Origin of the sequence: Streptomyces atriruber, assembly GCF_001418325.1 — a bacterium.
GTDB lineage: Bacteria > Actinomycetota > Actinomycetes > Streptomycetales > Streptomycetaceae > Streptomyces > Streptomyces atriruber.
In genome coordinates this window covers 1-45,989 of record NZ_LIPN01000365.1, presented here as the reverse complement: position 1 = coordinate 45,989, position 45,989 = coordinate 1, and the positions used below count along the sequence as shown (strand labels likewise).

Annotated in this window: 37 protein-coding genes; 28 read left to right on the top strand and 9 right to left on the bottom strand. The window is 71.4% G+C overall.

The annotated features are described in order from the left end of the window. Nucleotides 1-612: N-acetylmuramoyl-L-alanine amidase (locus tag AOK03_RS32175; RefSeq protein ID WP_055568905.1), on the bottom strand; the 612-nt coding region annotated here is incomplete at its 3' end. A 67-nt stretch (nt 613-679) separates the two neighbouring features. Between AOK03_RS32175 and mnmA the strand changes: the two genes are divergently transcribed. Beyond that, nucleotides 680-1,810 (top strand): tRNA 2-thiouridine(34) synthase MnmA, encoded by a 1,131-nt coding sequence (gene mnmA, locus AOK03_RS32170; protein ID WP_055568904.1) that lies wholly within the window; start codon nt 680-682, stop codon nt 1,808-1,810. Between the two features lie 23 nt (nt 1,811-1,833). On the opposite strand, the gene AOK03_RS32165 is transcribed toward mnmA, so the two are convergent. After that, a complete protein-coding gene (locus AOK03_RS32165; protein WP_055568908.1) occupies nt 1,834-2,769 on the bottom strand; it encodes an NADP-dependent oxidoreductase in 936 nt (311 codons plus the stop codon). Nucleotides 2,770-2,878: 109 nt separating this feature from the next. On the opposite strand from AOK03_RS32165, the gene AOK03_RS32160 reads away from it, so the two are divergent. Beyond that, a complete protein-coding gene (locus AOK03_RS32160; RefSeq protein WP_055568903.1) occupies nt 2,879-3,874 on the top strand; it encodes a GlxA family transcriptional regulator in 996 nt (331 codons plus the stop codon). On the opposite strand, the gene AOK03_RS32155 is transcribed toward AOK03_RS32160, so the two are convergent. Beyond that, nucleotides 3,858-4,205 carry a DUF427 domain-containing protein gene (locus AOK03_RS32155; protein ID WP_055568902.1) on the bottom strand — a complete coding sequence of 116 codons (348 nt, stop codon included), beginning with the start codon at nt 4,203-4,205 and terminating at the stop codon, nt 3,858-3,860. The genes AOK03_RS32160 and AOK03_RS32155 overlap by 17 nt on opposite strands. Nucleotides 4,206-4,266: 61 nt before the next feature. On the opposite strand from AOK03_RS32155, the gene AOK03_RS32150 reads away from it, so the two are divergent. From AOK03_RS32150 to gatB, 10 genes are all read left to right on the top strand, one after another. Continuing rightward, complete coding sequence (locus AOK03_RS32150; RefSeq protein WP_055568901.1) at nt 4,267-4,812, top strand: LOG family protein; 546 nt, start codon at nt 4,267-4,269, stop codon at nt 4,810-4,812. Nucleotides 4,813-4,819: 7 nt separating this feature from the next. Further along, nucleotides 4,820-5,518 (top strand): SDR family oxidoreductase, encoded by a 699-nt coding sequence (locus AOK03_RS32145; protein ID WP_055568900.1) that lies wholly within the window; start codon nt 4,820-4,822, stop codon nt 5,516-5,518. Continuing rightward, nucleotides 5,515-6,528 (top strand): methionine synthase, encoded by a 1,014-nt coding sequence (locus AOK03_RS32140; RefSeq protein WP_055568899.1) that lies wholly within the window; start codon nt 5,515-5,517, stop codon nt 6,526-6,528. Before AOK03_RS32145 ends, AOK03_RS32140 begins: the two co-directional genes overlap by 4 nt. 30 nt (nt 6,529-6,558) lie before the next feature. Next, entirely contained in the window at nt 6,559-8,742 is a 2,184-nt protein-coding gene (ligA, locus tag AOK03_RS32135; protein ID WP_055568898.1) for an NAD-dependent DNA ligase LigA, read from the top strand. A 314-nt stretch (nt 8,743-9,056) separates the two neighbouring features. After that, nucleotides 9,057-11,417: a putative bifunctional diguanylate cyclase/phosphodiesterase gene (locus AOK03_RS32130; RefSeq protein ID WP_055568897.1), complete on the top strand. Its 2,361-nt coding sequence runs from the start codon at nt 9,057-9,059 to the stop codon at nt 11,415-11,417. A 76-nt stretch (nt 11,418-11,493) separates the two neighbouring features. Beyond that, entirely contained in the window at nt 11,494-11,790 is a 297-nt protein-coding gene (locus AOK03_RS32125; protein ID WP_055568896.1) for an LPXTG cell wall anchor domain-containing protein, read from the top strand. Nucleotides 11,791-11,923: 133 nt separating this feature from the next. Continuing rightward, nucleotides 11,924-12,220, top strand: coding sequence for an Asp-tRNA(Asn)/Glu-tRNA(Gln) amidotransferase subunit GatC (gene gatC / locus AOK03_RS32120; protein ID WP_010984178.1), 297 nt, complete (start codon nt 11,924-11,926; stop codon nt 12,218-12,220). Nucleotides 12,221-12,225: 5 nt separating this feature from the next. Then, nucleotides 12,226-13,719 (top strand): Asp-tRNA(Asn)/Glu-tRNA(Gln) amidotransferase subunit GatA, encoded by a 1,494-nt coding sequence (gatA, locus tag AOK03_RS32115; RefSeq protein WP_055568895.1) that lies wholly within the window; start codon nt 12,226-12,228, stop codon nt 13,717-13,719. Beyond that, the gene (locus AOK03_RS32110; protein WP_055568894.1) at nt 13,716-13,955 is read left to right on the top strand and encodes a hypothetical protein; all 240 of its coding nucleotides are present in this window, start codon (nt 13,716-13,718) and stop codon (nt 13,953-13,955) included. The genes gatA and AOK03_RS32110 overlap by 4 nt, the downstream gene beginning before the upstream one ends. Before the next feature lie 16 nt (nt 13,956-13,971). Then, nucleotides 13,972-15,486, top strand: coding sequence for an Asp-tRNA(Asn)/Glu-tRNA(Gln) amidotransferase subunit GatB (gatB, locus tag AOK03_RS32105; RefSeq protein ID WP_055568893.1), 1,515 nt, complete (start codon nt 13,972-13,974; stop codon nt 15,484-15,486). Between the two features lie 78 nt (nt 15,487-15,564). Here the strand turns inward: gatB and AOK03_RS32100 are convergent, their stop codons facing one another. Continuing rightward, nucleotides 15,565-16,782: an SMI1/KNR4 family protein gene (locus AOK03_RS32100; RefSeq protein WP_244177830.1), complete on the bottom strand. Its 1,218-nt coding sequence runs from the start codon at nt 16,780-16,782 to the stop codon at nt 15,565-15,567. A gap of 192 nt (nt 16,783-16,974) precedes the next feature. Here AOK03_RS32100 and AOK03_RS32095 point away from each other — a divergent pair, with 192 nt between their 5' ends. The 7 genes from AOK03_RS32095 (at nt 16,975) to AOK03_RS32065 (ending at nt 26,784) form a co-directional block, all read left to right on the top strand. Then, nucleotides 16,975-19,095, top strand: coding sequence for a phosphocholine-specific phospholipase C (locus AOK03_RS32095; RefSeq protein ID WP_055568892.1), 2,121 nt, complete (start codon nt 16,975-16,977; stop codon nt 19,093-19,095). A gap of 213 nt (nt 19,096-19,308) precedes the next feature. Continuing rightward, on the top strand, nt 19,309-21,570 hold the full coding sequence (locus AOK03_RS32090) for an MMPL family transporter (protein WP_055568891.1): 2,262 nt from the start codon (nt 19,309-19,311) through the stop codon (nt 21,568-21,570). Further along, complete coding sequence (locus AOK03_RS32085; RefSeq protein ID WP_055568890.1) at nt 21,539-22,096, top strand: GNAT family N-acetyltransferase; 558 nt, start codon at nt 21,539-21,541, stop codon at nt 22,094-22,096. Before AOK03_RS32090 ends, AOK03_RS32085 begins: the two co-directional genes overlap by 32 nt. A gap of 35 nt (nt 22,097-22,131) precedes the next feature. Continuing rightward, on the top strand, nt 22,132-22,800 hold the full coding sequence (locus tag AOK03_RS32080; protein WP_055568889.1) for a hypothetical protein: 669 nt from the start codon (nt 22,132-22,134) through the stop codon (nt 22,798-22,800). A gap of 323 nt (nt 22,801-23,123) precedes the next feature. After that, complete coding sequence (locus AOK03_RS32075; RefSeq protein ID WP_055568888.1) at nt 23,124-23,303, top strand: hypothetical protein; 180 nt, start codon at nt 23,124-23,126, stop codon at nt 23,301-23,303. Between the two features lie 67 nt (nt 23,304-23,370). Next, the gene (locus AOK03_RS32070; RefSeq protein ID WP_055568887.1) at nt 23,371-26,469 is read left to right on the top strand and encodes a helix-turn-helix transcriptional regulator; all 3,099 of its coding nucleotides are present in this window, start codon (nt 23,371-23,373) and stop codon (nt 26,467-26,469) included. Nucleotides 26,470-26,550: 81 nt separating this feature from the next. Beyond that, entirely contained in the window at nt 26,551-26,784 is a 234-nt protein-coding gene (locus AOK03_RS32065; RefSeq protein ID WP_055568886.1) for a DUF6191 domain-containing protein, read from the top strand. Nucleotide 26,785: 1 nt separating this feature from the next. Here AOK03_RS32065 and AOK03_RS32060 read toward each other — a convergent pair whose 3' ends face one another. After that, the gene (locus tag AOK03_RS32060; protein WP_079075083.1) at nt 26,786-27,916 is read right to left on the bottom strand and encodes a PQQ-dependent sugar dehydrogenase; all 1,131 of its coding nucleotides are present in this window, start codon (nt 27,914-27,916) and stop codon (nt 26,786-26,788) included. Nucleotides 27,917-28,102: 186 nt separating this feature from the next. Next, nucleotides 28,103-29,143 carry an aldo/keto reductase gene (locus AOK03_RS32055; RefSeq protein WP_055568884.1) on the bottom strand — a complete coding sequence of 347 codons (1,041 nt, stop codon included), beginning with the start codon at nt 29,141-29,143 and terminating at the stop codon, nt 28,103-28,105. A 118-nt stretch (nt 29,144-29,261) separates the two neighbouring features. Between AOK03_RS32055 and AOK03_RS32050 the strand changes: the two genes are divergently transcribed. The 6 genes from AOK03_RS32050 to serA all read left to right on the top strand — a co-directional run bounded on the left by AOK03_RS32050 (nt 29,262) and on the right by serA (nt 39,200). Further along, nucleotides 29,262-30,215: a 2-hydroxyacid dehydrogenase gene (locus AOK03_RS32050; RefSeq protein ID WP_055568883.1), complete on the top strand. Its 954-nt coding sequence runs from the start codon at nt 29,262-29,264 to the stop codon at nt 30,213-30,215. Between the two features lie 385 nt (nt 30,216-30,600). Further along, on the top strand, nt 30,601-33,636 hold the full coding sequence (locus AOK03_RS32045) for an EAL domain-containing protein (protein ID WP_063792617.1): 3,036 nt from the start codon (nt 30,601-30,603) through the stop codon (nt 33,634-33,636). Between the two features lie 235 nt (nt 33,637-33,871). Then, nucleotides 33,872-35,719 (top strand): acetolactate synthase large subunit, encoded by a 1,848-nt coding sequence (locus AOK03_RS32040; RefSeq protein WP_055568882.1) that lies wholly within the window; start codon nt 33,872-33,874, stop codon nt 35,717-35,719. Between the two features lie 29 nt (nt 35,720-35,748). Further along, on the top strand, nt 35,749-36,276 hold the full coding sequence (gene ilvN / locus AOK03_RS32035; RefSeq protein ID WP_055568881.1) for an acetolactate synthase small subunit: 528 nt from the start codon (nt 35,749-35,751) through the stop codon (nt 36,274-36,276). A 93-nt stretch (nt 36,277-36,369) separates the two neighbouring features. Next, nucleotides 36,370-37,371 carry a ketol-acid reductoisomerase gene (gene ilvC, locus AOK03_RS32030; RefSeq protein WP_055568880.1) on the top strand — a complete coding sequence of 334 codons (1,002 nt, stop codon included), beginning with the start codon at nt 36,370-36,372 and terminating at the stop codon, nt 37,369-37,371. Between the two features lie 224 nt (nt 37,372-37,595). Continuing rightward, nucleotides 37,596-39,200, top strand: a complete 1,605-nt coding sequence (serA, locus tag AOK03_RS32025) for a phosphoglycerate dehydrogenase (protein WP_055568879.1) — start codon at nt 37,596-37,598, stop codon at nt 39,198-39,200. A gap of 59 nt (nt 39,201-39,259) precedes the next feature. Here the strand turns inward: serA and AOK03_RS32020 are convergent, their stop codons facing one another. After that, entirely contained in the window at nt 39,260-40,801 is a 1,542-nt protein-coding gene (locus tag AOK03_RS32020; protein WP_055568878.1) for an MFS transporter, read from the bottom strand. A 110-nt stretch (nt 40,802-40,911) separates the two neighbouring features. On the opposite strand from AOK03_RS32020, the gene AOK03_RS32015 reads away from it, so the two are divergent. After that, nucleotides 40,912-41,496, top strand: coding sequence for a TetR/AcrR family transcriptional regulator (locus tag AOK03_RS32015; protein ID WP_055568877.1), 585 nt, complete (start codon nt 40,912-40,914; stop codon nt 41,494-41,496). Between the two features lie 48 nt (nt 41,497-41,544). Here AOK03_RS32015 and AOK03_RS32010 read toward each other — a convergent pair whose 3' ends face one another. Beyond that, on the bottom strand, nt 41,545-41,895 hold the full coding sequence (locus tag AOK03_RS32010) for a hypothetical protein (protein ID WP_055568876.1): 351 nt from the start codon (nt 41,893-41,895) through the stop codon (nt 41,545-41,547). 97 nt (nt 41,896-41,992) lie between these two features. Beyond that, entirely contained in the window at nt 41,993-43,153 is a 1,161-nt protein-coding gene (locus AOK03_RS32005) for a PucR family transcriptional regulator (protein ID WP_244177829.1), read from the bottom strand. 201 nt (nt 43,154-43,354) lie between these two features. Between AOK03_RS32005 and AOK03_RS32000 the strand changes: the two genes are divergently transcribed. Together AOK03_RS32000 and pruA are read left to right on the top strand one after the other, a co-directional pair. Continuing rightward, nucleotides 43,355-44,281 carry a proline dehydrogenase family protein gene (locus AOK03_RS32000; protein ID WP_055568874.1) on the top strand — a complete coding sequence of 309 codons (927 nt, stop codon included), beginning with the start codon at nt 43,355-43,357 and terminating at the stop codon, nt 44,279-44,281. 41 nt (nt 44,282-44,322) lie between these two features. Continuing rightward, complete coding sequence (gene pruA, locus AOK03_RS31995; RefSeq protein WP_055568873.1) at nt 44,323-45,954, top strand: L-glutamate gamma-semialdehyde dehydrogenase; 1,632 nt, start codon at nt 44,323-44,325, stop codon at nt 45,952-45,954. Nucleotides 45,955-45,989: the final 35 nt, after the last annotated feature.

Genomic DNA, 45,989 nt, shown 5'->3' with positions numbered 1-45,989 from the left:
CCAGTACGGACCCGGGTCCGTGTGGTCCGTGCCCGGCACTTCCACGTGGCCCACGATGTGCTCGCGGTCCACCGGGATGTCGTACCGCCTGCAGATTCCGGCGGTGAGCCGTGCCGACGCCGCGTACATCGCGTCGGTGAAGGACGACTTCTTGTCGACGAAGCCCTCGTGCTCGATGCCGATGCTGCGTTCGTTGTAGCTCTTGTTGCCCGCGTGGAACGCCACGTCCAGCTCGCGGATCATCTGCGCTATGTGGCCGTCCTTGCGCACCACGTAGTGCGCGGCGGCGCCGTGGGACGGGTCCTTGAAGACGCGCAGCGCCGTGTCGTACCCGCCCTGGACGACGTGGATGACGACGCGGTCGATCTCGTAGTCGTCGGGGCGGTCCGCCCTGCGCCAGTTGTAGTCCGACGCGGCGATCCACTGCACGCCCGGGGCGTCGACCTCGCCCTCCTTGCGCTTCTTGACCACGCCGGGCAGCCGCCACCACAGCCGGCCGAGCTCGTCCCTGGCGAGCACGACGGTGCCGAAGGCCGCCGCCGCGCCACCGATCAGCAAGGTGCGCCGGTCGATGCCCCGGCGCCCCGGCTTCTCCTGCTCAGCTTCCCCCATGTGATCGTCAACGCTTACTCACGGGCGTCCGGTTCCCGTCGCCCCGTACTCTGTTAGAGCTATGACTTTGACCGAGACCCCGCAGCGCACCCAGCGTCCCCTCCGTGTCCTCGCCGCGATGTCCGGCGGCGTGGACTCCGCCGTCGCCGCCGCCCGCGCGGCCGAAGCCGGGCACGACGTGACGGGAGTGCACCTCGCGCTCTCGGCCAACCCCCAGTCGTTCCGCACGGGCGCGCGGGGCTGTTGCACCATCGAGGACTCGCGCGACGCCCGCCGCGCCGCGGACGTCATCGGCATCCCGTTCTACGTGTGGGACCTCGCCGAGCGGTTCCGCGAGGACGTGGTCGAGGACTTCGTCGCCGAGTACGAGGCGGGCCGCACGCCCAACCCGTGCCTGCGCTGCAACGAGAAGATCAAGTTCGCCGCGCTCCTCGACAAGGCCCTCGCCCTCGGCTTCGACGCGGTCGTCACCGGGCACTACGCGCAGGTGATCGTCCACGAGGACGGCACCCGCGAGCTGCACCGGGCCTCCGACATGGCGAAGGACCAGAGCTACGTCCTCGGGGTGCTCGACGACAAGCAGCTCGCCCACGCCATGTTCCCCCTGGGCGACACGGTCACCACCAAGGAGGAGATCCGCGCCGAGGCCGAGCGCCGCGGACTCGCCGTCGCCAAGAAGCCCGACAGCCACGACATCTGCTTCATCGCCGACGGCGACACCCAGGGCTTCCTCGCCTCCCGCCTGGGCAAGGCGGAGGGCGACATCGTGGACGAGTCGGGCGCGGTCCTCGGCAGCCACGAAGGGGCGTACGGCTACACGATCGGCCAGCGCAAGGGCCTGCGCATCGGGACCCCGGCCCCCGACGGCAAGCCGCGGTACGTCCTGGACATCTCCCCGGTGAACAACACCGTCACGGTCGGCCCCGCCGCCGCCCTGGATGTGACCGGACTGTCCGCCATCAAGCCCCGCTGGTGCGGAGCCGCCCCCGCCGGGCCCGGCACGTACACGGCGCAGCTGCGGGCCCACGGCGGCGAGACGGAGGTGACCGCCGAGCTCGTCGACGGCACCCTGAACGTCTCGTTCACCGAGCCCGTGCGCGGCGTCGCCCCCGGCCAGGCGATCGTGCTGTACGACGGCACGCGCGTGGTCGGCTCGGCGACGATCGCGACGACGGAGCGGGCCGCGGCGGCGGTCTAGCCCGCGGTCCGGCCCCGAGGGCGCTAGGCGACCCGGAGCACGATCTTGCCCTGGGTGCGGCCCTGTTCCCCGTACGCGTGCGCCTTGGCGGCGTCCTCCAGGGGCAGCACCGTGTCCACCTCGACGCGGAGCCTGCCCTCGTCTACCAGGCGCGCGATCTCAAGAAGGCCCAGACGGTCGGGCTCGACGACCGTCCACCCGGCGTGTACGCCGAGCTCCGCTGCCCGCCGCGGGTCCGGCAGGCCGCCCGGGTCGGGCAGCGTGACCAGGTGGCCGCCGCGCCGCAGCACCGGCAGGGAGCGGTCTCCGTAGGCGCCGCCGACGCCGTCCAGGACGACGTCCACGTCCCGCACGGCTTCGGAGAAGTCCGTCACCGTGTAGTCGATCAGCTCGTCCGCGCCGAGCGAGCGCAGGAAGTCGTGCTTGTCCGCGCGGGCGGTGCCGATCACGTACGCGCCGTGCGCCTTGGCGATCTGCACGGCGAGGTGGCCCACGCCGCCCGCCGCCGCGTGGATCAGCACGCGCTGCCCGGCGCGGAGCCCCGCCGTCTCGATCAGGCCCTGCCAGGCGGTGAGCGCGGCGAGGGGGAGCGCGGCGGCCCGGACGTGGTCGATGCCCTGCGGCTTGGGCGCGAAGCGGCGGGCCGGGGCCGCGACGAACTCGGCGTAGCCGCCGGTCTGTTCGGGGAAGCGGGGCATGCCGAACACCGCGTCGCCGGGCTGGTACAGGGTCACTCCGGGGCCGACCTCCTCGACGACGCCCGACACGTCGTACCCGAGGATCGGGGTCTCTCCCCAGCTGCCGAAGGCGCCCTCCGCGCGGGTCTTCCAGTCGACGGGATTGACGCCCGCCGCGTGCACCCGGACCAGGATCTCGGTCAGTCCGGGCTCGGGGCGGTCGACCTCGACCGGGACGAGGTTCTCGGGGGCGCCCCAGGCGCGGGGGCTGACGGCACGCATCTTCATGGTCTCGGTCTTTCTCTCGCAAAAGGGCTGGTGAGACCAAGAGTGCGGCGGTGCGGGCACCTGCGGTGCTGGCAGTTTGGCCATCATGTGACAGGATTCGGCCATGAACCTCAGTGGCCTCGGTGACCGCGACGGCACCCACCGGGTGGCCGTCATCGCACTGGACGGCGCGTACGCCTTCGAGCTGGGCATCCCGTCCCGGGTCTTCGGCAACGCGCTGAACGACCGCGGAGAGCCGCTCTACGACGTCGTCGTCTGCACGGTGGACGGACGCCCGGTGCGCACGGACTCCGGGTTCACGGTGGTCGCCGAGCACGGGCCCGAGGCCCTCGACACGGCGGACACCGTCGTGATCACACCGACCCGCAGCTTCGACCGGGGGATGGCGGGCGAGGAACTGCCGGAGCCGGTGGCCTCGGCCCTGGGCAGGATCAGGCCCGGCACCCGCATCGTGTCCTTCTGCAACGCCTCATTCGTCCTCGCGGCCGTCGGCCTGCTCGACGGGCGCCCCGCGACGACGCACTGGCACGTCGCCCGCGACTTCCAGCGGTCCTTCCCCAGGATCAAGGTCGACGCGGACGTGCTCTTCGTGGACGACGGCGACGTGCTGACGGCGGCGGGCGTCGCCGCCGGCATCGACCTCTGCCTCCACGTCGTCCGACGCGACCACGGCGCCGCCGTCGCCAACCACGTCGCGCGCGTGTGCGTCGTGCCGCCCTGGCGCGACGGCGGCCAGGCCCAGTACATCGAGCGGCCCGTCCCCGAGCCCACGCTCGCCACGACGGCCGCCACGCGCGCGTGGGCACTCGAACGCCTCCAGGAGCCGCTGCCCCTCGGCGAACTGGCCGCCCACGCGCGCATGAGCCTGCGGACCTTCACCCGCCGCTTCCAGGAGGAGGTCGGCATGCCGCCCGGCCGCTGGCTGACCGCCCAGCGCATCGAACTCGCCCGGCAGCTCCTGGAGTCGAGCGACCTGCCCGTGGACGTGGTCGCCCACCGGTCCGGGTTCGGCACCGGCAACTCCCTGCGCCAGCACATGCGTGCCGTGCTGGGCGTCTCGCCGGTCGCCTACCGGCGGACCTTCACGGCCGCGTCGTGACCTGCGCTTCCGTGACCTCCGCCTCGTAGAAGCAGAAGTGGTCCTTGATCCCGGCCACGGCGTCCTTCGGCTCCGGGTACGCCCACACCGTGTCCGCCGCCCCCGGCAGCGACCAGTAGGAGGCCGTGCCCTTGAAGGGGCAGTACGTGGTGGTCTCCGACGGCGTCAGCAGATCCGTGCGGACGTCCTCCGGAGGAAGGTAGTGCCGTACGGGGTACCCCGTCTCGCGCAGCAGTACGGGACGGCTGCTCTCCGCCACCACCTGCCCGTCGTGCACCACACGCACGTGGTCGGTGCCCTGCTCGACGGTGATCCGGTGTCCGTTGGTCATGTCGTGCCCTCCTCGACGATGCTCTGCGAGTGCCCTGAGTCACGGAACGTACCGTGGGCGCATGAACATCTGCGTCTTTCTCTCCGCCGCCGACCTCGACGACCGCTACACCCGCCCGGCCCGCGCCTTCGCAGAACTGCTGGGCAAGGGCGGCCACACGCTGGTCTGGGGCGGCTCCGAGAGCGGCCTGATGAAGGTCGTGGCGGACGGCGTGCACGAGGCCGGAGGGCGGCTCGTGGGCGTCTCCGTCGACTTCCTCGCGGCGAAGGCCAGGCAGGTCTCCGAGCCCCACGAGATGGTGATCGCGCGCGACCTCGCCGAGCGCAAGGCGCTGCTCCTGGAGAAGGCCGACGCGGTCGTGATCATGGTGGGCGGCACCGGCACGCTCGACGAGGCCACCGAGATCCTGGAGCTGAAGAAGCACGGCAAGCACACCAAGCCGGTGGTCCTGCTGAACTCCGAGGGGTTCTACGACGGCCTCAAGGAGCAGTTCCGTCGCATGGAGGACGAGGGTTTCCTGCCCGTCCCGCTCACCGACCTCGTCTTCTTCGCGGAGGAGCCCGTGGGCGCCCTCGCCTACCTGGAGGAATCATTCGGCACGCAGTGATGCGAGCATGGCGGGTATGGCAACACATGTGATCACCGGGGCGGGCTCCGGCATCGGCGCGGCGGTCGCCCGCCGCCTCCACGCACGCGGCGACGACCTCGTCCTGCACGCGCGCGACGCGGGCCGCGCCAAGGAGCTCGCCGCCGAGTTCCCCGGCGCGAGCACCCTCGTCGGAGACCTCTCCGACCCCGACAAGCTGTCCTGGGCGTTCGGCCACCAGTCGCTGCCCGCTCAGGTCGACTCCCTGCTGCACATCGCGGGCGTCGTCGACCTCGGCCCGGTCGGCGAGCTGACCCCCAAGACCTGGCGTCACCAGCTCAACGTCAACCTCATCGCACCCGCCGAGCTGACCCGCCACTTCCTGCCCCAACTCCGGCTCGCCCAGGGGCACGTGCTGTTCGTCAACTCGGGCGCCGGCCTCAACGCCGGTGCCGAGTGGTCCGCGTACGCCGCCTCCAAGCACGGCCTGAAGGCGCTCGCCGACTCGCTGCGTCACGAGGAGCACGCCAACGGCGTCCGGGTCACCACCGTGTACCCCGGCCGCACGGCGAGCGCCATGCAGGTCAAGGTCCACCAGCAGGAGGGCAAGGAGTACGACCCGTCGCGTTTCATCGACCCCGAGTCGGTGGCCACGACGATCGTGATGGCCCTCGACCTGCCGCGCGACGCGGAGGTCAACGACCTGACGGTGCGGCCGGGACGATGAGCGACGCGTTCACCTGGGGCCCGGCCACCGGCATCGGGTCCATGCCCGGCGGTGACGCCCGCGAGGCCGCGAAGACCGTCACCGGCAGCTTCGAGGGGCCCGAGCAGGGCATGCCCTACCTCGCCGAGCTGCCCGCGCGCGGCCCCGGCGCCGACATGATCGGCCGCACGGCCGGTCTCCTCGTCGACCTGTACGCGCGCGTGGAGCCCAGCGGCTGGCGCGTCGGCGACCGCCCGGGGCGCGACACCCGGCGGGCGAAGGCCTGGCTCGGCGAAGACCTCGACGCCCTGGAGGAGTTCACCCAGGGGTACCGCGGCCCGCTGAAGGTCCAGGCCGTCGGCCCCTGGACGCTCGCCGCCGCCCTGGAGCTCAGGAACGGCGAGGCCGCGCTCTCCGACCCCGGCGCCTGCCGCGACCTCGCGGGATCCCTCGCCGAAGGCCTGCGCGAGCACCTCGCGGACGTGCGCCGCAGGGTGCCCGGAGCCCAGGTCGTCCTGCAGCTCGACGAGCCCTCGCTCATCGCCGTGCTGCGCGGGCAGATCAAGACCGCCAGCGAGTACCGCACCCACCGCGCCGTGGACCGGCAGGTCGTCGAGGGCACGCTGCGGGACGTCCTCGGCGTCCACGGCGACGGAGCGTCGGTCGTGCACTCGTGCGCGCCCGACGTGCCGTTCGCACTCCTGCGCCGCGCCGGGGCCGACGCGATCTCCTTCGACTTCTCGCTGCTCACCGAGCGTGACGACGAGGCGATCGGTGAGGCGGTCGAGGGCGGCACGAAGCTCTTCGTCGGTGTCGTGCCGGGCGTGGACGGCGGATTGTCAGACCCTGCCGGTAGCGTCATGGGTGTCAGGACGTTGTGGCGCAGGCTGGGGCTGAATCCGGGATCACTCGCGGAGTCGGTCGTGGTCACTCCGTCGTGCGGGCTCGCGGGCGCATCACCCGCGTATGCGCGCGCGGCGCTCGCCCACTGCGTCAGGGCGGCGAGATCGCTCGCAGACAACCCTGAGTAATTGGGTATGACGTAACGGGAGGACGAAACGGTGGCTGTCGAACAGCAAGGCTCTGTGCCCGCCGAGGCACGGGATCAGCATGCCCAGCTGGCCGAGCAGATCGAGGAGCACCGCTTCCGGTATTACGTGAAGGACCAACCGGTCGTCAGCGATGCCGAGTTCGACAAGCTCCTGCGTTCCCTCGAAGTCCTGGAGGAGGAGCACCCCGAGCTCCGGACGCCCGACTCGCCCACCCAGAAGGTCTCCGGTTCGTACGAGACGGAGTTCACCGCGGTCGAGCACCGCGAGCGCATGCTCTCTTTGGACAACGCCTTCGACGACGAGGAGCTGGCCGCCTGGGCCGACCGCGTCGCCAAGGAGGCAGGCACCCCGGACTTCCACCTCCTGTGCGAGCTGAAGGTCGACGGCCTCGCGGTCAACCTCACGTACGAGGACGGGAAGCTGACCCGCGCCGCCACCAGGGGCGACGGCCGCACCGGCGAGGACATCACGCCGAACGTCCGCACGATCGCCGACATCCCCCAGCGCCTGGCGGGCGACCGCGTCCCCGCCCTCGTGGAGATCCGCGGCGAGGTCTTCTTCCCCATGGAGAAGTTCGAGGAGCTGAACGCCCGCCTGGTGGAGGCGGGCGACAAGCCCTTCGCCAACCCGAGGAACGCGGCGGCGGGTTCACTGCGCCAGAAGGACCCGCGCGTCACCGCGACCCGGCCGCTGCACATGGTGGTGCACGGCATCGGTGCCCGCGAGGGCCTCGACATCGACTGCCTCAGCCACGCCTATGAGCTGCTGCACGAGTGGGGCCTGCCCACCGCCAAGCACAACAAGGTCGTCGAAGGCCTGGAGGGCGTGCGCGACTTCATCGCGTACTTCGGGGAGAACCGCCACTCCGTGGAGCACGAGATCGACGGCGTCGTCGTCAAGCTCGACGAGATCCCGCTGCAGGGCCGCCTCGGCTCCACCTCGCGCGCCCCGCGCTGGGCCATCGCCTGGAAGTACGCGCCCGAGGAGGTCAACACCAAGCTCATCAACATCCGCGTCGGCGTCGGCCGCACCGGCCGCGTCACGCCGTACGCCCAGGTGGAGCCCGTCACCGTCGCGGGTTCCGAGGTCGAGTTCGCGACCCTGCACAACCAGGACGTGGTGAAGAAGAAGGGCGTCTTCATCGGGGACACGGTCGTGATCCGCAAGGCCGGGGACGTCATCCCGGAGATCCTCGGCCCCGTCGTGGACCTGCGGGACGGCACCGAGCGGGAGTTCGTGATGCCCGCCGAGTGCCCCGAGTGCGGCACGGCGCTGCGGCCCATGAAGGAGGGCGACATCGACCTCCGCTGCCCCAACGCCCAGTCGTGCCCGGCCCAGCTGCGTGAACGTCTCTTCTACCTGGCGGGTCGCAAGTCCCTGGACATCGAGAACTTCGGATACGTCGCCGCGGCCGCCCTGACCAGACCGCTGGAGCCCGCCGAGCCGCCGATCCTCGACGAGGGCGACATCTTCGACCTGAAGGTCGACGAGCTCCTCCCCATCAAGTCCTACGTCCTGGACCAGGACTCCGGCCTGCCCAAGCGCGACCCCAAGACCGGCGAGGAGAAGGTCGTCACCTTCTTCGCCAACCAGAAGGGCGAGGCGAAGAAGAACACCCTGGCCATGCTGGAGAACATCGCGGCGGCCAAGGAGCGCCCGCTCGCCCGCGTCCTCACGGGCCTCTCGATCCGGCACGTCGGCCCGGTGGCCGCCGAGGCGCTGGCCCGCGAGTTCCGTTCCATCGACCGCATCGATCAGGCCACCGAGGAGGAACTGGCCGCTGTGGAGGGCGTCGGCTCGACCATCGCGGCCTCCCTCAAACAGTGGTTCGCCGAGGAGTGGCACCGGGAGATCCTCCGCAAGTGGCGGGAGGCCGGCGTGCGCATGGAGGAGGAGGCGAGCGGTGCGGACGAGGGGCCGCGCCCGCTCGCGGGCCTCACGGTGGTCGTCACCGGGACGCTCGAGCACCACACCCGGGATGGCGCGAAAGAGGCGTTGCAGAGTCGCGGAGCCAAGGTGACCGGTTCCGTTTCCAAGAAGACGTCTTTCGTCGTCGTGGGCGACAACCCCGGGTCGAAGTACGACAAGGCCATGCAGGTGAAGGTTCCGGTTCTCAACGAGGAAGGCTTCGCGGTCCTGCTCGAACAGGGACCGGACGCGGCGCGGGAAGTTGCGCTTCCGACCGAGGAATAGCGGTTGAAGGCCACCCGTTCGGCGCATACCAGAGGCATACGGGTGGCCGGGTCGCATTCGGGCAACCGTAGCCGACCGCTGCCCGTGGAAGCCTTCTGCGGCCTACTGTTGAGGTGTGCGCCTGCCGTGCCCCGCTGCGAACGGGGTATCACCTGCTCATCAAGAGCTTGGAAGGGGGCATCCCCTGCTCGGTACGAGTGCGGGAGAACCGCATCTCCTTGCTCGTGCGGAGTGCGGGGACGGATTTTCGGGCGCGGCCGCATCAGGGCCGAGTCCGCATGGCGTGGGCACCGCCGGCTGTGAGAGGGACGGGAATGGAACCGACCGAGAGCGCCGCCCCGGACTCACGGCTGCGCGCGCGCCTGCTGCGCGCGCCGGGAGCCTGGCTGCGCGGCCGCCGAGCCGTGACGAACACCGACCCGGGCAGCATGCCCCAGCCCGCCCCGGGCTCCGGATCCTGCACGCTGAGCACCGCCGTCGAACCACGCGAACGGGCCTGGACCGCAGCGCCGCACCGCGGCACCGACGGCGCCGCCGCCCTCACCGGCACGGGCACCCCGGCCGCCCAGGACACCCGTGACCCGCTGCCGCTGCTGCCGCTCCTGGTCGTCGCCGCGGCCGCCGTGCTGCTCGGCACCGGTTTCTTCCAGGCCTTCACGGGCCGCCACGCACTGTTTCCGACCGGCACCGCGGGCTGGTCCCTCGCCGTCCTCACCGGCCTCATCGTCGGCCACCTCGTCGCGCTCGGCCGCGACCGCTGGTGGGGCGGCACGGGCTCCGGTGGTGCGCTCACCGTCGCCGTCCTGCTCCTGTACGGCTGGGTGCCCGCCGGCATGGTCAGCCTCACCGTCGTCGTCCTCGTCGGCGTCGCGCGCAGGCACCGCTGGCGGCAGGGCCTGCTGCACGGCGCGGTCGACATCCTCGGCATCGGCGCGGGCGCACTCGCCCTGGCCGCCTTCGGCACGGCACCGAGCGCCGAATCGCCCTGGCTCCCCGAGACCTGGGACCTGTACACCGCACCCCAGGTGGCCCTGGTCGCCGTCGCGTATCTCGTCGTCACCCGCGTCCTGCTCTGGTACGTCCACGCGCCCCGCACCGGAGCCCTGCCCACCGTCACCCGCACCGCCCTGGTCAGACAGGGTCTCCTCGGCATCGCGCTGCTCGGCATCGCCCCGCTGATCTGCGTCGTGGCGGTCTCCCTGCCGATCCTGCTGCCCCTCTTCGCGATCCCGCTCGTCGCCCTCGACTCCACCCTCTGGATCGCCCGCGCCCGGGCCGAGGAGCAGCTGCGCGACCCGCTCACGGGGCTGCCCAACCGGCAGTGGCTCCTGGAGCGGACCTGGACGGCCCTCGACGACGCCGAGCGGATCGGGGCGCGCTCCGCCTTAATGCTGATCGACATGGACCGCTTCCGGTCGGTGAACGACACCCTCGGACACCTCGCCGGAGACCGCCTGCTGCTCCAGATAGCGGACCGGCTGCGTCTCGCACTGCCCCGCGGCGCCGAGGCGGCCCGCCTCGGCGGCGACGAGTTCGCCGTCCTGCTGCCGATCGCCGACTCCACGACATCGGCCACGCGCGTGGCCCGCCAGCTGGTCGCCGCCCTCGGCTCCCCGCTCGACCTCGACGGCCTGACCCTCGTCCTGGAGGCCAGCGCGGGCCTCGCCGTCTTCCCCGACCACGCACTCGACGCGGAAGGCCTCCTGCGGCGTGCGGACGTCGCGATGTACCAGGCCAAGCGGGACCGCACCGGCGTCGAGGTCTACGAATCCAAGCGCGACTCCAACACCCCGGACCGGCTGGGCCTGTTGGGCGACCTGCGCCGGGCGCTCGACGCGGGCGACGTCGAGCTCCACTACCAGCCCAAGGTCCGCTTCGACGGCAAGGTCGCGGGTCTCGAAGCGCTGGTGCGCTGGGTGCACCCCGAGCGCGGCAAGGTGCCGCCCGACGAGTTCATCGCCATCGCCGAGTCGTCCGGCCTCATGCCGCACCTGACGGAGTACGTCCTGGAGACCGCTCTCGGCCAGGTCGCGAAGTGGCAGGCCCAGGGCCTGAAGGTGCCCGTCGCCGTGAACGTCTCACCGCGCGACGTGCACACGCCCGGCTTCGCCGGTGCGGTCGCGGCGCGCCTCGCCCGGCACGGAGTCCCCGCCGGGGCCCTGCAGTTGGAGATAACCGAGCACGTCCTCCTGGAGGACCCGCAGCGCGCCGCGGACACGCTGGCCGGGCTCACCGGCCACGGGGTCAAGATGTCCCTCGACGACTTCGGCACGGGCTATTCGTCGCTGGTCCACCTGCGCCGCCTCCCGGTCAGCGAGCTGAAGATCGACCGATCGTTCGTGGCCCGCCTGGCCATCGACAACGAAGACGCGGAGATCGTCCGCTGCACCGTGGACCTCGCCCACTCGCTCGGGCTGCTCGTCGTCGCCGAGGGCGTCGAGGACGACGAGACGTGGGAGCGGCTGCGGGACCTCGGGTGCGACGCGGTCCAGGGCTGGCTCGTCGCCGCGGCGATGCCTGCCGAGGAGACCACGGCGTGGCTGCGGGCGCGCGGGTCGCGCGGCTGGCAGCGTCCCGCGGACCTCGCCGCGGCGCGGGCGGCGGCAGCGGGGGACTCCGGCGCCGCCGAGGCACCGAACGCCGCGGAGCACCCGTCGGGCCAGGCGGTGCAGTAGGCGCGCTCCGCGCGCCGGTCGGTGGGGAGCGGCTGGTAGCGCATCGTGCGCGCCCGCGCATCCCGGGCGCCGCCGTATGGATGACGGCACGGCGTGCGTACGGGTTGTCGGCGACGGGGCCACCCTCACCGACGACCTCAGCGGTGTCCTCGACGACGCCGACTGGAACGACGACGCGACGGCGAGCAAGGGGAGCGCCGACTTCGACCGGCCGGAGCTGACCTGGACCGGCGATGCCGCCGCGGGCGAGAAGGTCACCCCGCCGCCGGTGCTCCCCGAGACCGGCACCGACCGGTTCTGGGCGTTCGGCGCGATCGCCGCGCTGCTGCTCGGCGGCGGCGGTCTCGTGCTGGCCGCCAGGAGGCGCCGCTGACCCGCGCCCGTCCCGGCCGCCCACGGGCGGCCGGGGGCGCTCGGGGTCACTCGGGATAAGGGTTTCGCGGGCACGGGACGGTGACCCATAGGATTGGGTCACCACCAACACACTCACCCCTGAGGATCGCCGCATGCCTGGCATCACGCGCGAGGAGGTCGCTCACCTCGCCCGCCTTGCACGTCTGGAGCTGAAGGCCGAGGAGCTCGACCACTTCGCCGGACAGCTCGACGACATCATCGGCGCGGTAGCCCGCGTCTCGGAGGTCGCCGACCAAGACGTACCGCCGACCTCGCACCCGCTGCCGCTGACGAACGTCATGCGCGCGGACGAGGTCCGTCCGTCGCTCACCCCCGAGCAGGCGCTCTCGGGCGCCCCCGCCCAGGAGCAGCAGCGTTTCAAGGTGCCGCAGATCCTGGGGGAGGACTAAAGAACATGACGGACATCATCAAGCTCACCGCCGCCGAGATCGCGTCGAAGATCGCCTCCGGCGAGCTCACCGCGGTCGAGGTCACCGAGGCCCACCTGGCCCGCATCGACGCCGTCGACGAGAAGGTGCACGCCTTCCTGCACGTCGACCGCGAGGGCGCCCTCGCGCAGGCCCGCGCCGTCGACGAGAAGCGGGCCAGGGGCGAGAAGCTCGGCCCGCTGGCCGGCGTTCCGGTCGCGCTCAAGGACATCTTCACCACCGAGGGCATCCCGACCACGGTCGGTTCCAAGATCCTCGAGGGCTGGATCCCGCCGTACGACGCGACCGTCACCAAGCGCCTGAAGGCCGCCGACGTCGTCATCCTCGGCAAGACCAACATGGACGAGTTCGCCATGGGGTCCTCGACGGAGAACAGCGCGTACGGCCCCACGGGCAACCCCTGGGACCTGACCCGCATCCCCGGCGGCTCCGGCGGCGGCTCGTCCGCGGCCCTCGCCTCGTACGAGAGCCCCCTCGCCCTCGGCACGGACACCGGCGGCTCGATCCGCCAGCCCGCGGCCGTCACCGGCACGGTCGGCGTCAAGCCGACCTACGGCGGCGTGTCCCGCTACGGCATGGTCGCGTTCAGCTCCAGCCTCGACCAGGGCGGCCCCTGCGCCCGCACCGTGCTCGACGCCGCGCTGCTGCACGAGGTCATCGCCGGCCACGACGAGCTCGACTCGACGTCCATCGACGCCCCGGTCCCGCCGGTCGTCGAGGCCGCGCGCAACGGCTCCGTCCAGGGCATGCGCGTCGGCGTCGTGAAGCAGTTCTCCGGCGAGGGCTACCAGGCCGGTGTCGTCCAGCGCTTCAACGAGTCGGTGGAGCTGCTCAAGCAGCTCGGCGCCGAGGTCGTCGAGCTGGACTGCCCCTCCTTCGACCTGGGCCTGTCGGCGTACTACCTGATCGCGCCGTCCGAGTGCTCCTCGAACCTCGCCCGCTTCGACGCCATGCGCTACGGCCTGCGCGTCGGCGACGACGGCACGAGGTCCGCGGAGGACGTCACCGCGCTGACCCGTGAGGCGGGCTTCGGCGACGAGGTCAAGCGCCGCGTCATCCTCGGTACGTACGCGCTGAGCTCCGGCTACTACGACGCGTACTACGGCAGCGCCCAGAAGGTCCGCACGCTCATCACCCGCGAGTTCGAGGCGGCGTTCGAGCAGGTCGACGTGATCGTCTCCCCGACGACGCCGACCACCGCGTTCCCGATCGGCGAGCGGGCCGACGACCCGATGGCGATGTACCTCGCCGACCTGTGCACCATCCCGACCAACCTGGCGGGCAACGCCGCCATGTCGCTGCCCTGCGGTCTCGCGCCGGAGGACGGCCTGCCCGTCGGGCTGCAGATCATCGCCCCCGCCATGAAGGACGACCGCCTGTACAAGGTGGGCGCTGCCGTCGAGGCCGCCTTCGTGGAAAAGTGGGGACACCCGCTGCTTGAGGAGGCACCGTCGCTGTGAGTGCACTGAACAAGGCCAAGGGCTTCAAGAAGTCCAAGACCGGCACGTATCTGTCGATCGGCACCACCGCGTTCGGTGCGGTGAGCGTGCTCAAGCAGGCCAAGAAGGCCCGCTACGACCACGACACGCTCCGTCTCGTGGACGCCGTCGTCTCCGCTGCCGCCATCGTCACCGGCGTCGCGCTGCTCGTGCGCGAGCTCAAGCGCCTCGGCGACGACGACGTCCTGCTGGGCTGAGAGGGAAAGTTTCACCGTGACTGTCACTTCTGACCTGGTGTCGTACGAGGAAGCCCTCGCGACGTACGACCCCGTCATGGGCCTTGAGGTCCATGTCGAGCTCGGCACCAAGACCAAGATGTTCTGCGGCTGCTCGACCGCCCTCAAGCAGGACGCGAACAGCCAGACCTGCCCGACCTGTCTCGGTCTGCCCGGCGCGCTGCCGGTCGTCAACGAGATCGGCGTCGAGTCCGCGATCAAGATCGGCCTCGCGCTGAACTGCGAGATCGCCGAGTGGTGCCGCTTCGCCCGGAAGAACTACTTCTATCCGGACATGCCGAAGAACTTCCAGACCTCCCAGTACGACGAGCCGATCGCCTTCAACGGCCATCTGGACGTCCAGCTGGAGGACGGCGAGGTCTTCCGCGTGGAGATCGAGCGCGCCCACATGGAGGAGGACACCGGCAAGTCCACGCACGTCGGTGGCGCGACCGGCCGTATCCACGGCGCCTCGCACTCCCTCCTGGACTACAACCGCGCCGGCATCCCGCTCATCGAGATCGTCACCAAGCCGATCGAGGGCGCGGGCGAGCGTGCCCCCGAGGTCGCGAAGGCGTACGTCGCCGAACTGCGCGAACTCATCAAGGCGCTCGGCGTCTCCGAGGCCCGCATGGACAAGGGCCAGATGCGCTGCGACGTGAACCTCTCGCTGCGCCCGCACGGGCGCGAGGAGTTCGGCACGCGCTCGGAGACGAAGAACGTCAACTCGCTCCGTTCCGTGGAGCGTGCGGCGCGCTTCGAGATCCAGCGCCACGCGGCGGTCCTGAACTCCGGCGGCACCATCGTGCAGGAGACCCGTCACTTCCACGAGGAGGACGGCTCCACCACCTCGGGCCGCATCAAGGACAACGCCGAGGACTACCGGTACTTCCCGGAGCCCGACCTCGTCCCCGTCGCCCCGGCCCGCGAGTGGGTCGAGAAGCTGCGGGCCGGGCTGCCCGAGATGCCGCGCGTGCGCCGCAACCGCCTCCGCGAGGAGTGGGGCATCAGCGAGCACGACATGCAGTCGATCCTCAACGCCGGTGCGGTCGAGCCGATCGTCGCCACCATCGAGGCGGGCGCCGACGCGGCGTCGGCCCGCAAGTGGTGGATGGGCGAGCTGGCCCGCAACGCCAACGAGTCGGGCCAGGCCCTGGAGGAGCTCCCGATCACTCCGGCGCACGTCGCCCGGGTGACCGCGCTCGTCTCCGCCGGCGACCTGAACGACAAGCTGGCCCGCCAGGTCATCGAGGGCGTCCTGAAGGGCGAGGGCACGCCGGACGAGGTCGTCGAGAAGCGCGGCCTGAAGGTCGTCTCGGACGAGGGCGCGCTGACGGCCGCCGTCGACGAGGCCATCGCAGGCAACCCCGGCGTCGCGGACAAGATCCGCGGCGGCAAGGTCGCGGCCGCCGGTGCGCTGGTCGGCGCGGTCATGAAGGCCACCCGTGGCCAGGCCGACGCGGCCCGCGTCAAGGAGCTGATCCTGGAGAAGCTGGGCGTCAGCGAAGGCTGAGGTCTCTTCGCCGCGAGTGAGGGCGGCGCGTCCCCCGGGGCGCGCCGCCCTTTCGCGTACCCGGGGCGGCGCTGCCGGTTACGGCTCGTCCTCCCGCGGCGCCCCGAACGGCTCGAAGAACATGTGCTCCAGCGGGTCCTGGTCCTTGCGGAGCCAGCAGAAGCCGTCCGCGGCAGGGCGTCCGCCGCGCAGCCATCTGAGCAGCGTCCCGGTGAAGTTCCCCGCCAGGGGCGGGCCTTGTTCCGAGTGCCGCGGATTGACGGCGACGGGCCAGCGGTCGGGGTCGTCGCCCTCGGCGCACCAGCCGATCTGGTCGCCGTCGATGGTCGAGGCGACGGGCAGGAATCCGCCGGGCTCGGGCCAGGCGGGCAGCGGGAAGTCCTCGGGGAAGCTGCCGCGCAGGCTGCGGTAACCGTCCAGCATCTGCTCGGCGTTCGCCGCGAGGCCGAGCCGGTGGTCGAGGTCGAGCGGGGCCGGCATGTCGAGCCACCAGCTCCAGTTCCCCGCTCCGTACGTCTGCGCCAGCGCCACGAAGTCCGCGGGCAGCCGGGTGCCGAGCCGTTCGAAGAGCGCTTCCCAACTGCCGTTGCCCAGATGGGGGGTGAGCGGCGGCGGTATCAGCGCGGTGATCGCCGCCAGGCCCTCGCCCTGGGTGAGGGCGGTGTGCTGGCGTGCGTCGACGTACGTCCCCCGGGGCGGTGGCGACCACGGTCCGGCTCCGGCCAGCGGGGCCCAGGCGGACGCCGTGCGCGGCAGTGGTCCCAGCAGGCCGCCGGGCTCGCCGGGGTTCGGCACGCCGTCGTGGACCGCGGTGCACAGGAGCTCCAGGAGCGGCATGTCGTACGCCACCCAGGGGGCGGCGCCGCCGACCGCGACGGACGTGGTCAGGAGCACCACCGGCCAGGCGTCGGGGTCCTTCGACACCGAGGTGTCCCAGAAGAGGTGGTCGCCTCCCGCCGTCGTGCCGAGGGCGAGCAGGCCGCCCTCGTCGGGCAGGAAGCGGCGCCGCTCCCGGCTGAACATGGCCGGACGGATCGCGGAGTGACGGTGGGTCTCGACCAGCCAGGCCCCGTAGTCGTACCGCCCGTCGGTGCTGACGCACGGGGTGTGCAGCCGGACGGCCGCGGCGCCTTCGCCGAGCTCGACGGGGCCGTACACCGACACCAGCGACTTGTAGTCCCGGGGGAGGGGGACTTCGAGCCATGCCTCCACCGCCGCCCAGTCGACGGCGGGCACGGCGTCGGGCGGCGGGCCGACCAGCTCCGTGAAGGCGGCGATGCGCTCGGTGAGTTCCATGGTTCCGAGGATGGCACCGGCCACCGACAACGCCGCGGCCATGGACTGCCGTGGTGAACTTTTGGACGTTCACCGCGACTTCGTCCCACGGCCTTCACAAGGAAACCGGGCGTCACTAGCGTCCCCGCCGTACAGGTCAATGGATCAGCAGAGAACCATTGGATGTCGGCCAGGACTACTGGGAGGTCCCACGTGACTCCGGAGATTTCGCGCAGACGCCTGATGGCGATCGGCGGCGGCGCGCTCGGCGTTGCCGCCGCCGGCTCGTTCCTGCCGCCCTCGCTGCAGGAGGCGTTGGCGCACGAGCCGCCGAAGGGCGGCGGTCTCGACAAGATCGAGCACGTGGTCATCCTGATGCAGGAGAACCGGTCGTTCGACCACTACTTCGGCTCCCTGCGGGGCGTGCGCGGCTTCGGCGACCGCAACGCGATACGGCTCCCCGGCGGCAAGTCGGTGTTCGAGCAGCCCGACGTCCTGCGCACCGTCCTGCCGTTCCCCGTGCGGCAGGCCGCCGAGACGCAGAAGAAGGACCTCCAGTACATCGGCGCGCTCGACCACTCCTGGAGCGGTGGCGCCAAGGCCTGGCACAACGGCTGGATGGACGGCTGGATCACCGCCAAGACGGCGGCCACCATGGCGTATTACACCCGCGAGGACATCCCGCTGCACTACGAACTCGCCGACACCTTCACCGTCTGCGACGCCTACCACTCCTCCATCCACACCTCCACCAGCCCCAATCGCAATCACTTGTGGAGCGGCAGGACGGGGTACGAGGCGAACGGCAGGCGGGCCGTCGGCAACGACGCGTACGACGAGGGCACGCACCCGGGATACGGCTGGGGCACGTACGCCGAGCGCCTGGAGAAGGCGGGCGTGAGCTGGCGGACGTACACCGAGTGGGAGAACTTCACCGACAACCAGATCGAGTTCTTCACCACCTTCAAGGCCATCGCCCGCAAGGCCCTCACCGCCGCGGGCACCGGCCTGACCTACATGGAGGCCTTCTACGCCAAGGTGCGCGACGCCAAGGACGAGGCGGAGCGCACGAAGCTGCTCGCCGACCTGGACAAGGGCGTCGCGACCCTCACCCGGAGCGAGCGTTCGCTCTTCGAGCGCGGTCTGCGGCGTGTGCCCACCGGCACGCTCGCCCAGGAGTTCGCCAAGGACGTCGCGCGCGGCAAGCTGGCCGAGGTCACCTATCTGGTGCCGTCCGCCCAGGACTCCGAGCACCCCAGCGTCTCCTCGCCGATCCACAGCGCGACCATCGTCTACAAGGTGCTCGACGCCCTCGCCTCCCACCCCGACGTCTGGCGCCGCACCGCCGTCTTCATCAACTACGACGAGAACGACGGCTTCTTCGACCACGTGCCGCCGCCCGTGCCCGGCGGCGACTCCGCCGAGGAGCGGGAGGAGCGCTGGGAGGGGAAGCCGACCGGGCTCGGCGCGCGCGTGCCGATGCTCGTCGTCTCGCCGTGGACCGTCGGCGGATACGTCTGCTCCGAAGTCTTCGACCACACCTCCGTCGTGCGCTTCCTGGAGAAGTGGACGGGGGTGAAGGAGCCCAACATCAGCGCCTGGCGCCGCAAGGTCACCGGCGATCTCACCGGCGCCTTCGACTTCCGGCGCGGCCACCGGCGGCCCGAGGTCGAGCAGCCGGGCGCCATCCCCCCGTTCAGCGGCCGCTGGTCCCCGCAGCCGCCCCTGAAGCAGTCCATGCCGGTCCAGGAGCCGGGCGCCCGCCGCGCCCGCCCGCTGCCCTACCAGCCCGACGCCGACGCGACGCCCGGCGAGGGCGGCGCGCTGACGGTGCGGCTGCGCAACGGCGGCAGCTCCAGCGCGCACTTCGCGCTCTATCCGTACGCGGGCGAGTTCGGCATCCCGCAGCATCAGGACGTCGTCCGCAAGGGCTCCTGGACCGTGCCGGTGCCGGGGGACGCGTACGCCTTCACCGTCGTCGGGCCGAACGGCTTCCGGCGCGAGTTCGCAGGGAGCAGGGCCGACGGGGGCAAGGACGGCGGGGCGCGGGTCGCCTCCGCGATCACCCGTCGTGAGATCCACCTCACACTGGCCAACCGCGGCCGCCGCGACCTCGTCTTCACGGTCAAGCCGCTCGGATATGTGGATGAATCCGACATTCGTTCGCGGACGCGTGTCGTCCGCGTCAAGGCCCGCAGCAGCCGTACGGTCGCCTGGCACACCGCCGACGAGCACGGCTGGTACGACGTCGAGGTGACCGCCGACGGTGACGCCGCCTTCCGGCGGCGGCTCATGGGTCACATCGAGAACGGGCGCGCGAGCGTCTCGGGCTGAGGCCCGGCGTGCGCAGGGTGCGCGAGGGGCTCGCCGTGGGCCCCCGCGCTCCTTGTGCTCTTGTGAGTAAGGCCACGAAAGGGACCAAGGATCTCCAAGGGCTGTCAAGGTGACTGCGGCGCACATGTCGCCACTCATGCGTTCTTTGCGGGCCGTTCAGTTGTGCACTGCCGCTCCCGGTGAAGATCCACGAAATAACCAGGGAGCCGGTCCGTGGCAGCACTCGCCCGGTGGTGCGTCAGACACCGCCTCGTCGTCGTCCTGCTGTGGCTCCTCGCTCTCGGCGGCGCCGCGTCGGCCGCCGCCGTCGCCGGATCCGCGTACTCGAACGACTACGAAGTACCGGGCACCGAGTCGGGCCGCGCCACCCAGCTCCTGAACGACAACTTCCACGGCCTCGGCGGTGACGGCGACACGGTCGTCTGGCACACCGGACCCGGCACCTCCGTCCGCGCCGCCGACGTCGAGCAGACGATGTCCGACGCCCTCGACGAGATCGCCGACCTGCCCGCCGTGGCCTCCGTCGTCGGCCCCTACGAGGGCAAGGAAACCGGCCGGATCAGCGCGGACGGCCGCACGGCGTACGCCACCGTCACCTTCCGCGAGCAGGCCGACGACATCGACGAGGCCGACGCGCAGGCCGTCGTCGACACCGCCGAGGCCGCCGCCTCCGACCGGTTGCAGGTCGAGCTCGGCGGCACCGCCATCGGGCTCACCGAGTCCAAGAGCGCCCAGGTAGCTGAGGTCGTCGGCGTGGCCGTCGCCGCCGTCGTCCTCTTCCTCGCCTTCGGCTCGCTCGCCGCGGCCGCCCTGCCCATCGCCACCGCCCTGGTCTCCGTCGGCACCGCGTACGCGGGCATCGTGCTGCTCGGCCATCTGATGACCGTCGCCGACTTCGCACCGATGCTCGGGACCCTCATCGGGCTCGGCGTCGGCATCGACTACGCCCTCTTCATCGTCACCAGGCACCGCAAGGGCCTCAAACGCGGCCTGCCCGTGGCCGTCGCCGCCGAGCGCGCGGTCGCCACCACCGGACGCGCGGTCGTCTTCGCGGGCGCCACCGTCTGCATCGCGCTGCTCGGCATGCTCATCCTGCGCCTCGGCTTCCTCAACGGCGTCGCCATCGCGGCCTCGCTGACCGTCGTCCTCACCGTCGCCGCGTCCGTCACCCTGCTGCCCGCCCTCCTCGGCTGGATCGGCCCGCGCGCCCTCAGCCGCCGCGAACGCCGCAGGATCGCCGAACACGGCCCCGAACCGGAGCTCCCGACCGGGCTCGCCGCCCGCTGGGCCGTCTTCGTGGAGCGTCACCCCAGGCTGCTGGGCGCCGTCGCGGTCCTCGTCATGGCCGTGCTCGCGCTGCCCACCCTCGGCCTGCACCTGGGCACCTCCGACCAGGGCAACAACCCGGCGAAGGCCACCACACGGCAGGCGTACGACCTGCTCGCCGACGGGTTCGGGCCCGGCGTCAACGGCCCGCTGACCGTGGTCGGCGACATCTACGGAGCGGGCGACCGGCTGGCCCTCGACTCCCTCACCACGACGCTCAGGTCGACCGAAGGCATCGCCTCCGTCAGTCCGGTGACGTACGACGACGGCGGTCGCGCCGCCTTCCTCACCGTCGTCCCCGACTCGGCACCGCAGTCCGAGGCGACCAGCGATCTGGTCGACCGGCTGCGCGACGACGTCCTGCCACGGGCCGAGGCGGACAGCTCCCTGGACCTGCACGTCGGCGGCGTCACCGCCGGCTACGACGACTTCGCCGAGGTCATCGTCGGCAAACTGCCGCTCTTCGTGGGCGTGGTCATCGGGCTCGGCTGCGTCCTGCTCCTGCTGGCCTTCCGGTCCATCGGCATCCCGCTCAAGGCCGCCGCGATGAACGTCGCCGCGGTCGCCTCCGCCTTCGGCATCGTCGTCGCGATCTTCCAGTGGGGCTGGGGGAGCGAGCTGCTCGGCCTCGGCAGGGCCGGGCCCATCGAGCCCTTCCTGCCGGTGATCATGGTGTCCGTGCTCTTCGGGCTCTCCATGGACTACCAGGTCTTCCTGGTCAGCCGGATGTACGAGGAGTGGCTGGAGACCGGCGACAACCGGCGGGCCGTCCGCGTCGGGCTCGCCGAGACCGGCCGCGTCATCAACTCCGCCGCCGTGATCATGATCTCGGTCTTCCTCGCCTTCGTCCTCAGCGGCGACCGCGTCATCGCGATGTTCGGCATTGCGCTCGCGGCGGCCGTCGCGCTCGACGCGTTCGTGCTGCGTACGCTGCTGGTGCCGGCCCTGATGCACATGCTCGGCGGCGCCAACTGGTGGCTGCCGCGCCGCCTGGACCGCCTCCTGCCGCGCATCAGCATCGAGCCGCCCGAATGTCGTTCGAACGCGCGCGGCGCACATGCGAAGATCCCCGGGCAGCGGGACGTTGCCGAAGACGTGAGTGGGCCGAAGGAGCAGGATGTTCGCGATATCGCTGGCCGAGGGCGCTGAGCTGCGGCCGATCGAGCCGTGGCAGGCGCAGGAGTTTCTCGAGCACGTCGAGCGGGCCCGGGAGTACGCGGGACCGTGGGTGCCCTTCACCGAGACGGTCAAGGACCTCGAAACCGCGCGGCGGCACCTCCAGGTGTTCGCCGACAAGCAGGCCGCCGACACCGGACGCTTCTACGGCATCTGGCTGGACGGCACGCTCGTCGGCGGAGTCCTCTTCCGGATCTTCGACACCAGCGTGGACGGCTGCGAGATCGGCGTCTGGCTCGAACCGTCCGCCGCCGGGCGCGGCCTCGTGAACAAGGCCTCCCGGGTCCTCATCGACTGGGCCGTCGACCAGCGCGGCATGCACCGCGTGGAGTGGCTCGTCTCCTCGCTCAACGACCGCAGCAAGGCGGCCGCCAAGCGGCTCGGATTCACCAAGGACGGCGTGCTGCGGGAGAGCTTCCCCTGGCAGGGCATCCGGCACGACATGGAGGTCTGGTCCGTCCTCGCACCGGAGTGGCGGGCCGCGCGGGACGCGCGTTAAGAGAGCTCTCAGACTCCGTCCGTACGGTGCGTGGCATGGGTACTAAGACAGATGACGCGGCCGCCGCCAAGGGCGCGGCCGGGACCGGGGCCGAGGCCGACGAAGTGACCGGGGCCGGAACGCCGGACGCGGTCGACGTCACGAAGTCCGACGCGGCCGAGGCCACCGGGCCCGAGGACGCCGAGCCCGAGGGCACCGCCGACGCCGGGACCACCGAGGCCGCCGCCGACGCCGCCGACACGGACGAGGACGCGGCGGACGAGTCCGACGCCGACCTCGACGCCGCACCCGTGGCGACCGCCAAGTCCACCGGTGTCGGCCAGGGCGCCGCCGCCGTGGTCTCCGCCGCGCTCGGCGTGATCGGCCTCTCCGGCGGCTGGGTCGGCACGATCGCCGGGGCACGCTCGAACATCATGGGGCAGCTGGAGACCAAGCAGTCCGCGAGCGTCTCCGACCAGCTCCAGGCCCTCTACGGCGACTCCTGGCAGGCCACCGCGCTGATCGCCGGTCTCTTCGCGGTCTCCGCGCTCGTCGTCGGCTTCCTGGTCCTCGTCAGGCCCGCGTTCGGCGCCCCCGGCAAGGAGCAGGCGCCGTGGATCAAGTCCGTCGCGTGGGCGGGCTTCGTGCTCGGCGTGATCGGGCTCGTCCTGGCCATCGCCAAGTACTCCGACCTGCTCCTCGGACTGCCGTCGGCACCTTCCTGAGCCGCCTCCCCGCCTATAAGGCGGGGCACGGGACACCTCTAAGGCAGGGGCGGGGCAGGGGCTAAGGCCCCTGCCCCGCCCTTCGTCGTGCCTAGGGTCTGTCCGGCGGATCAGGGCGCGGGCGTGGGGCGTCCAGCCTTGCGCCGCAGATGGGCGTGCCAGGCGCCGCGACCCGCGCCCTGATCCGCCGGACAGACCCTAAGGCCCCCCGGCCTCAGGAGATGCGGCACCCGCCCGATGTGGGCGACCCCCCTGGGAGAAGAAAGTGGAGACATCGCAGGGAACGACACCGGCGATGCCACCGACAACCCGAGGGGTACGAGATGTTCGAGTACGAGATGCACCGGATGCGCGCCGCCGAGCTGGTCCGCCAGGCCGACCGCCGCCGACTGGTCGGCGAGGCCCGCAAGGCCCGCGCCGCCGCCCGCCGATCGGCCCGCCAGGAAGCCGAGGGGCCGGTGAGTACGCCGCTCCGGAAGATCCGCCTCACGCGGACCGCCTGAGGTGACCGGGCCTGTGCCGGTGTCCGCTCCGCGGATAACGGGTGCCGCGGCGTCCACGCACTGTGCGATGCTCGCGGCTGTGGAGACCAGGTCCGTCAGCCCGGTGTTCGTCGGTCGCACCGATGAACTGGGCGTACTGAAAGAAGCGCTCGCCCGCGCCACGGGAACCCCGCTCGAAGGAGCCGGGGGACCCGGCCCGGGCGAGCCGCAGGCGTTGCTGCTCGGCGGCGAGGCCGGGGTCGGCAAGACCCGCCTCGTCGAGGAGTTCACCGCGGCCGCCGAAGAGCAGGGCGCGGTCGTCGCACTCGGCGGCTGCGTCGAGATCGGCGCCGACGGCCTGCCGTTCGCCCCCTTCTCCACGGCGCTGCGCGCGCTGCGCCGCCGGCTCCCCGACGAGCTGGCCGCCGCGGCCGAGGGCCAGGAGGAGGAGCTCGCCAGGCTCCTGCCCGAACTGGCCGGACCCGCCCCGCACGGACACGCCCCCGGCGGCCGACCCGACGAACAGGGCATGGCCCGCCTCTTCGAACTCACCGCACGCCTCCTGGAGCGCCTCTCCCGCGACCGCACCGTCGTCGTCGCCCTGGAGGACCTGCACTGGGCCGACGCCTCGACCCGCCACCTCCTCTCCTACCTCTTCCGCACCCTGCGCGGCGGCCGCCTCGTCCTCCTCGCCACCTACCGCGCCGACGACATCCACCGCCGCCACCCGCTGCGCCCCCTGCTCGCCGAGCTGGACCGGCTGCGCACCGTGCGCCGCGTCGAACTGGGCCGCCTCAGCAAGGACGAGGTCGCCCGCCAGATGGCCGGGATCCTCGCGACCGAACCCGAACCGTCCCTGGTGGACGACATCTTCGACCGCTCCGACGGCAACGCCTTCTTCGTCGAGGAGCTCGCCGTCGCCTCCTCCCACGGCGGCAGCTGCGCGGCCCTGACGGACTCCCTGCGCGATCTGCTCCTCGTCCGCGTGGAGGAGCTCCCCGAGGACACCCAGCGGGTGGCGCGGATCGTCGCCGAGGGTGGCTCCACCGTCGAGTACGAGCTGCTCGCCGAGGTCGCCGGGCTCGGCGAGGACGACCTGATCGAGGCGCTGCGGGCCGCGGTCGGCGCCAACATCCTGCTCGCCTCCCCGGACGACGACGGCTACCGCTTCCGGCACTCCCTGGTCCGCGAGGCCGTCAGCGACGACCTGCTGCCCGGCGAGCGCTCCCGCATCAACCGCCGCTTCGCCGAAGCCCTGGAGGCCGCCCCGACGCTCGTCGCCGCCGACCAGCGCGCCGCCCGCCTCGCCACCTACTGGTACTACGCGCACGATGCGGCCAAGGCCCTGCCCGCCGTCCTCGGCGCCTCCGTCGAAGCCCGCCACCGGCACGCCTACAGCGAGCAACTGCGCCTCCTCGAACGCGCGATGGAGCTGTGGGACGACGCCCCGGACGCCGTCCGCGAGGAGCTCCGCCCCGCCGCCTACGTCGAGGGCTATCCCCCCTGCGGCTGCGACCCCGCCACCACCCCCCTGCACTATCTGGACCTGATGGCCGAGGCCACGGTCGCGGGCCGCCTCTGCGGCGAACGCGACCGCGCCCTGAAGATCACCAAGCGCGCCCTGCGCCTCCTCGACGAGGAGCACGACCCCCACCGCTCCGCCTGGTTCTGGATCGCGCGCTCCCGCCTCGTCTCCACCCTCGGCCGCGGCGACGGCTGGGCCGAGATAGCCAAGGCCCAGGAACTGATGCGCGGCCTGCCGCCCTCCGAGGTGCACGCCGACGTCCTGGTCTACCGCGCCTCCTGGGGCATGCTCCACGACCCCGGTCCGGAGACCCTGGCCGCGGCCGAGCGAGCCGTCGAGTACGCCCGCATGCTCAAGGCCGACACCATCGAGCTCAACGCCCGCCTCACCCGCGGCGCCCTCCTCGTCGAGGCGGGCGACCCCGAGGCCGGGCTCGCCGAGATGTACGAGGTCAGGGACCGCGTCGTCCGCGACGCCCTGGTCACCGACCTGAGCCGGGCCCATATCAACCTCCCCTCCTCCCTCGAAGGCGTCGGCCGCTCCGCCGAGGCCGTGCGGGTCGGGATGGAGGGCATCGAGTTCTGCCGGAGGTACGGCCTGGTCGACACCGAGGGCTGGGTCTGGGCCAACGTCGCCGAGTCGCTCATCTCCCTCGGCCGCTGGGAAGAGGCGGCCGAAGCCGTCGCGCACACCCAGCGCTGCGTCCAGAGTTCGAAGCCCCGCGTCTCGGCCGCCGAACGCCTGGCCCGCCTGGCCCTCTTCCGCGGCGACCACGCCGCCGCCACCCGGCACATGCAGAGCGCCCACCAGCACCTCGGCACCCACGACCCGCAGCCCCAGTACCTCCTGGTCCTGATCCGCATCGCCCTGGGCGTCGCCGCCGCCGAGGGCCGCATCCTGGACGGCCGCGCCGAACTCGAACGCAGCCTCGCCACCGGCCTCCCCCTGGGCACCTACAAGTACGGCTGGCCCCTGCTGCTCGCCGCCGCCGAGATGGAGGCCGACGCCCGCGGCCTGCCCGCCGCCGAACCCGGCCGCCCCGCCGCCCTCGAACGGATTCGCGGCGCCGCCAAGTCCCTCACCACCCCCATCCCGCTCTGGCGGGCCTACGACGAATGGACCCGCGCCGAGCTCCTGCGCTCCGAGGGCCGCGACACCCCCGCCGAGTGGTCCACCGTGGTCACCGCCCTCGAACCCCTCGACCGCCCCTTCGACCTCGCCCGCGCCCGGCTGCGCCTGGCCGAGTCGCTGCTCGGCCCGGACACCACCGACCGCGAGCGCGCCGCCCACCTCCTGCGCCAGGCGGCGGAGGTCGCCGACCGGCTCGGCGCCCGCCCGCTCACCGACGCGATCACCGGTCTTGCCCAGCGCGCCCGCCTCACCCTGAACCCCACCGAGGCCACCCGCGCCCCCGCGGCCCCGGCCGACCCCGCCGAGGCGCTGGGACTGACCAGCAGGGAGCGGGACGTCCTGCGGCTGGTCGCCGTGGGCCGCAGCAACCGGCAGATCGCCGAGGAACTCTTCATCTCCCCGAAGACGGCGAGCGTCCACGTCTCCAACATCCTCGCCAAGCTGTCCGTCACCGGCCGCGGCGAGGCCGCCGCGCTCGCCCACCGGCTGCGGCTCTTCCCGACGCAGGACAGCGCGCAGGCGATGCGCTGACCTGCACGTTCCCGCGCCCCAGCAGGACTTTGGCGGCCTCGCTTACGCTGGAGTGCGGAATCTCGGCTCCTGGGAGGCGCAGTGTTCAACGCGATCGAGGCCCTGTTCGCGCCGGGGCGCAAGCACACCGACGACGAACAGAAGCGCCTGGAGCTGACCCGCGTCGACCTCGCCGACGGCGACCCGGGGCGCGGGCCGATCGACCTGACCTCGGGCAAGGTGGTCGTGCGTCCCCCCGTTCCGTCGCCGCGCGCCGACGAGTCCCCGAGCTCATCCGCGGAGGAGATATCCCGCCCCGGTGAGCCGGACAGCTGACCTACTTCACCCGCACCTGGAGGATCTTGTCGTCCCCCTTCTCCGGAGTGCCCCGCGAGTCCGTCTCATTGGTGACCAGCCACAGCTTGTCGCCGCCCGCCGCGACCACCGTGCGCAGGCGGCCGTACTCGCCCTCCAGGAACGCCTGCGGCTCAGGATCGCCGGTCATGCCCCGCACCGGGACGCGCCACAGCCGCTCGCCGCGCAGCCCAGCCATCCAGACGGAGCCCTCTGCATAGGCGACACCGCTCGGTGAGGCCTCGGAGGTCTTCCACTGGGCGACCGGATCCCGGAAGCCCTCCTTGCCTTCCTTGCCCTCGACCTCCGGCCAGCCGTAGTTCCCGCCGGGCTTGATCTCGTTCAGCTCGTCCCAGGTGTCCTGGCCGAACTCCGACGCCCACAGCCGCTTCTGCTCGTCCCAGGCCAGGCCCTGCACGTTCCGGTGCCCGTACGAGTACACGGGGGAGTCGTCGAAGGGGTTGCCGGGCGCGGGCTCGCCGTCCGGGGTGAGGCGGAGGATCTTGCCGCCCAGGGAATCCTTGTCCTGCGCGAGGTCGGTGTCGCCCGTTTCCCCCGCGCCCGCGTACAGCATCTTGTCCGGGCCGAAGGCGATCCGGCCGCCGTTGTGGATCATGCCCTTCGGGATGCCCTTGAAGACCGTGTCGGGTGCGCCCAGCTGCTCGCCCGAGGGCTTCTTCTCGTCGTACAGCATCCGGGCGATGCGGTTGTCGGACTCCGTCGTGAAGTACGCGTACACGAAGTGGTCCGAGGCGTACGAAGGGGAGAGGGCGAGGCCCATCAGGCCGCCCTCGCCGCCGGGGGAGACGCCGGGCACCGAGCCGAGCTCGGTCTTCTTGCCCGTCTTTCCGTCGATCCGGGTGATCGTGCCCTCGTCGCGCGAGGACACCAGCAGGTCGCCCCCGGGGAGCGGCGCGAGGCCCCAGGGGGACTTGAGGCCCGTGGTGAGGGTGCGGGTGACCTTCGCCGAGCCCTTCTCCGGCGGGGCGTCGGCGCCGGCCTTCCCGGTGGCGGGCCGGCTCGAACCGTCCCGCTTCGGCGGGCTCCCGGGGCGGTCCGGCTCGTCGCCGCCGGACGAGCACCCGGCCGCGAACACGAGGGCGGCAGCGGCCATCACGGCTGTCACAGCAGGTCGTTGCACGATCAGGATCCCTTCGACGCAGCGCTTCTCCTGTTCATACACCGCTCGCGCCCCGCAGGTTCCCGATCCGCCGTCACGAGATCGCGGCTCTCGGCCGTCCCGGTGACGGCGCGGCGGGACTTCCCGGTCCGGCGGACGGCACGGCGGAACCCGAACCCCTCAGTCCCACGACCCCAGCGCGGGCGGCAGCGCCGCGATCTCCGCCAGATCCCGCTCGGTGAGCCGGATCGCCGCGGCCCCGGCGTTCTCGACCGCCCACCGCTCCCGCTTGGCCCCGGGAATCGGCACCACATGCCGCCCCTGCGCGAGGACCCAGGCGAGCGCGGCCTGCGCCGGTGTCGCCCCGTGCCGTTCCGCCACCCTGCGCAACCCCACCAGCAGCGGCTGGTTGGCCGCCATCATCTCGGCGGTGAAGCGCGGATGGCGGGCCCGCAGATCGTCGGGCTCGAAACCCTGGCCGGGCTTCAGCGTCCCCGTGAGGAAACCATTCCCCAGCGGCATCGCCGCGAGCAGTCCGACACCGCGCGCCACGCACCACGGCAGCAGCGTGTCCAGTGCCTCCGGCGACCACACCGACAACTCGGCCTGCACCGCGCTCACCGGAAAGACCTGCTGCACCCGTTCCAGCTGCCGGATCGTCGCGTCGTAACGCCCCGGTCCCGCGCGCCCCTGCCCCGTGCGCCCCGGCGCAGGACGCCGATGGGCGCGCGCCCCCACCGCGCACAGACCCAGGGCCCGCACCTTTCCCGCGGCCACCAGCTCGCCCATCGCGCCCCAGGTCTCCTCGACGGGAATCTCGGGGTCGGCGCGGTGCAGTTGGTAGAGGTCGATGGTGTCCGTCTGCAGCCGCCGCAGCGACGCGTCGCAGGCCCGCTTCACATAGCCGGGGCGGCCGTTGGCGACGATGTGCTGCTCGCCCACCAGCAGTCCGCACTTCGTCGACACGAACGCGTCGTCGCGCCGCTCCTTCAGGACCCGGCCGATCAACAGCTCATTGGTGAAGGGCCCGTACATGTCCGCCGTGTCCAGCAGCATCCCCCCGCTGCCGCCGCCCCCCATCGCGTCCAACGCCGCGTGCAGGGTGCGCACCGACGCGTCGCCCCGCTGCCGCGAGCCGGTGTACGCCCAGCTCATCGGCATGCAGCCGAGTCCGACGGCGCCCACTTCGAGCGCCCCCGCGCCGATCGTCCTGCGCTCCACCTGGTCGTACCCTCCCGCTCCTCGTTCGGAGATCATCCAAACTAACCGCTGGCCACAGTGGCCTCGACCGTTGCCCTCCCGAGGGCGGCGTGCGCCGGTGCGCATTAGCCTCCAGGCCATGACGACTGACGTATGGCTTCCGTTTGAAGCGCACGACATCCCGGGTCTGCCCGACGCCGCCGAGGCCGGCCTGACCTACCGCTTCTGGGACGGCGGCCCGGAGTTCCCCGCGGATCCGGCGGACTGCGCCTTCTATGTGGTGCCCTATATGAAGACCACGGAGATCGCGGTACGTCCCTTGTCCGCGATGACGTCCGTGCGCGTCGTACAGACACTGACTGCGGGCATCGACCATGTGGAGCCGGGCATCAAGTTCCTCGCCCCCGGAGTGCAGTTGTGCAACGCCCGCGGTGTGCACGAGGCCAGCACCGCCGAACTCGCGCTCACCCTCGTCCTCGCCTCGCTGCGCGGCGTCCCGCGCTTCGTCGAGGGGCAGCGGCAGGAGGAGTGGAGGTCCGGTTTCTACCCGGCGCTGGCCGACAAGTCCGTGCTCATCGTGGGATACGGCTCGATCGGTTCCGCCATCGAGGACCGGCTCACCCCCTTCGAATGCGCGCGGGTGGCGCGCGTCGCGCGCTCTGCCCGTGCCACGGAGCGCGGCCCCGTGCACCCGCTCGTCGACCTGCCCGCCCTGTTGCCCCAGGCGGACGTCGTCATCCTCTCGACACCGCTCACCGAGGCCACCCGCGGGCTGGTGGGCGAAGACTTCCTGGCCCGCATGAAGGACGGCGCGCTGCTCGTGAACGTCGCCCGCGGGCCCGTGGTCGACACCAAGGCGCTCCTCACCGAACTGGAGTCCGGGCGCATCACCGCCGCCCTCGATGTGACCGACCCCGAACCGCTGCCCGCAGGTCACCCCCTGTGGCACGCTCCAGGGGCACTTGTCAGCCCGCACGTGGGCGGCTCGTCCTCGGCGTTCCTGCCCCGCGCCAAGCGGCTGCTGGCCGCCCAGCTGACCGAGCACGTCGCCGGACGGCCCCTGGGCAACGTGGTGCTGACAACGGGCAGTTGATCGCCCGAGAGCAGTTTGCGCACGCTCCGCGCCCGGCCGTGCGCTCCCCGTGTCCGCACCCTCGTCCACAGTCACTGAGCGTAGAGGAGCTATGTCCCTGAGTGACGAGTCTGGTGTATCGTCCCGACAGGGGATGCGCCGTGGACCGTTCGGCGCGGGGATGAGACATCAGACTGCGAGGGGGGCGACGGGCGATGCACGGCCTATGGGTGAACGATCCGACGCGGCGGAACCTCAGTCGGCGACTCCGGCGCACACCGACCCGCAGACGCAGCCGAGCAGGGAGTCGCACGAGCGGCCGTCGCCGCACACCACAGCGCCCCTGTCGGCCCGGTCGGCGCACGGGCCGGGCGGACACGGGGGCGGCACGGACCGGAGCGGCCCGGTGAGCGCCCGCGTGACCTCCACTCCTGTGCTCGGCGGGGGCGTGGCGGCGCTGCCGCCCAGGGTTCCACTGGTCCGGCGACCGCTGCCGGGAGGCCGGGGCCTCGTCTCCCAGCTGGCACTTCTGCTGGTCTGCGGGGCGTATGCCACCGGCTCGGCGCTCGGCTGGGGATCCGAACGACTGGCCCTGGTCATGGGCGACTTCGGCCTGAGCTTCGCCGCGGCGGCCGCGGCGATCTCCTGTTTCCGCTACTCCCGCACCCGACGAAGCCGCTTTCGACCCGCATGGCTGCTGTTCGCGCTCTCCTCCGCGATGGCAGCCTTCGGGAACGGCGTGTGGGGCTGGTACGAGGTCGTGCTCCAGCGTCCCGTGCCCAGCCCGGGCTTCGCCGACCTGTTCTTCCTGTGCTTCGCCCCGCCCGCCATCATCGGACTCCTCGTGCTCGCCAAGCGTCCGGTGACGCGAGCCGGTTGGGGCTGTCTGGCCCTCGACTCCTGGCTGATCGGCGGCTCGCTCCTCACGCTCTCCTGGAGCCTCGCCCTCGCGCACACCGCGCAGTTCGAGGGCCAGAGCGTCGCGTTCGCCGCGCTGTCGCTCGCGTACCCCCTGCTCGACATCGCGCTGGTCAGCATGGTTCTGGCGCTGCACTTCAGACGGTCGTCGGCCAACCGCACCGCGGTGAACACCGCGATCGGCGCGCTCGCCCTGACCGTGATGTGCGACGCGCTGTTCACCTCGCCGCTGCTGCACGCCAGTTACCGCTCGGGCCAGATGCTGGACGCCGGATGGTTCGCGGGCTCGCTGCTCCTCGCGTACGCTCCGTGGGCCGCCCCCTGGCACGTGCGCGGCGGGCAGGGAGCGGGCCACACGCGCGTGCAGTACGACAGCGGGCCCGAGGAGCCGACCCCCGCGACCCGTCCGATCGCCGGATCGCTGGCCGCCCTTACGCCGTATCTGGCCGCCGCCGTCTGCACGTTGGGGATCCTCTACAACGTGCTGAACGGTCGCAGTGTGGACCGCGTCGTGCTCTTCACCGCAGGCACCGTGGTGCTCGCGCTCGTGGTGCGCCAGGGCATCATGCTGCTGGACAACATCACGCTCACTCAGGAGCTGGCCCAGAAGGAGAACCACTTCAGGTCGCTGGTCCAGGGTTCGAGCGACGTCATCATGATCGCCGCGCCGAACGGCATCCTGCACTACGTGAGCCCGGCCGCCTCCGGGGTCTACGGCCGGGACGCCGACGAGCTCGTCGGTTCCGAGCTCGCCTCCCTGATGCACCCCGAGGACCTCGGCCGGGTCGTCCACGAGGTCCGCAGGTTCCTCGCCGCGAACCCCGTCGAGGAACCCACCACCCGCATCGAGTGCCGCTTCAAGTCCGGTGACGGCGACTGGCTGAACGTGGAGTCCACCGTCAACCGCCACCAGGGCGGCCTCATCTTCAACAGCAGGGACGTCACCGAACGGGTCAGACTCCAGGCGCAGTTGCAGCACAACGCCGAGCACGACCCGCTGACCGACCTGCCCAACCGCGCCCTGTTCACCCGGCGCGTGAGCCAGGCCCTGACCGGCCGCCGGGTGACCGACCGCGGCACGGCCGTGCTCTTCATCGACCTCGACGGCTTCAAGGCCGTCAACGACACCATCGGCCACCAGGCCGGTGACGAGCTCCTCATCCAGGCCGCGCGCAGACTTCAGGAGGCGGTGCGTTCGGGCGACACCGCCTCCCGGCTCGGCGGCGATGAGTTCGCGGCCCTCATCGTCGGCGACGGGACCCGGGACCAGGCCGCGAGAGAACAGCACATCTATGAGCTCGCCGACCGGCTGAGAATCACCCTGTCCCAGCCGTACGCCATCGACGGCAACGACGTGCGCGTGGCGGCGTCCATCGGCGTGGCCTTCGCCGAACCGGGCATCGGCGCGGGCGAGTTGCTCCGCAACGCCGACCTCGCGATGTACCGCGCCAAGGCCGCGGGCAAGGGCCGCGTCGAGCTGTACGCACCCCAGATGCAGGCCGACGTCGTCCGCAAGGCGGAGCTCGCCACCCGGCTGCGCGCCGCCCTGCACGACGGCGAGTTCGCGCTGCTCCACCAGCCCGTCGTCTCCCTGGACGACGGCCGGATCACGGCGGTCGCGGCCCAGGCCCGCTGGCGCTCGGCGCAGGGCATCCTCTTCACGCCCGCCGAGTTCCTGCGGGTGTCCGAATCCGGAGAGGGCCCGGACAGCCGCGCGGCCGAGCTCGGCCGCTGGATGCTCGAGGAAGCCGTGGAACAGGCCGCCGAGCGCGGGCGGACCGGGCACGCCGTGCCCGTCGCCGTCCGGATGAGCGCGCGCCGCCTGCTGGACCGCTCCATGCCGCTGGGCTCCATCGAGGCGCTCCTGACCCGGCACGGGCTGCCCTCCGGCGCGCTCATCATCGAGCTCGCCGAGACCGACCCCCGGGTCTCCCTGGACGACCTGGAGCGCCGCCTCGCGGCCCTGCGCAGGCTCGGTGTGCGCATCGCGCTCGACGGCTTCGGCAGTGGGTACGCCGCGATCACGGCCCTGCGCCGGCTCCCCATCGACGTGCTGAAGCTGGACCGCGGCCTTATCGAGGGCGTAGTGGAGTCCGCACGCCTGCACAAGATCACTTCCGGACTGCTGCGCATCGCGGGCGACCTGGGCCTCGTCTCCGTGGCCGACGGCGTCGACCTGCCCGAGCAGGTGGTGGCCCTGCGCGCGATGGGCTGCACGCACGGGCAGGGGATGGCGTTCGCCGGGCCCCTCGACGAGTACCGGCTGCGCCGGGCGCTCACCATCGGCGAGTATCCGGTGCCGCACGGCCCGGCCGAGCCGGTGTTCGCGGGCGGCCGTCCCGCGACGTACGCGGGCGGCTCGGCGGCGGCGTACGGCGCCCCCTCGGGGGCGTTCGCGGGCGGGTCGTCCTCGTACGCGGCCGGGCCTCCGGGGGCGTACGCGAGCGGCCCTCCCGGCTCGTTCACAGGGGGCCCCTCGACCTACGTGCGTTCACATAATGAGACCCCCGTCCCACCTACTTGACAGGTACTGCGTGCCGGGGGGAGGGTCAATGCCATGCGCACCCGAATTCTCGTACTTGGAAAGCGCGTCGGCTGAAGCTGGGAACGACCGGTCCGAATACCGGAACTTCCAGCGACCGCACCCGGCGCGCTCCCCTCGCTTGCCTCACGGCACGAGGGGTTTTTTGTTGCACTGGCACCTGCCAAACCCCCGCAAACACCCCGCAAAAACCCTCAGCTTCGAGAAGAGAATGCCGATGACCGAGCAGGCCTCCGGGGCCCACCATCCGCAGCCGCGGCCCCGAACCTCAGGACACCAGTCCGCCCCCGTCGAGCACGTCACGGGTGCGCAGTCCCTCATTCGTTCTCTCGAGGAAGTCGGGGCCGACACGGTGTTCGGCATTCCCGGCGGCGCCATCCTTCCCGCGTACGACCCGATGATGGACTCCACCCGGGTCCGTCACGTCCTGGTCCGCCACGAGCAGGGCGCGGGTCACGCCGCCACCGGTTACGCGCAGGCCACCGGCAAGGTCGGCGTCTGCATGGCGACGAGCGGCCCCGGCGCCACCAACCTGGTCACCCCGATCGCCGACGCCCACATGGACTCCGTCCCGATGGTGGCGATCACCGGCCAGGTGGCCTCCAAGGCCATCGGCACGGACGCCTTCCAGGAGGCGGACATCGTCGGCATCACGATGCCGATCACCAAGCACAACTTCCTGGTCACCAAGGCCGAGGACATCCCGCGGACGATCGCGGAGGCCTTCCACATCGCCTCCACCGGCCGTCCGGGCCCGGTCCTCGTGGACATCGCGAAGGACGCGCTGCAGGCGCAGACGACGTTCTCCTGGCCGCCGCAGCAGGACCTGCCCGGCTACCGCCCGGTGACCAAGCCGCACGCCAAGCAGATCCGCGAGGCCGCCAAGCTCATCACCGCGGCCAAGCGCCCGGTCCTCTACGTCGGCGGCGGCGTCATCAAGGCCCAGGCCACCGCCGAGCTGAGGGTCCTGGCAGAGCTCACCGGAGCGCCCGTCACCACCACACTGATGGCGCTCGGCGCATTCCCCGACAGCCACCCGCTGCACGTCGGAATGCCGGGCATGCACGGTGCGGTCACCGCCGTCACCGCGCTGCAGAAGGCCGACCTGATCGTCGCCCTCGGAGCCCGATTCGACGACCGCGTCACCGGCAAGCTGGACAGCTTCGCCCCGTACGCGAAGATCGTCCACGCCGACATCGACCCGGCCGAGATCGGCAAGAACCGTGCCGCCGACGTGCCGATCGTCGGCGACGCCCGCGAGGTCATCGCCGACCTCGTCCAGGCCGTCCAGGCCGAGCACACCGACGGGCACACCGGTGACTACGCCGCCTGGTGGACCGACCTCAACCGCTGGCGCGACACCTACCCCCTCGGCTACGCCCAGCCGGAGGACGGTTCGCTCTCGCCGCAGCACGTCATCGAGCGCGTCGGCCAGCTCGCCCCGGAGGGCACGATCTTCGCGGCGGGCGTCGGCCAGCACCAGATGTGGGCCGCGCACTTCATCGAGTACGAGCAGCCCGCCACCTGGCTCAACTCCGGCGGCGCCGGGACGATGGGCTACGCGGTCCCGGCCGCGATGGGCGCCAAGGCCGGACAGCCCGACCGCACGGTCTGGGCGATCGACGGCGACGGCTGCTTCCAGATGACCAATCAGGAGCTCACCACCTGCGCCCTGAACAACATCCCGATCAAGGTCGCCATCATCAACAACGGCGCCCTCGGGATGGTCCGCCAGTGGCAGACGCTGTTCTACAACCAGCGTTACTCCAACACCGTGCTGCACAGCGGTCCCGAGGACATCGGCCCCAACAAGGGCACCCGCGTCCCGGACTTCGTGAAGCTGTCGGAGGCCATGGGCTGCGTGGCCCTGCGCTGCGAGCGCCCCGAGGACCTCGACAAGGTCATCGCCGAGGCGAACGCCATCAACGACCGCCCGGTCGTCGTCGACTTCATCGTCCACGAGGACGCCCAGGTCTGGCCGATGGTCGCCGCCGGCACCTCGAACGACGAGGTCATGGCCGCCCGGGGCGTCCGCCCCGACTTCGGCGACAACGAAGACGACTGAGACCGAGAGCGAAAGAGAGACCAAGAGTCATGTCCACCAAGCACACGCTCTCCGTCCTGGTCGAGAACACCCCCGGCATCCTCGCCCGGATCGCCGCCCTGTTCTCCCGCCGCGGCTTCAACATCGACTCCCTCGCCGTGGGCGTCACCGAGCACCCCGACATCTCGCGCATCACCATCGTCGTGAACGTCGAGGACCTGCCGCTCGAACAGGTCACGAAGCAGCTCAACAAGCTCGTCAACGTCCTGAAGATCGTCGAACTGGAGCCGGGTGCCGCCGTCGCCCGCGAACTCGTCCTCGCGAAGGTCCGCGCCGACAACGAGACCCGCTCCCAGATCGTCGAGATCGTCCAGCTGTTCCGCGCCAAGACCGTGGACGTCTCCCCGGAGGCCGTCACCATCGAGGCGACGGGCAGCAGCGACAAGCTGGAGGCCATGCTCAAGATGCTGGAGCCCTTCGGCATCAAGGAGCTCGTCCAGTCCGGCACGATCGCCATCGGCCGCGGCTCCCGCTCCATCACCGACCGCAGCCTGCGGGCGCTCGACCGGAGCGCATAGCAACATCCGGCCCGCATGGCGAGACCGGCAGACTTCCCTTCCCCCGCCCGCCGTACGGTGGGACGCAACACCAGCACACATAGGAGATTCCCAGTGGCCGAGCTGTTCTACGACGCCGACGCCGACCTGTCCATCATCCAGGGCCGCAAGGTCGCGGTCATCGGGTACGGCAGCCAGGGCCACGCCCACGCGCTGTCGCTCCGTGACTCGGGTGTCGACGTCCGCGTCGGTCTGCACGAGGGCTCCAAGTCCAAGGCGAAGGCCGAGGAGCAGGGCCTGCGGGTCGTCACCCCCTCGGAGGCGGCGGCCGAGGCCGACGTCATCATGATCCTGGTGCCGGACCCGATCCAGGCCAAGGTCTACGAGGAGTCCATCAAGGACAACCTCAAGGACGGCGACGCGCTGTTCTTCGGCCACGGCCTGAACATCCGCTACGGCTTCATCAAGGCCCCCGAGGGCGTCGACGTCTGCATGGTCGCCCCCAAGGGCCCGGGCCACCTGGTCCGCCGCCAGTACGAGGAGGGCCGCGGCGTTCCGTGTATCGCGGCCGTCGAGCAGGACGCGACCGGCAAGGGCTTCGAGCTGGCGCTCTCGTACGCCAAGGGCATCGGCGGCACGCGTGCGGGCGTCATCAAGACGACCTTCACCGAGGAGACCGAGACCGACCTGTTCGGCGAGCAGGCCGTGCTCTGCGGCGGCACCGCCGCGCTGGTCAAGGCGGGCTTCGAGACCCTGACCGAGGCGGGCTACCAGCCTGAGATCGCGTACTTCGAGTGCCTCCACGAGCTGAAGCTGATCGTGGACCTCATGTACGAGGGCGGCCTGGAGAAGATGCGCTGGTCCGTCTCGGAGACCGCCGAGTGGGGCGACTACATCACCGGCCCGCGGATCATCACGGACGCCACCAAGGCCGAGATGAAGAAGGTCCTCGCGGAGATCCAGGACGGCACGTTCGCCAAGAACTGGATGGACGAGTACCACGGTGGTCTGAAGAAGTACAACGAGTACAAGACCCAGGACGAGAACCACCTCCTGGAGACCACCGGCAAGGAGCTGCGCAAGCTCATGAGCTGGGTCAACGACGACGACGCGTAAGTCGTACGGACAAGGGCCGGGGCAGCCGCCCCGGCCCTTGTCCAACGTGTCCAGCCACGGACGAGTGATCCTTCCATCGAGGCGCACGACGACCTCCGCGGCGCCACTACACTTCTGTTCAACATTCGCGTCGGGCCCACAGCGTCGTGCGTCTTCCACGCGGCTAAGCGACTCCGCCTGCGGCCGTCGGGACGGCCGTCCGCAAGGGACTTGTGAGGACTCACGTGAGCACTGCTGCCACCGGCAAACCCGTCGTACTCATCGCTGAAGAGCTGTCGCCCGCCACTGTCGACGCCCTGGGGCCGGACTTCGAGATCCGCCAGTGCAACGGCGCGGACCGAGCCGAGCTGCTGCCCGCCATCGCCGACGTCGACGCGATCCTGGTGCGCTCCGCCACCAAGGTCGACGCCGAGGCCATCGCCGCCGCCAAGAAGCTGAAGGTCGTCGCCCGCGCGGGCGTCGGTCTGGACAACGTGGACGTGTCCGCCGCCACCAAGGCCGGCGTGATGGTCGTGAACGCCCCGACCTCGAACATCGTCACGGCCGCCGAGCTCGCCTGCGGCCTGCTCCTGGCCACCGCGCGCAACATCCCCCAGGCCAACACCGCCCTGAAGAACAGCGAGTGGAAGCGCTCCAAGTACACGGGCGTCGAGCTGGCCGAGAAGACCCTCGGCGTCGTCGGCCTCGGCCGCATCGGCGCCCTCGTCGCGCAGCGCATGAGCGCCTTCGGCATGAAGGTCGTGGCCTACGACCCGTACGTGCAGCCCGCGCGCGCCGCCCAGATGGGCGTGAAGGTCCTCTCGCTGGACGAGCTGCTGGAAGTCTCGGACTTCATCACCGTGCACCTGCCCAAGACGCCCGAGACCCTCGGTCTCATCGGTGACGAGGCGCTGCACAAGGTCAAGCCGACCGTCCGCATCGTGAACGCCGCGCGCGGCGGGATCGTCGACGAGGAGGCGCTGCACTCCGCCCTCAAGGAGGGCCGCGTCGCGGGCGCCGGTCTGGACGTGTACGCGAAGGAGCCCTGCACGGACTCCCCGCTCTTCCAGTTCGACCAGGTCGTCTGCACCCCGCACCTCGGCGCCTCCACGGACGAGGCGCAGGAGAAGGCGGGCATCGCCGTCGCCAAGTCGGTGCGCCTCGCCCTCGCCGGTGAGCTCGTGCCGGACGCGGTGAACGTGCAGGGCGGTGTCATCGCCGAGGACGTGCGTCCCGGTCTGCCGCTGGCCGAGAAGCTCGGCCGGATCTTCACCGCGCTCGCCCAGGAGGTCGCGGCCCGCCTCGACGTCGAGGTGTACGGCGAGATCACCCAGCACGACGTGAAGGTGCTCGAACTGTCCGCGCTGAAGGGCGTGTTCGAGGACGTCGTCGACGAGACCGTGTCGTACGTGAACGCGCCGCTGTTCGCCCAGGAGCGCGGTGTAGAGGTCCGCCTGACCACGAGCTCCGAGTCGCCCGACCACCGCAATGTGGTCACCGTGCGCGGCACGCTCTCCGGCGGCGAGGAGATCGCGGTCTCCGGCACGCTGGCAGGCCCCAAGCACCTCCAGAAGATCGTCTCCATCGGTGAGTACGACGTGGACCTGGCGCTCGCCGACCACATGGTCGTCCTGCGGTACGCGGACCGTCCGGGCGTCGTCGGCACGGTCGGCCGTGTCCTCGGCGAGGCGGGCATCAACATCGCGGGCATGCAGGTCGCCCGCGCTGCCGTGGGCGGGGAGGCGCTGGCCGTCCTCACCGTGGACGACACGGTGTCGCAGGCGGTGCTGAACGAGCTCTCCGAGGAGATCGGGGCGGAGTCCGCGCGTGCGGTCGACCTCACGGACTAGGGGTTCTGCCGGGCGGCGGCTCCGGTTGCCATAGATCACCGGCTTCGCCGGGTTCGTCCTCAAACGCCGGACGGGCTGGAACTTTCCACCCGTTCGGCGTTCTGCTGCGCCCGGACACCCGTGGGAACACCTCGCAGCGCCACCGCCGCCAGCGCCGCCGCCCCGAGCAGCAGGACCGCTCCCGTCAGGGCCGCGACGTGCATACCGGTGGTGAAGGCCTCCCGGGCCGTGGCCAGGAGGGCGTCCGCCGCGCGGGACGGGAGGTGTCCGGCCACCGCCACCGCGCCCGTCAGGGTCTCGCGGGCCTCGGCCGGAGCCGAGTCCGGGATCCGGCTCTGATAGACCGTGTTGCCGATGGAGCCGAGCAGCGCCATGCCCATCGCGCCGCCGAACTCCTGCCCCGTCTCCAGCAGCGAGGCCGCCGTGCCGGCCTTCTCCGCCGGGGCCGCGCCGAGCGCCAGGTCGGTGAGTTGCGAGCTGACGATGACGGCGCCGCAGGCCAGCACGCCCGCCCCGGCCAGCACCAGCCAGAGGGACGAGGTGCCGGTCAGCGCGAGCAGGCCGTAGCCGCAGGCGGAGACGGCGAAACCGGTGGCGACGACGTGGGCGCGGTCCATGCCGCGCTGCACGAGCGCCGTGGCGACGGGGGCGGCGAAGCCGATGAGGACCGAGGGCAGCAGCGCCCACAGCGCGGCCTCCAGCGCGCTCTTGCCGAGCACGGACTGCAGATACTGCGTGGTGAAGTACGCCGAACCCATCATCGTCAGCGAGGAGACGAGGTTCAGCGAGACGGCGGCACCGAAGGCGCGGCCGCGGAACAGGTCCGGCGAGATCATCGGTGACGCGGCGGTGCGCTGGCGGAGCACGAAGAGTGCGGTGAAGACGAGGCCGACGGCGACGGACACGACGTAGGGGAGTTCGATGCCCTCGGCGGGCATCTCCTTGAGGCCCCACACGAGCGGCAGCACGGCGGCCATCGACAGCGGCACGCTCAGCAGGTCGAAGCGGCCGGGCCGCGGGTCCCCGGACTCCGGGATCAGCAGCGGCGCGAGGACCAGGAGCAGCACCATCGCGGGCAGGTTGACCAGGAAGACCGAGCCCCACCAGAAGAACTCGACGAGGACGCCGCTCAGCACCGAGCCGAGTGCGATGCCGGCCACCAGCACGCCCTGCCAGATGCCGATCGCCTTCGCGCGCTGCCCGGCGTCGCGGAACAGGGTGCGCACGAGCGCCAGCGTGGACGGCATGAGGGTCGCGCCGCCGATGCCGAGGACCGCGCGGGCCGCGATCAGGGTCTCGGCGCTGTTCGCGTACGCGGCGACCAGCGATGCGGCGCCGAAGGCGGTGGCGCCGAGCAGGAGGAGCCTGCGGCGGCCGATGCGGTCGCCGACCGCGCCCATCGTCATCAGGAGTCCGGCGAGCACGAAGGCGTAGATGTCGAAGATCCAGAGCTGTTGGGTGGCGCTGGGCTCCAGGTCGGCGCTGATCTCGGGGATGGCGAAGTAGAGGACGGAGACGTCCATCGAGACCAGGAGCAGCGGGAGCATCAGGACGGCGAAGGCGGTCCATTCCTTGCGGGTGGCGCGGGGGTTCGTCTGCATGCCGAGGACTGTACGGACGTCTTATACGGCTGTCTAGTACGAGCGTATGGATCGACTGTGTAAAACATCGGTATAGGACGCTCGTATGGGTCCGGCGTAGGGTGCCTCGCATGGGACACCGTGAGGATCTGCTCGAAGGCGCGAAGCGCTGCCTGCTGGAGAAGGGCTTCGTGCGCACGACGGCCCGCGACATCGTCAAGGAGTCGGGGACCAACCTCGGGTCCATCGGCTACCACTACGGGTCCAAGGACGCGCTGCTGGTGGAGGCGTACATCGCGCTCATCGAGCCGCTGGGGACCGACTTCGAGGGGGCGCGGACCGAGGCGGACGCCGACGAGGACGTCCTGGAGCGCTTCGCGCGGGTGTGGGGCAACATCATCCGCTCGGTTCCCGAGATGCGTCCCATCTGGATGATGACGCTCGAGGTCATCACGCAGGGCGAACGCCTGGCCGGTATCCGGGAGTTGCTGATCGGGGCGCAGAAGGAGGGGGCCGCCGGGCTCGCCGCGCTGTTCACCGGCATCGAGGAGAGCGAGCTCCCCGAGGACCTCGTGGAGAGCGAGGGCCGTTTCTACACCACGCTCCTCAACGGCTTGATGGTGCAGTGGCTCTTCGACCCGGAATCGGCGACGACGGCCGAGCAGCTCACCGAGGGGCTGCGGCGCGTGCTGGACCGGGCGGCCGGGACCGGCTGAGGCCGGCCCGCGGTGCGGACCGGCCTCGGGGCGGTGGTGCCTACGTGGTTACGACCACTTGATGCAGGCGGCGGGGATCCAGCCCCGCTTCTTGTTGAACTCGCTGCCGTACAGCCACTTGGTGCTGGTCTTGCCGCACAGCTTGTACTTCTGGCCCGTGTAGAAGTGGCCGTCGTTGCAGAGACTGCCCTTCTTGCCCTTGTTCCACTGGCTGACGGCGGTGGCGCTCACCTTGGCGTGGGTGCGCACCTTCACCGCTTCCTTGGCGGGGACGTTGACGATCTGCCGGGAGCAGTCGGGCTTCGACGCGGCGACGGCGGTGCCGCCGGTGGCGAGGGTGGTGCCGACGAGGGCGACGGCGGAGAAGGCGACCGCGGGGGCCAACAGCCTGAACTTCATGAGGTGTTCGTTCTCCCATGCGTGGGGGGACGGATGTTCGGACGCCGAGAACCGTACCGCCCCACGATCATGGCCGTAATCGTTCGTTGCCCGGTGCTTACAGTCGTGACGACTTCAGGACCATGTGCAGCAGCAGCCGGTCCTCGCCCTCGTCCAGATCGAGGCCGGTGAGCTGCTCCACGCGCGAGAGCCGGTAGTAGAGCGTCTGGCGGTGGATGCCCAACTCGGCCGCCGCGCGGCCCGCCTGGCCCGCGCAGTCGAGGAACACCTCCGCGGTGCGGGTCAGTTCGCGGTGGGCGGGGCCGAGGAGCTGCCTGCCCACGGGGTCGTGCGCCGCCTCCGGGGGCAGCGCGGTCAGCAGGCGGTAGGGGCCGACGTCCGACCACTGGGCCACCGGGCCGAAGCGCCGCTCGGCCAGCGCCGCGCGCGCCGCCCCCGACGCCTCCCACCAGGCCGCACCCAGGTCCTCCAGGCCGTGCCGGGCCCCCGCGATGCCGGCCGCGGCGCCCGGCGCGGCGTCCAGGAGGCGCGACGCCGCCGTGTGCGCGGGCGACAGCGCGTCGGCCGAGCGCAGCCGCACCAGCGCCGCGAGGGACTGCGCGGTGGTGCCCCACGGCACCGTGCACACCGCCGCCGCGCCCGGCACCGTACGGGCCGCCGGGGCGTCGTCCGGGTCCGCGGAGCGCCAGGGGGCGACGCACACCACCGCGTGCAGGCCGTCGGCGCGCGAGCCGAGCGCCGTGCGCAGGGCCGCCACCGCCATGTCGCGTTGCCAGCCGCGCTCGGCCGTCAGGACCGCCCGGAACTCCCGGGTCAGGTCGGCGCCCGCCTGCGCCTCGTCGGCGAGCAGCGCGCCGATCCGGGTGGCCACCTCCATGGCGGCGGTCAGCTGCTGATCGCTCGGGCCCGGCTCGCCGTCCAGCAGCCACACGTATCCGAGGGCGAAGCCCCGATGGCGGACGGGCAGGCAGATGCGGCCGCGGTGGACGCCCGCCTCCGGGGTGGGCGGGATGCGGACCGGGGCCGTGGCGCGGGTGATGCCGAAGCTCTCGAACCAGGAGCGGACCTCGGACGTGGACCGGCGGGTGAGGATCGACCGGGTCCTGACCGGGTCGAGGACGCTCGCGTCGAAGCCGCTGTCGCCCCCGCCGTCGTGCGCGCCGAAGGCGATCAGCTCGAAATCCCGGTTCTCCAGGGTCGCGGGGGCGCCGAGCAGCGCCGAGATCTCGTCGACCAGTTCTTGGTAATCGCCCTTCATGACCCCATTCTCGCGCGGCCCTGGACATTCTTCAGACATTTGTCTGAGATCCAGGGCACGGATGCGTGACAGCTGTCGATGGCTCACGTTCGGGTGGATCCTTAAATTTCACGGTGGTTCTCCGTGCCGTACCGCCGCATTCCCTCCGTGTAGGGCTATGTCGGTATGGCCCCCGATTTCGTACACCCGTGGAGGTGCCCCGTGCTGGGTCCCGTGATCCTCGCCGCGTCGCGCAGCGACAAGATGCGCCGTTTTGTCTCGGCGGCCCCCGGCACCAAGCAGGTCGTCGCCCGGTTCATCGCCGGTGAGGGGGTCGACCAGGTCGTCCCGATCGTCGCCGACGCCGCCGACAAGGGCCTTGAGGTCACCCTCGACGTGGTGGGCGAGGACATCACCACCGTCGAGCAGTCCCACGCCGCCCGCGACGCCTATCTGGAGCTCATCGAGCGCCTGAAGGACCTCGGGCTCGGGACCAAGGCCGAGATGTCCGTGAAGCTGTCGATGTTCGGCCAGGCGCTGGAGGGCGGCCACGAGCTCGCGCTGAGCAATGTGCGCCCCGTCGTCGAGGCCGCCGCGGCCATCGGCACCACGGTCACCCTGGACGCCGAGGACCACACCACCCTCGACTCGATGTTCGCCATCCACGAGGAGCTGCGGAAGGACTTCCCGCAGACCGGCTGCGTCATCCAGTCCTACCTCTTCCGCACCGAGGACGACGCCCGCCGCCTGGCCGCCGCCGGCAGCCGCGTACGCATCGTGAAGGGCGCCTACAAGGAGCCCGCCGAGGTCGCGTACCAGGACAAGGCGGAGATCGACAAGGCGTACGTCCGCATCGTGCGCATCCTGATGGAGAGCGACGGGTACCCGATGATCGGGTCCCACGACCCGCGCCTGATCGCCATCGCGCAGGAGCTCGCGCGGCGCGCGGGGCGCAAACTGGACGAGTACGAATTCCAGATGCTCTACGGCATCCGCAGCGACGAGCACCTGCGGCTCGCCGCGGAGGGCCACCGGATGCGGGTGTACACCGCCTACGGCACCGACTGGTACGGCTACTTCATGCGCCGTCTCGCGGAGAAGCCGGCGAACCTGCTCTTCTTCGGCCGCTCCATCCTCACCAAGGGCTGAGCTCCCTTTCCCCCGACCCCCCTTAAGGAGATACGGAACTCATGGACGCTGTGACCCAGGTCCCCGCGCCGGTCAACGAGCCGGTGCACGGCTACGCCCCCGGTTCCCCGGAGCGTGCCCGCCTCGAGACCAAGCTCAAGGAACTCTCCGAGAACCCCATCGAGCTGCCGATGACCATCGGTGGCGTCAAGCGCCTCGGTGGCGGCGAGCCCTTCCAGGTCGTGCAGCCGCACAACCACCAGGCCGTCATCGGCACCGGCCGCGGCGCCACCAAGCAGGACGCCCAGGACGCGGTCGACGCCGCCCTCGCGGCCGCCCCGGCCTGGCGCGCGATGTCCTTCGACGACCGCGCCGCGATCATCCTGCGCGCCGCCGAGCTGCTTTCCACCACGTGGCGCGAGACGCTGGCCGCCTCCACGATGCTCGGCCAGTCGAAGACCGCCCAGCAGGCCGAGATCGACACTCCCTGTGAGCTCGTCGACTTCTGGCGCTTCAACGTGAAGTACGCCCGTGACCTGCTCGCCGAGCAGCCCCCGGCGAACTCCACCGGCGTCTGGAACCGGCTGGACCACCGCCCGCTCGAGGGCTTCGTCTACGCGATCACGCCGTTCAACTTCACCGCCATCGCGGGCAACCTGCCGACCGCCCCGGCCCTGATGGGCAACGTGGTCGTGTGGAAGCCGTCCCCGACGCAGACCCACGCCGCCGTGCTGCTCATGCAGCTCCTGGAGGAGGCGGGCCTGCCCAAGGGCGTCATCAACCTCGTCACCGGTGACGGCATCGCCGTCTCCGAGGTCGCCCTGACCCACCGCGACCTGGCCGGCATCCACTTCACCGGCTCGACCCCGACCTTCCAGCACCTGTGGAAGACGGTCGGCGAGAACATCGCCAACTACCGCACGTACCCGCGTCTGGTCGGCGAGACCGGCGGCAAGGACTTCGTCGTCGCGCACCCGAGCGCCGACCGCGCGATCCTGAAGACCGCGCTGACCCGCGGATCCTTCGAGTTCCAGGGCCAGAAGTGCTCCGCGACCTCGCGCGCCTACATCCCGGCCTCCATCTGGAACGACGGGTTCAAGGAGGAGTTCGCGGCCGAGGTCGACGGCATCAAGATGGGTGACGTCACCGACCTGTCGAACTTCATCGGCGCCGTCATCGACGACCGCGCGTTCGCCAAGAACAAGGCGGCCATCGACCGCGCCAAGTCCGACGCGACCTGCACGATCGTCGCGGGCGGCACCTACGACGACTCGGTCGGCTACTTCGTGCGCCCGACCGTCGTCGAGTGCTCGGACCCGGAGAACGAGGTCTTCAAGACCGAGTACTTCGGTCCGTTCCTCGCCGTCCACGTCTACGAGGACGACCAGTACGACGCCATGCTGGAGCAGATGGAGTCGGCCTCTGACTACGCGCTCACCGGTTCGGTCATCTCCAACGACCGTGCCGCGGCCGCGCACACGATGGAGAAGCTCCGCTACGCCGCGGGCAACTTCTACATCAACGACAAGTCGACCGGCGCCGTCGTCGGCCAGCAGCCCTTCGGCGGCGGCCGCGCCTCCGGCACCAACGACAAGGCCGGTGCCCCGCAGAACCTGCAGCGGTGGACGCTGACCCGCGCCATCAAGGAGACGCTGGTCCCGCCGACCGAGTACGGCTACCCGCACATGGGCTGACGCCCCCCGCGGGCCCCTGCGGCCCGCCCCTGAAC

What these genes read in the sequence shown, in the direction of transcription:
- AOK03_RS32165 (WP_055568908.1), bottom strand. Translation starts at nt 2,769, where the DNA reads ATGCGTGCCGTCAGCCCCCGCGCCTGGGGCGCCCCCGAGAACCTCGTC.
- AOK03_RS32160 (WP_055568903.1), top strand. Translation starts at nt 2,879, where the DNA reads ATGAACCTCAGTGGCCTCGGTGACCGCGACGGCACCCACCGGGTGGCC.
- AOK03_RS32155 (WP_055568902.1), bottom strand. Translation starts at nt 4,205, where the DNA reads ATGACCAACGGACACCGGATCACCGTCGAGCAGGGCACCGACCACGTG.
- AOK03_RS32150 (WP_055568901.1), top strand. Translation starts at nt 4,267, where the DNA reads ATGAACATCTGCGTCTTTCTCTCCGCCGCCGACCTCGACGACCGCTAC.
- AOK03_RS32145 (WP_055568900.1), top strand. Translation starts at nt 4,820, where the DNA reads ATGGCGGGTATGGCAACACATGTGATCACCGGGGCGGGCTCCGGCATC.
- AOK03_RS32140 (WP_055568899.1), top strand. Translation starts at nt 5,515, where the DNA reads ATGAGCGACGCGTTCACCTGGGGCCCGGCCACCGGCATCGGGTCCATG.
- AOK03_RS32130 (WP_055568897.1), top strand. Translation starts at nt 9,057, where the DNA reads ATGGAACCGACCGAGAGCGCCGCCCCGGACTCACGGCTGCGCGCGCGC.
- AOK03_RS32125 (WP_055568896.1), top strand. Translation starts at nt 11,494, where the DNA reads ATGGATGACGGCACGGCGTGCGTACGGGTTGTCGGCGACGGGGCCACC.
- gatC (WP_010984178.1), top strand. Translation starts at nt 11,924, where the DNA reads ATGCCTGGCATCACGCGCGAGGAGGTCGCTCACCTCGCCCGCCTTGCA.
- gatA (WP_055568895.1), top strand. Translation starts at nt 12,226, where the DNA reads ATGACGGACATCATCAAGCTCACCGCCGCCGAGATCGCGTCGAAGATC.
- AOK03_RS32100 (WP_244177830.1), bottom strand. Translation starts at nt 16,782, where the DNA reads ATGGAACTCACCGAGCGCATCGCCGCCTTCACGGAGCTGGTCGGCCCG.
- AOK03_RS32085 (WP_055568890.1), top strand. Translation starts at nt 21,539, where the DNA reads ATGTTCGCGATATCGCTGGCCGAGGGCGCTGAGCTGCGGCCGATCGAG.
- AOK03_RS32080 (WP_055568889.1), top strand. Translation starts at nt 22,132, where the DNA reads ATGGGTACTAAGACAGATGACGCGGCCGCCGCCAAGGGCGCGGCCGGG.
- AOK03_RS32075 (WP_055568888.1), top strand. Translation starts at nt 23,124, where the DNA reads ATGTTCGAGTACGAGATGCACCGGATGCGCGCCGCCGAGCTGGTCCGC.
- AOK03_RS32070 (WP_055568887.1), top strand. Translation starts at nt 23,371, where the DNA reads ATGCTCGCGGCTGTGGAGACCAGGTCCGTCAGCCCGGTGTTCGTCGGT.
- AOK03_RS32060 (WP_079075083.1), bottom strand. Translation starts at nt 27,916, where the DNA reads ATGGCCGCTGCCGCCCTCGTGTTCGCGGCCGGGTGCTCGTCCGGCGGC.
- AOK03_RS32050 (WP_055568883.1), top strand. Translation starts at nt 29,262, where the DNA reads ATGACGACTGACGTATGGCTTCCGTTTGAAGCGCACGACATCCCGGGT.
- AOK03_RS32040 (WP_055568882.1), top strand. Translation starts at nt 33,872, where the DNA reads ATGACCGAGCAGGCCTCCGGGGCCCACCATCCGCAGCCGCGGCCCCGA.
- ilvN (WP_055568881.1), top strand. Translation starts at nt 35,749, where the DNA reads ATGTCCACCAAGCACACGCTCTCCGTCCTGGTCGAGAACACCCCCGGC.
- AOK03_RS32020 (WP_055568878.1), bottom strand. Translation starts at nt 40,801, where the DNA reads ATGCAGACGAACCCCCGCGCCACCCGCAAGGAATGGACCGCCTTCGCC.
- AOK03_RS32015 (WP_055568877.1), top strand. Translation starts at nt 40,912, where the DNA reads ATGGGACACCGTGAGGATCTGCTCGAAGGCGCGAAGCGCTGCCTGCTG.
- AOK03_RS32010 (WP_055568876.1), bottom strand. Translation starts at nt 41,895, where the DNA reads ATGAAGTTCAGGCTGTTGGCCCCCGCGGTCGCCTTCTCCGCCGTCGCC.
- AOK03_RS32005 (WP_244177829.1), bottom strand. Translation starts at nt 43,153, where the DNA reads ATGAAGGGCGATTACCAAGAACTGGTCGACGAGATCTCGGCGCTGCTC.
- pruA (WP_055568873.1), top strand. Translation starts at nt 44,323, where the DNA reads ATGGACGCTGTGACCCAGGTCCCCGCGCCGGTCAACGAGCCGGTGCAC.